At 40.0% G+C, this 55,570-nt stretch carries 65 protein-coding genes, 1 tRNA gene and 1 pseudogene (1 of these 67 cut by a window edge); 46 read left to right on the top strand and 21 right to left on the bottom strand.

Annotated features, from left to right (window positions below):
* The 28 genes from rpmC to BM291_RS02530 form a co-directional block, all read left to right on the top strand.
* Positions 1-3: the 3' portion of a 50S ribosomal protein L29 gene (rpmC, locus tag BM291_RS02665; RefSeq protein WP_092894631.1), read on the top strand. Its footprint begins 180 nt before the window's first position; the window shows 3 of its 183 coding nt (coding positions 181-183); its start codon lies off the left edge, out of view; the stop codon is at positions 1-3.
* Positions 4-21: 18 nt separating this feature from the next.
* Positions 22-285: a 30S ribosomal protein S17 gene (rpsQ, locus tag BM291_RS02660; protein WP_092894630.1), complete on the top strand. Its 264-nt coding sequence runs from the start codon at positions 22-24 to the stop codon at positions 283-285.
* 2 nt (positions 286-287) lie between these two features.
* Complete coding sequence (rplN, locus tag BM291_RS02655; protein ID WP_086500285.1) at positions 288-656, top strand: 50S ribosomal protein L14; 369 nt, start codon at positions 288-290, stop codon at positions 654-656.
* A gap of 2 nt (positions 657-658) precedes the next feature.
* Positions 659-1,003: a 50S ribosomal protein L24 gene (gene rplX / locus BM291_RS02650; RefSeq protein ID WP_092894629.1), complete on the top strand. Its 345-nt coding sequence runs from the start codon at positions 659-661 to the stop codon at positions 1,001-1,003.
* Entirely contained in the window at positions 996-1,556 is a 561-nt protein-coding gene (rplE, locus tag BM291_RS02645; protein WP_092894628.1) for a 50S ribosomal protein L5, read from the top strand. Before rplX ends, rplE begins: the two co-directional genes overlap by 8 nt.
* A gap of 2 nt (positions 1,557-1,558) precedes the next feature.
* The gene (gene rpsN, locus BM291_RS02640; RefSeq protein ID WP_057939446.1) at positions 1,559-1,828 is read left to right on the top strand and encodes a 30S ribosomal protein S14; all 270 of its coding nucleotides are present in this window, start codon (positions 1,559-1,561) and stop codon (positions 1,826-1,828) included.
* Between the two features lie 82 nt (positions 1,829-1,910).
* Entirely contained in the window at positions 1,911-2,306 is a 396-nt protein-coding gene (gene rpsH, locus BM291_RS02635) for a 30S ribosomal protein S8 (RefSeq protein ID WP_092894627.1), read from the top strand.
* 9 nt (positions 2,307-2,315) lie between these two features.
* On the top strand, positions 2,316-2,873 hold the full coding sequence (rplF, locus tag BM291_RS02630; protein WP_092894626.1) for a 50S ribosomal protein L6: 558 nt from the start codon (positions 2,316-2,318) through the stop codon (positions 2,871-2,873).
* Positions 2,874-2,879: 6 nt separating this feature from the next.
* Complete coding sequence (gene rplR / locus BM291_RS02625; protein ID WP_092894625.1) at positions 2,880-3,230, top strand: 50S ribosomal protein L18; 351 nt, start codon at positions 2,880-2,882, stop codon at positions 3,228-3,230.
* A 6-nt stretch (positions 3,231-3,236) separates the two neighbouring features.
* On the top strand, positions 3,237-3,755 hold the full coding sequence (gene rpsE / locus BM291_RS02620; RefSeq protein WP_086539679.1) for a 30S ribosomal protein S5: 519 nt from the start codon (positions 3,237-3,239) through the stop codon (positions 3,753-3,755).
* Between the two features lie 5 nt (positions 3,756-3,760).
* Positions 3,761-3,940, top strand: a complete 180-nt coding sequence (gene rpmD, locus BM291_RS02615) for a 50S ribosomal protein L30 (RefSeq protein WP_092894624.1) — start codon at positions 3,761-3,763, stop codon at positions 3,938-3,940.
* A gap of 2 nt (positions 3,941-3,942) precedes the next feature.
* Positions 3,943-4,389 (top strand): 50S ribosomal protein L15, encoded by a 447-nt coding sequence (gene rplO / locus BM291_RS02610; protein ID WP_092894623.1) that lies wholly within the window; start codon positions 3,943-3,945, stop codon positions 4,387-4,389.
* A 4-nt stretch (positions 4,390-4,393) separates the two neighbouring features.
* Positions 4,394-5,713 carry a preprotein translocase subunit SecY gene (gene secY, locus BM291_RS02605; RefSeq protein WP_092894622.1) on the top strand — a complete coding sequence of 440 codons (1,320 nt, stop codon included), beginning with the start codon at positions 4,394-4,396 and terminating at the stop codon, positions 5,711-5,713.
* A 1-nt stretch (position 5,714) separates the two neighbouring features.
* Positions 5,715-6,488 carry a type I methionyl aminopeptidase gene (gene map / locus BM291_RS02600; RefSeq protein ID WP_092894621.1) on the top strand — a complete coding sequence of 258 codons (774 nt, stop codon included), beginning with the start codon at positions 5,715-5,717 and terminating at the stop codon, positions 6,486-6,488.
* 1 nt (position 6,489) lies between these two features.
* Entirely contained in the window at positions 6,490-6,708 is a 219-nt protein-coding gene (infA, locus tag BM291_RS02595; RefSeq protein WP_057939437.1) for a translation initiation factor IF-1, read from the top strand.
* Between the two features lie 7 nt (positions 6,709-6,715).
* A complete protein-coding gene (gene rpmJ / locus BM291_RS02590) occupies positions 6,716-6,832 on the top strand; it encodes a 50S ribosomal protein L36 (protein ID WP_092894928.1) in 117 nt (38 codons plus the stop codon).
* Positions 6,833-6,835: 3 nt separating this feature from the next.
* A complete protein-coding gene (gene rpsM / locus BM291_RS02585; protein WP_092894620.1) occupies positions 6,836-7,213 on the top strand; it encodes a 30S ribosomal protein S13 in 378 nt (125 codons plus the stop codon).
* Between the two features lie 15 nt (positions 7,214-7,228).
* Complete coding sequence (rpsK, locus tag BM291_RS02580; RefSeq protein WP_057939435.1) at positions 7,229-7,627, top strand: 30S ribosomal protein S11; 399 nt, start codon at positions 7,229-7,231, stop codon at positions 7,625-7,627.
* Between the two features lie 18 nt (positions 7,628-7,645).
* Positions 7,646-8,251 (top strand): 30S ribosomal protein S4, encoded by a 606-nt coding sequence (gene rpsD, locus BM291_RS02575; RefSeq protein ID WP_092894619.1) that lies wholly within the window; start codon positions 7,646-7,648, stop codon positions 8,249-8,251.
* 39 nt (positions 8,252-8,290) lie between these two features.
* On the top strand, positions 8,291-9,280 hold the full coding sequence (locus BM291_RS02570) for a DNA-directed RNA polymerase subunit alpha (protein WP_092894618.1): 990 nt from the start codon (positions 8,291-8,293) through the stop codon (positions 9,278-9,280).
* Between the two features lie 6 nt (positions 9,281-9,286).
* On the top strand, positions 9,287-9,844 hold the full coding sequence (gene rplQ, locus BM291_RS02565) for a 50S ribosomal protein L17 (RefSeq protein ID WP_092894617.1): 558 nt from the start codon (positions 9,287-9,289) through the stop codon (positions 9,842-9,844).
* A 119-nt stretch (positions 9,845-9,963) separates the two neighbouring features.
* The gene (gene carA / locus BM291_RS02560) at positions 9,964-11,061 is read left to right on the top strand and encodes a glutamine-hydrolyzing carbamoyl-phosphate synthase small subunit (RefSeq protein WP_092894616.1); all 1,098 of its coding nucleotides are present in this window, start codon (positions 9,964-9,966) and stop codon (positions 11,059-11,061) included.
* Between the two features lie 22 nt (positions 11,062-11,083).
* Positions 11,084-12,364, top strand: a complete 1,281-nt coding sequence (gene eno, locus BM291_RS02555) for a phosphopyruvate hydratase (RefSeq protein WP_092894615.1) — start codon at positions 11,084-11,086, stop codon at positions 12,362-12,364.
* Positions 12,365-12,468: 104 nt separating this feature from the next.
* Positions 12,469-12,756: an FtsB family cell division protein gene (locus BM291_RS02550; protein WP_092894614.1), complete on the top strand. Its 288-nt coding sequence runs from the start codon at positions 12,469-12,471 to the stop codon at positions 12,754-12,756.
* A complete protein-coding gene (locus BM291_RS02545; protein ID WP_092894613.1) occupies positions 12,737-13,285 on the top strand; it encodes a hypothetical protein in 549 nt (182 codons plus the stop codon). Before BM291_RS02550 ends, BM291_RS02545 begins: the two co-directional genes overlap by 20 nt.
* Positions 13,286-13,303: 18 nt before the next feature.
* Positions 13,304-14,152, top strand: coding sequence for a serine O-acetyltransferase (locus tag BM291_RS02540; protein ID WP_092894612.1), 849 nt, complete (start codon positions 13,304-13,306; stop codon positions 14,150-14,152).
* An 82-nt stretch (positions 14,153-14,234) separates the two neighbouring features.
* Positions 14,235-15,110 (top strand): cysteine synthase CysM, encoded by an 876-nt coding sequence (cysM, locus tag BM291_RS02535; protein ID WP_092894611.1) that lies wholly within the window; start codon positions 14,235-14,237, stop codon positions 15,108-15,110.
* Between the two features lie 283 nt (positions 15,111-15,393).
* The gene (locus BM291_RS02530) at positions 15,394-15,930 is read left to right on the top strand and encodes a pyridoxamine 5'-phosphate oxidase family protein (protein WP_092894610.1); all 537 of its coding nucleotides are present in this window, start codon (positions 15,394-15,396) and stop codon (positions 15,928-15,930) included.
* A gap of 251 nt (positions 15,931-16,181) precedes the next feature.
* Here the strand turns inward: BM291_RS02530 and BM291_RS02525 are convergent, their stop codons facing one another.
* The 9 genes from BM291_RS02525 to BM291_RS02480 form a co-directional block, all read right to left on the bottom strand.
* On the bottom strand, positions 16,182-17,288 hold the full coding sequence (locus BM291_RS02525; RefSeq protein WP_092894609.1) for an acyltransferase family protein: 1,107 nt from the start codon (positions 17,286-17,288) through the stop codon (positions 16,182-16,184).
* Positions 17,289-17,416: 128 nt separating this feature from the next.
* Entirely contained in the window at positions 17,417-18,616 is a 1,200-nt protein-coding gene (locus tag BM291_RS22205; protein ID WP_245786755.1) for a class I SAM-dependent methyltransferase, read from the bottom strand.
* A 57-nt stretch (positions 18,617-18,673) separates the two neighbouring features.
* Positions 18,674-19,165: a VOC family protein gene (locus BM291_RS02510; protein WP_317045635.1), complete on the bottom strand. Its 492-nt coding sequence runs from the start codon at positions 19,163-19,165 to the stop codon at positions 18,674-18,676.
* Between the two features lie 17 nt (positions 19,166-19,182).
* Entirely contained in the window at positions 19,183-19,641 is a 459-nt protein-coding gene (locus BM291_RS02505; protein WP_092894607.1) for a DinB family protein, read from the bottom strand.
* Positions 19,642-19,662: 21 nt separating this feature from the next.
* Positions 19,663-19,965 (bottom strand): chaperone modulator CbpM, encoded by a 303-nt coding sequence (locus tag BM291_RS02500; RefSeq protein ID WP_092894606.1) that lies wholly within the window; start codon positions 19,963-19,965, stop codon positions 19,663-19,665.
* Position 19,966: 1 nt separating this feature from the next.
* Positions 19,967-20,872, bottom strand: a complete 906-nt coding sequence (locus tag BM291_RS02495; RefSeq protein ID WP_092894605.1) for a DnaJ C-terminal domain-containing protein — start codon at positions 20,870-20,872, stop codon at positions 19,967-19,969.
* A 156-nt stretch (positions 20,873-21,028) separates the two neighbouring features.
* Complete coding sequence (gene tamL, locus BM291_RS02490) at positions 21,029-23,323, bottom strand: translocation and assembly module lipoprotein TamL (protein WP_092894925.1); 2,295 nt, start codon at positions 23,321-23,323, stop codon at positions 21,029-21,031.
* On the bottom strand, positions 23,313-28,361 hold the full coding sequence (locus BM291_RS02485; protein ID WP_245786754.1) for a translocation/assembly module TamB domain-containing protein: 5,049 nt from the start codon (positions 28,359-28,361) through the stop codon (positions 23,313-23,315). Before BM291_RS02485 ends, tamL begins: the two co-directional genes overlap by 11 nt.
* A 178-nt stretch (positions 28,362-28,539) precedes the next feature.
* Positions 28,540-29,904, bottom strand: coding sequence for a purple acid phosphatase family protein (locus BM291_RS02480; RefSeq protein WP_092894604.1), 1,365 nt, complete (start codon positions 29,902-29,904; stop codon positions 28,540-28,542).
* Positions 29,905-30,535: 631 nt separating this feature from the next.
* Between BM291_RS02480 and BM291_RS02475 the strand changes: the two genes are divergently transcribed.
* The 3 genes from BM291_RS02475 (at position 30,536) to BM291_RS02465 (ending at position 32,142) form a co-directional block, all read left to right on the top strand.
* Complete coding sequence (locus BM291_RS02475; protein WP_092894603.1) at positions 30,536-30,913, top strand: hypothetical protein; 378 nt, start codon at positions 30,536-30,538, stop codon at positions 30,911-30,913.
* 91 nt (positions 30,914-31,004) lie between these two features.
* Positions 31,005-31,493: a hypothetical protein gene (locus tag BM291_RS02470; protein ID WP_092894602.1), complete on the top strand. Its 489-nt coding sequence runs from the start codon at positions 31,005-31,007 to the stop codon at positions 31,491-31,493.
* Positions 31,494-31,602: 109 nt separating this feature from the next.
* A complete protein-coding gene (locus tag BM291_RS02465; protein ID WP_092894601.1) occupies positions 31,603-32,142 on the top strand; it encodes a hypothetical protein in 540 nt (179 codons plus the stop codon).
* Positions 32,143-32,168: 26 nt separating this feature from the next.
* On the opposite strand, the gene BM291_RS02460 is transcribed toward BM291_RS02465, so the two are convergent.
* Positions 32,169-32,732 carry a Crp/Fnr family transcriptional regulator gene (locus BM291_RS02460; protein ID WP_092894600.1) on the bottom strand — a complete coding sequence of 188 codons (564 nt, stop codon included), beginning with the start codon at positions 32,730-32,732 and terminating at the stop codon, positions 32,169-32,171.
* 178 nt (positions 32,733-32,910) lie between these two features.
* Here BM291_RS02460 and BM291_RS02455 point away from each other — a divergent pair, with 178 nt between their 5' ends.
* On the top strand, positions 32,911-33,456 hold the full coding sequence (locus BM291_RS02455; RefSeq protein WP_092894599.1) for a porin family protein: 546 nt from the start codon (positions 32,911-32,913) through the stop codon (positions 33,454-33,456).
* A 51-nt stretch (positions 33,457-33,507) separates the two neighbouring features.
* On the opposite strand, the gene ruvC is transcribed toward BM291_RS02455, so the two are convergent.
* Positions 33,508-34,083: a crossover junction endodeoxyribonuclease RuvC gene (ruvC, locus tag BM291_RS02450; RefSeq protein WP_092894598.1), complete on the bottom strand. Its 576-nt coding sequence runs from the start codon at positions 34,081-34,083 to the stop codon at positions 33,508-33,510.
* A 21-nt stretch (positions 34,084-34,104) separates the two neighbouring features.
* Here ruvC and BM291_RS02445 point away from each other — a divergent pair, with 21 nt between their 5' ends.
* The 8 genes from BM291_RS02445 to BM291_RS02410 all read left to right on the top strand — a co-directional run bounded on the left by BM291_RS02445 (position 34,105) and on the right by BM291_RS02410 (position 40,461).
* On the top strand, positions 34,105-35,235 hold the full coding sequence (locus BM291_RS02445) for a glycosyltransferase (RefSeq protein WP_092894597.1): 1,131 nt from the start codon (positions 34,105-34,107) through the stop codon (positions 35,233-35,235).
* Between the two features lie 3 nt (positions 35,236-35,238).
* Positions 35,239-35,490: a hypothetical protein gene (locus BM291_RS02440; RefSeq protein WP_092894596.1), complete on the top strand. Its 252-nt coding sequence runs from the start codon at positions 35,239-35,241 to the stop codon at positions 35,488-35,490.
* A 2-nt stretch (positions 35,491-35,492) separates the two neighbouring features.
* Positions 35,493-36,704, top strand: coding sequence for a PP2C family protein-serine/threonine phosphatase (locus BM291_RS02435; protein WP_092894595.1), 1,212 nt, complete (start codon positions 35,493-35,495; stop codon positions 36,702-36,704).
* A 1-nt stretch (position 36,705) separates the two neighbouring features.
* A complete protein-coding gene (locus tag BM291_RS02430; RefSeq protein ID WP_092894594.1) occupies positions 36,706-37,332 on the top strand; it encodes a polysaccharide deacetylase family protein in 627 nt (208 codons plus the stop codon).
* Positions 37,332-38,447, top strand: coding sequence for a glycosyltransferase (locus BM291_RS02425; RefSeq protein WP_092894593.1), 1,116 nt, complete (start codon positions 37,332-37,334; stop codon positions 38,445-38,447). The genes BM291_RS02430 and BM291_RS02425 overlap by 1 nt, the downstream gene beginning before the upstream one ends.
* Positions 38,435-39,211 (top strand): TatD family hydrolase, encoded by a 777-nt coding sequence (locus BM291_RS02420; RefSeq protein WP_092894592.1) that lies wholly within the window; start codon positions 38,435-38,437, stop codon positions 39,209-39,211. The genes BM291_RS02425 and BM291_RS02420 overlap by 13 nt, the downstream gene beginning before the upstream one ends.
* Positions 39,208-40,275, top strand: a complete 1,068-nt coding sequence (locus BM291_RS02415) for an asparaginase (protein WP_092894591.1) — start codon at positions 39,208-39,210, stop codon at positions 40,273-40,275. The genes BM291_RS02420 and BM291_RS02415 overlap by 4 nt, the downstream gene beginning before the upstream one ends.
* Before the next feature lie 99 nt (positions 40,276-40,374).
* A tRNA-Ser gene (locus BM291_RS02410) sits at positions 40,375-40,461 on the top strand.
* A gap of 233 nt (positions 40,462-40,694) precedes the next feature.
* Here BM291_RS02410 and BM291_RS02405 read toward each other — a convergent pair.
* The 3 genes from BM291_RS02405 to BM291_RS02395 all read right to left on the bottom strand — a co-directional run bounded on the left by BM291_RS02405 (position 40,695) and on the right by BM291_RS02395 (position 43,234).
* Positions 40,695-41,759: a 6-bladed beta-propeller gene (locus BM291_RS02405; protein WP_092894590.1), complete on the bottom strand. Its 1,065-nt coding sequence runs from the start codon at positions 41,757-41,759 to the stop codon at positions 40,695-40,697.
* A gap of 194 nt (positions 41,760-41,953) precedes the next feature.
* Positions 41,954-42,664 carry a DUF421 domain-containing protein gene (locus BM291_RS02400; RefSeq protein ID WP_217647288.1) on the bottom strand — a complete coding sequence of 237 codons (711 nt, stop codon included), beginning with the start codon at positions 42,662-42,664 and terminating at the stop codon, positions 41,954-41,956.
* A 183-nt stretch (positions 42,665-42,847) separates the two neighbouring features.
* Complete coding sequence (locus BM291_RS02395; protein ID WP_139229026.1) at positions 42,848-43,234, bottom strand: hypothetical protein; 387 nt, start codon at positions 43,232-43,234, stop codon at positions 42,848-42,850.
* Between the two features lie 549 nt (positions 43,235-43,783).
* Between BM291_RS02395 and BM291_RS02390 the strand changes: the two genes are divergently transcribed.
* Positions 43,784-44,731, top strand: coding sequence for a succinylglutamate desuccinylase/aspartoacylase family protein (locus BM291_RS02390; protein WP_175499635.1), 948 nt, complete (start codon positions 43,784-43,786; stop codon positions 44,729-44,731).
* 73 nt (positions 44,732-44,804) lie between these two features.
* Here the strand turns inward: BM291_RS02390 and BM291_RS02385 are convergent, their stop codons facing one another.
* From BM291_RS02385 to BM291_RS02365, 5 genes are all read right to left on the bottom strand, one after another.
* Positions 44,805-45,848 (bottom strand): glutathione synthetase, encoded by a 1,044-nt coding sequence (locus BM291_RS02385; protein WP_092894587.1) that lies wholly within the window; start codon positions 45,846-45,848, stop codon positions 44,805-44,807.
* Positions 45,849-45,864: 16 nt separating this feature from the next.
* On the bottom strand, positions 45,865-47,700 hold the full coding sequence (locus tag BM291_RS02380) for a peptidase MATCAP family protein (RefSeq protein ID WP_092894586.1): 1,836 nt from the start codon (positions 47,698-47,700) through the stop codon (positions 45,865-45,867).
* Between the two features lie 2 nt (positions 47,701-47,702).
* Positions 47,703-47,999, bottom strand: coding sequence for a hypothetical protein (locus tag BM291_RS02375; protein WP_092894585.1), 297 nt, complete (start codon positions 47,997-47,999; stop codon positions 47,703-47,705).
* A gap of 218 nt (positions 48,000-48,217) precedes the next feature.
* Positions 48,218-49,426 (bottom strand): AI-2E family transporter, encoded by a 1,209-nt coding sequence (locus BM291_RS02370; RefSeq protein WP_092894584.1) that lies wholly within the window; start codon positions 49,424-49,426, stop codon positions 48,218-48,220.
* An 88-nt stretch (positions 49,427-49,514) separates the two neighbouring features.
* The gene (locus BM291_RS02365; protein ID WP_317045634.1) at positions 49,515-49,766 is read right to left on the bottom strand and encodes a DUF7218 family protein; all 252 of its coding nucleotides are present in this window, start codon (positions 49,764-49,766) and stop codon (positions 49,515-49,517) included.
* A gap of 191 nt (positions 49,767-49,957) precedes the next feature.
* On the opposite strand from BM291_RS02365, the gene mscL reads away from it, so the two are divergent.
* The 3 genes and pseudogenes from mscL to BM291_RS22490 form a co-directional block, all read left to right on the top strand.
* Positions 49,958-50,419: a large conductance mechanosensitive channel protein MscL gene (mscL, locus tag BM291_RS02360; protein ID WP_092894583.1), complete on the top strand. Its 462-nt coding sequence runs from the start codon at positions 49,958-49,960 to the stop codon at positions 50,417-50,419.
* A gap of 154 nt (positions 50,420-50,573) precedes the next feature.
* Positions 50,574-50,786, top strand: a complete 213-nt coding sequence (locus tag BM291_RS02355) for a hypothetical protein (RefSeq protein ID WP_092894582.1) — start codon at positions 50,574-50,576, stop codon at positions 50,784-50,786.
* A 27-nt stretch (positions 50,787-50,813) separates the two neighbouring features.
* Positions 50,814-51,095, top strand: a pseudogene (locus BM291_RS22490) (type II toxin-antitoxin system RelE/ParE family toxin); the annotation flags it as partial.
* A gap of 55 nt (positions 51,096-51,150) precedes the next feature.
* Here the strand turns inward: BM291_RS22490 and BM291_RS02345 are convergent.
* Both BM291_RS02345 and BM291_RS02340 read right to left on the bottom strand, forming a co-directional pair.
* The gene (locus BM291_RS02345) at positions 51,151-52,221 is read right to left on the bottom strand and encodes an Ldh family oxidoreductase (RefSeq protein ID WP_092894580.1); all 1,071 of its coding nucleotides are present in this window, start codon (positions 52,219-52,221) and stop codon (positions 51,151-51,153) included.
* Between the two features lie 70 nt (positions 52,222-52,291).
* The gene (locus tag BM291_RS02340; RefSeq protein WP_092894579.1) at positions 52,292-53,236 is read right to left on the bottom strand and encodes a Ppx/GppA phosphatase family protein; all 945 of its coding nucleotides are present in this window, start codon (positions 53,234-53,236) and stop codon (positions 52,292-52,294) included.
* Between the two features lie 429 nt (positions 53,237-53,665).
* On the opposite strand from BM291_RS02340, the gene BM291_RS02335 reads away from it, so the two are divergent.
* A complete protein-coding gene (locus tag BM291_RS02335; RefSeq protein WP_092894578.1) occupies positions 53,666-55,249 on the top strand; it encodes an acyl-CoA carboxylase subunit beta in 1,584 nt (527 codons plus the stop codon).
* Between the two features lie 118 nt (positions 55,250-55,367).
* Positions 55,368-55,570, top strand: a 203-nt coding sequence (locus BM291_RS02330) for a transposase (protein ID WP_139229025.1), incomplete at its 3' end; no start/stop codon positions are given.

Here is a 55,570-nt window from a genome sequence, read left to right as displayed (position 1 = left end):
TAACTAGCTAACAAAAAGAATATGGCTACGACAGAGAGAAATCTTCGAAAAGAAAGAGTTGGTAAGGTGGTTAGCAACAAGATGGACAAGTCCATCACTGTAGTGATAGAACGTCGCGTAAAGCACGCTATCTACGGTAAGTTTGTCACCAAAACAACCAAATTTATGGCTCATGACGAGACCAACGAGTGTAACCCAGGTGACCTCGTAAAAATAAGCGAAACTCGTCCGCTGAGTAAGAACAAGCGTTGGAGAGTAGTTGAAATTATTGAAAGGGCTAAGTAATTATGATCCAACAAGAATCAAGACTAAGCGTAGCGGATAATTCTGGTGCCAAAGAGGTGCTAGTGATCCGCGTATTGGGAGGAACAAAAAAGAGATATGCTTCTATCGGCGACAAAGTCGTTGTGACAGTAAAATCTGCTCTTTCTTCCAGCAGCATGAAAAAAGGTACCGTGTCAAGAGCGGTAATTGTGCGTACTCGTAAAGAAATAAGAAGAAAAGACGGTTCTTATATTCGTTTCGAAGATAACGCAGCTGTGTTATTGAACAACAACGACGAGCCAAGAGGCACGCGTATCTTCGGCCCTGTGGCTAGAGAGTTGAGAGAGAAGCAGTTCATGAAAATCGTTTCTTTGGCCCCTGAAGTATTGTAATCATGGAAAGAAAAATGAACAAACAAACTAAGCTGCATATCAAAACTGGTGACACTGTAAAAGTGATCGCAGGTGATGACAAAGGCAAAACAGGGAAAGTACTTTCCGTAGATAAGCAAAAAAGTAGAGCAATCGTTGAGGGTCTTAACATGATCACTAAACACGTGAAGCCTACTGCAGCTAAGCCTCAGGGCGGCATCGATAAGAAAGAAGCTGGAATGCATATTAGTAACCTTAAGCTTGTAGATCCTAAGACTGGTGAAGCCACTAGAACAGGTCGCAAGGAAGGTGAAAATGGTAAATTAGTAAGATACTCTAAGAAAACTGGGGAGGTAATCAATGGCTAATCCAAGAATCAAGCAAAAATATGTGGACGAAATCGTCCCTGCGTTGAAAGAGAAGTTTCAATATGCTTCAGTAATGCAAGTGCCTAAGTTGGAGAAAATTGTTCTCAACAAAGGTATCGGTGCTGCTGTAGCTGATAAAAAACTTGTCGATCAAGGTGTAGAAGAGCTTTCTTTGATCACTGGTCAGAGAGCTGTTTCGACTATCGCAAAAACTTCTGTTTCTAACTTTAAGTTGAGAGAAGGAATGCCTATCGGAGCAAAAGTTACTTTGAGAGGTCAGACAATGTATGAATTCCTAGATCGTTTGATCACAATTGCACTTCCACGTGTAAGAGATTTCAAAGGTATTTCTGATAAAGGTTTTGACGGAAGAGGCAATTACACACTAGGTGTGCAAGAGCAAATCATCTTCCCTGAGATCAGCATTGAGAAAGTCAATAGAATCTCAGGTATGGATATTACATTCGTTACCTCTGCTAAAACAGATGAGGAAAGTCTAGAATTGTTCAAGGCTTTCGGAATGCCTTTCGTTAAAAAAACTAAAGAAGAATAGTCATGGCAAAAGAGTCAATCAAAGCTCGTGAGAGAAAAAGAGAGCGTCTGGTAGCCAAGTATGCTGATAGAAGAGCCGCGCTGAAAGCAGCCGGTGATTATGAAGCTCTTGATAAATTGCCAAAGAACGCATCTCCAGTTAGACTTCACAACAGATGTAAACTAACTGGTCGTCCTAAGGGCTACATGAGAAAGTTCGGTATCAACAGGGTAACCTTCAGAGAAATGGCCTCAGCGGGCAAGATCCCTGGAGTGACTAAGTCCAGCTGGTAAAAAAACGACAGTAGTTTTTATTATAAAAATCAATTCGTAACTTTGCACGCCCAAAACGGGTGTCGCTAGACTATAAAATACAATGACTGATCCAATAGCTGATTATCTGACAAGGTTGAGAAACGCCATTAAGGCGTCTCACCGAATCGTAGAAATTCCTGCTTCTAACATCAAGAAAGAGATTACAAAAGTATTGCACGAAAAAGGATACATTCAGAATTACAAGTTTGAAGAAAACGGTCCTCAGGGATCAATCAAAATTGCTCTGAAATTCAATCCTGTTACTAAGCAAAACGCTATCGTAAGCTTGAAAAGAGTTAGTACGCCAGGTTTGAGAAAATATGTGAAACATACGGAGCTTCCAAGAGTAATCAACGGACTCGGAATAGCAATCGTTTCCACATCTAAAGGTGTGATGACAGACAAAGAAGCCCGCACAGAGGGTGTAGGTGGAGAAGTTCTTTGCTACGTATACTAATTTACTATCATGTCTAGAATAGGTAAAAAACCAATAAATATACCCGGCGGTGTTACTGTAGACGTCACAGCTCATGGAACTGTGACTGTTAAAGGTCCAAAGGGTACACTGACTCAGGATGTGAATCCCGATATTCAAGTGAAAGTAGAAAACAACGAAGTAGTTGTTGCGCGTCCTACCGATTCCAAAAGACACAAGTCTATTCACGGTCTTTACAGATCACTAATCAACAATATGGTGATTGGTGTTTCTGAAGGATACAAGAAAGATCTTGAGCTTGTGGGTGTAGGTTATAAGGCTTCTAACCAAGGTCAGATTCTTGAATTGAATCTTGGTTATTCTCACGGTATCTACTTCCTGTTACCTGAAGAGGTATCATTGAAGACAGAAACTCCTAAAGGTAAAAATCCAATCATTACTTTGGAGTCAATTGATAAAGAATTGATTGGACAAGTGGCAGCGAAAATCAGATCTCTACGTAAGGTTGAACCTTACAAAGGAAAAGGTGTGCGCTTCATTGGTGAACAAGTTAGACGTAAGGCTGGTAAGACTGCCGGTAAAAAATAATAGGTTATGGCATTTAATAAGAATTCCAGAAGACTTAGAATCAAGCAGGGTATCAGAAGAAAAATTTCTGGTACAGATTCCAGACCTCGTTTGTCAGTTTTCAAAAGCAATACTGGCATATATGCGCAGCTTGTTGATGACCTTAAGGGTCAGACTTTAGCCCAAGCTTCTTCCAAAGAATTGGGAGCAAAGGCTAACACTAATGTATCAGTATCCAAAGAAGTAGGTAAAAAACTTGCTGAAAGAGCTGTTGCAAACGGAGTAGACTCCGTAGTATTTGACAGAAATGGCTACTTGTATCATGGGAATGTGAAAGCTTTGGCAGATGGTGCCAGAGAAGGAGGCCTTAAATTTTAATAAGCTATGTCTCAACTAAGAAGAAAGCCTATCAGGGCTACAGATACAGATTTAAAAGAAAAAGTAGTAGCTATCAACCGAGTTGCCAAAGTGGTAAAAGGTGGTAGAAGATTCTCTTTTTCTGCAATTGTTGTAGTAGGAGATGGCCAAGGTGTAGTTGGTTACGGATTGGGTAAAGCCAATGAAGTAACTGATGCTATCACTAAGGGTATCGAAGATGCAAAAAAGAATTTGGTGAAAGTGCCAATCTTGAAAGGGACTATCCCTCACGAGCAAATTGGTAAATTCGGCGGAGGATTTGTTTTGATCAAACCAGCAGCACCAGGTACCGGCGTTATCGCAGGTGGAGCAATGCGTGCAGTTTTGGAGAGTGCTGGCGTTACAGACGTACTTGCTAAATCCAAAGGTTCATCTAATCCTCATAACGTGGTAAAGGCTACTATTGAAGCCTTGGTTCAGCTAAGAGATGCTATCGCTGTTTCACAACAGAGAGGTGTTAAAATGTCTAAAGTTTTTAACGGATAATCATCATGGCTAAAATCAAAATCACGCAAACGAAAAGTACCATCGATAGACCAAAAGATCAAAAAGCAACTATCACTGCTCTAGGTCTAGGTCGTATCAGCAAATCTGTGATCGTAGAGAATACACCACAGATTGCAGGTATGGTAAATAAAGTTAATCACCTTGTAAAAGTGGAGGAAGCTTAATTATGAAACTGCATACATTAACACCAGCTGAAGGATCTACCAAAAATCGTAAGAGAATTGGTAGAGGTACAGGTTCAGGTAGAGGTGGAACTTCTACAAGAGGTCACAAAGGAGCTAAATCAAGATCAGGTTATAAGTCTAAATTAGGTTTTGAAGGTGGTCAAATGCCACTTCAGAGAAGAGTTCCTAAATTTGGATTTAAAAGCTTGAACAGAGTTGAGTTCAAACCAGTTAATTTGGATACATTGCAAGGCCTTGCCGAGCAGTACAATCTTGACGCAATAAACATGGAGACTATGGTTTCTCATGGTATCGCATCTAAGAATGACAAAATCAAAATCCTCGGTGGAGGTGAATTGAAGTCCAAATTAGACGTAACTGCTCACAAATTCTCGGCTACTGCAGTAGCAGCTATCGAGAAAGCGGGTGGAACGGTAAACACAATTTAATTTAATGAAAAAGTTTATTTCGACAGTTAAGAACATTTTCTCTATCGAAGACCTTAGAGTTAGAATCATGAATACGATCGGTTTTCTGATCATATTCAGATTGGGGTCGTTCATAGTTCTTCCAGGTGTTGACCCTTCTCGTTTAGGAGATGCGCCAGAAGGAATCTTTGGATTGATCGATACTTTCCTTGGTGGAGCGTTCAGTAACGCGTCCATCTTCGGTCTGGGCATTATGCCATATATATCTGCTTCCATTGTGTTGCAGTTATTGACTGTCGGAGTACCATATTTTCAGAAAATGCAAAAAGAGGGTGAATCTGGAAGAAAGAGAATCAACCAGATCACTCGAGTTTTGACCATCTTGATCACAATAGCACAAGGTATCGGTTATGTATCCGCTACGATTATGCCTACGGGAGCAGTGATGGTTAGTTCTACTTTATTTATGTTTAGTTCTTTGGTTTTACTTTCCGCAGGTACCATGTTTTGCATGTGGCTTGGAGAGAAGATCACTGAAAAAGGTATAGGTAATGGTATCTCTATGCTAATTATGATCGGTATCATTTCAAGATTCCCAGGTGCTCTTATCGCAGAGGGTCTTGAGAAAGGTACTTCAGGCATGTTGCTACTTCTTATTGAAGCAGCTGTATTGTTCTTCGTAGTAGTTGGGGTAATTGCCTTGACAGAAGCTACAAGAAGAATTCCAGTACAGTATGCGAAACAAGTGGTAGGTGGTAAAGTGTATGGTGGACAGAGACAGTATATACCTATCAAGGTAAATGCTTCTGGTGTTATGCCGATTATCTTTGCTCAGTCTTTGATGTTCGTTCCTGCTCTTATAGCGCAGATCTGGGCTTCGGAGAATGATATTGCCAACTATATTGGTGCTACGTTCAGTGACTTCACATCCTGGCAATACAACTTGCTCTTCGCACTAATGATCATTCTTTTCACATTCTTCTACACTGCTATCACAGTTAACCCTGAGCAGATTGCTGAAGACATGAAGAGAAATGGAGGGTTTGTTCCGGGTATTAAGCCAGGAGCTCCTACTTCGGAATTTATCGACGGAATTATTTCCAAGATTACACTTCCGGGATCAATACTCTTAGCTGCGGTAGCTATACTTCCTGCTCTTGCGATTATATCCGGAGTCGGTGGTGAATTTGCTCAGTTCTATGGTGGTACTTCTCTACTTATTATGGTAGGGGTGATCATGGATACTTTGAGACAGATTGAAAGTTACCTGTTGATGAGACACTACGAAGGCATGATGAAAAGCGGTAATGTGAAGAATAATCCTTCAAATTACCAAGTTGCCTAAGATGATTCAGTACAAGACTTCTGAGGAAGTTAAGTTAATAAAAGAAAGTGCCGATATACTAGCAAGAGCCCACGGGGAAGTAGCGAAACATATCAAGGAAGGGGTAAAGACCTCTTTTCTAGACAAAATTGCTGAGGAGTTTATCAGGGATAATAATGGAGTTCCTTCTTTTAAGGGCTACAATTGTTTTCCTGCTTCACTATGTATTTCTGTTAATGAAACAGTAGTACATGGTTTTCCCAGTGCATATGAATTGAAAGATGGCGATATAATCTCAGTAGATTGTGGAGTCTTTCACCAAGGTTTTCATAGCGATTCCGCTTATACATACCCTATTGGTGAGGTCTCCTCTGCTGTTAAAGCATTATTAAAAGCCACCAAAGATTCACTTTACATTGGAATAGAGCAAGCTGTCTTTGGGAATAGAATTGGTGATGTCGGTAATGCCATCCAGAAGTTTGTAGAAGCAAAGGGCTACACGGTAGTCAGAGAGCTTGTCGGACATGGATTAGGTAGAAATCTTCATGAAGCACCTGAAGTTCCCAATTATGGAAAGAAGGGAAGTGGCCCTTTACTGAAAGATGGAATGGTGATCGCCATTGAGCCCATGATTAATCTTGGAACACGAAATATTGTTCAAGAGCGAGACGGATGGACTATACGCACAGCGGATAGAAAACCTTCAGCACATTATGAGCATACAGTTGCGATATTTGAAGATAGAACAGAGGTATTAACCTCTCATAAATACATAGAAGAGAATTTTAAATTCTAATATGGCCAAACAAACATCAATAGAGCAGGACGGTACCATTAAGGAAGCATTGTCTAATGCGATGTTCAAAGTTGAATTAGAAAATGGACATCAGTTGATCGCCCATATTTCTGGTAAAATGCGAATGAATTATATCAAGATCCTTCCAGGTGATCGAGTGAAATTGGAACTGTCTCCCTATGATTTGAGTAAAGGCAGAATTGTATATCGATATAAATAAGACTGAGATGAAAGTAAGAACATCTATCAAAAAAAGGAGTGCTGACTGCAAGTTGATCCGTAGAAAAGGAGTATTGTATGTCATCAATAAGAAGAATCCTAAGTTTAAACAAAGACAAGGTTAAATTATGGCTAGAATTGCAGGGGTAGATATACCAGACAATAAGCGTGGCGTGATCGGACTTACCTATATCTTCGGAATTGGGAGAAGTGCAGCCAAGGCTATTTTGACTAAAGCCGGCATCTCTTTCGACAAGAAAGCTGGTGAGTGGGATGACGATGAGTCAACTTCCATCCGTAACATTATCGCTGAAGAGTTCAGAACCGAAGGTGTACTGAAGTCAGAGATCCAATTGAACATCAAGCGACTACAGGATATTGGTTGCTACAGAGGTTTGAGACACAGAAAAGGACTTCCAGTTCGTGGTCAGCATACCAAGAACAACGCCAGAACAAGGAAGGGTAAGAGAAAAACAGTTGCTAACAAGAAGAAGGCAACTAAATAAAACCTGATTTAGATTATGGCTCAGAAAAGAAACGATAAAGCAAAAGGTAAAAAAAGAGTAGTAAAGGTTGAAGCTGTAGGACAAGCTCACATCAGAGCATCCTTCAACAACATCATTATCTCTCTTACCAACAATGCAGGTCAAGTAATATCTTGGGCTTCTGCCGGTAAAATGGGTTTCAGAGGTTCAAAGAAAAATACTCCTTACGCTGCACAGATGGCCGCACAGAACTGTGGACAAGTGGCATACGACTTAGGTTTAAGAAAAATCGAAGTTTTTGTTAAAGGTCCAGGATCTGGTCGTGAATCAGCGATCAGAACATTGCAAAATGTAGGATTGGATGTGACTACGATCATCGATGTGACTCCTATGCCGCACAACGGCTGTCGTCCACCTAAGCGTAGAAGAGTTTAATTATAAAATTGTAATACAATGGCTAGATATACAGGTCCTAAAGCAAAGATTGCCAGAAAATTTGGCGAAGCTATAGAAGGACATAGCAAAGCACTTGCAAAGAAAAACTATCCTCCTGGTCAACACGGTAGAGGTAGAAGAAAAAAGCAGTCTGAATATGCGATCCAACTTGCTGAAAAGCAAAAAGCAAAATACATCTACGGTGTATTGGAGAGACAATTCGCTAAGATGTTTGATATTGCTTCCAGGAAAACTGGAATTACCGGTGAAAACCTTCTTCAGCTTCTAGAAGCAAGATTGGATAACACGGTATATAGAATGGGAATCTCCCCTACCAGAAGAGGTGCTAGACAACTAGTTTCTCACAAGCATGTGCTTGTAAACGGTGAGGTAGTTAATATTCCTTCGTTTACCCTTAGGCCAGGTGATGTGGTTTCAGTAAGAGAAAGATCTAAGTCTCTTGAAGCTATCACTAATAGCCTAGCAGGTAGAGGTGCTAATAAATATTCCTGGTTAGAGTGGGATGGCACTTCGTTGACCGGCAAATTCGTCAGTGTTCCGGGCAGAGATGATATTCCTGAGAATATCAAGGAGCAACTCATTGTCGAACTTTACTCTAAGTAATATTTTAATATTTTCAGCTTTTAAAAAAGAACGAGATATATGTCCATACTAGCATTTCAAATGCCCGAAAAAGTGGTAATGGAAAAAGCCGATGACTTTCATGGCTTATTCACTTTCAAACCACTGGAAAAAGGCTATGGAGTTACAATCGGTAACGCCCTGAGAAGAATTTTGCTTTCTTCCTTGGAAGGTTATGCCATCACTGCTATCAAGATTCCTGGTATAGTGCATGAGTTTTCGACCATCGAAGGCGTAGTTGAAGACGTTACAGATATTATTTTGAACCTAAAGCAGGTGCGATTCAAGAAGGTGCATGAGGCATTTGACGGAAAAATCACTGTTGAAATTAAAAATCAATCTGTTTTCACTGCAGGGGACATTGCTAAGTTCACTTCTTCTTTCGAAATCTTGAACCCAGAGTTGGTGATCTGTCATATAGACGAGACCAAAAACTTTGAGATCGAATTGACGATGGAAAAGGGAAGAGGGTATCTACCAGCTGAAGAATCCAAACCAAAAGAGCAGATTTTCGGTACTATCGCTATCGATGCAGTTTTCACTCCTATTAAGAATGTGAAATACAGTGTTGAAAATACGCGTGTAGAGCAGAAAACTGACTTCGAAAAATTGATCATGGAAGTTTCGACTGACGGTTCTATCCACCCGGAAAAAGCCCTTCAGGAATCTGCCAAAATCCTTATCCAACACTTTATGTTGTTCTCTGACCAGACTATGGTTCTTGATTCAACAGGAGTAGCAGAGCCGGAGCCAATTGACGAAGAATTCTTGCACATGAGAAAGCTTCTTAAGACGTCTTTGAGTGACCTTGACCTTTCGGTTAGAGCATTCAACTGTCTTAAAGCTGCTGACGTGAAGACTTTGGGCGACCTTGCCAAGCTTGAAATTTCTGACATGATGAAATTCAGGAACTTCGGTAAGAAATCCCTAGCTGAGCTAGAGCAACTCATTCAGGAAAAAAGTCTAACCTTCGGGATGGATATTTCTAAGTATAAACTTGATGAAGAATAAATAATAATGAGACACGGTAAGAAATTTAACCACCTTGGAAGGAAGGCCGCTCATAGAAAAGCAATGCTTTCTAATATGGCAACTTCGCTGATTCTTCACAAGCGTATCTCAACCACGCTTGCCAAGGCAAAAGAATTGAAGAAGTATTTGGAGCCTCTGGTAACAAGAGCTAAGGAAGATACAACACACAATAGACGTATGGCTTTCGCTTATTTGAAAAATAAGGAAGCTATCATCGAACTATTTGGTGAAGTAATCTCTAAAGTAGCTACTCGTCCAGGCGGATACACTAGAATTATTAAAACTGGTTTCAGATTAGGTGATAACGCAGAAATGTGTATCATCGAATTGGTAGACTTCAACGAATTGATGTTGAAAGACGCTCAGCCTGCTAAGAAAACTACCAGAAGATCTCGTAGAGGTACTGGTAAAGCAGCAGGTGCTGAAGATACTGCAGCTGCGGTTGCACCAGCTAAAGAAGAAGCTCCTGCAAAGGATGCTGAAGAGCCTAAGGCTCCTGAAGCTTCTGCTGATTCAGCGGAAGAAGAAACTGATAACAAATAAGTTGATCAGTGACTTCACGATATTGAAAGGATTGGACATTTGTTCAATCCTTTTTTTATACCCTTTTCATTTATCTTCCTTCCCAATAAATATTTAACTTTGGGCAATTACTTAGCAAAATGATCAAACAAAAAGCGACTTTACTCTTGGCCGACGGAACGGTCTTTCACGGATCCTTAATTGGTAATCCAGGCACTAACGGTGGTGAGATTTGTTTCAACACTGGAATGACCGGATATCAGGAAATTTACACCGATCCATCTTACACTGGACAAATCATTGTAACTACCACTTCTCATATCGGAAACTACGGTGTGATTGATGAAGAAGTAGAATCTGATCATCCTACTATAGGTGGTATTGTAGTCAATACTTTCTCTGATGTTTATTCTAGACTTGATGCTTCAGGTTCTCTTCAAGATTACCTTGTGAAGAATGGTATCACAGGAATTGCAGATATAGATACAAGACAGCTTGTTAGACATCTTCGCTCGAAAGGTGCTATGAATGCAATAATCAGTTCAGAATTCCAAGATGATTTGGATGGTCTTCAAGCAAAACTGGACAAGGTGCCTAATATGGATGGCCTTGAACTTTCTTCTACAGTCTGTACTCAAGAGCCATATTTCTTCGGTGATGAAAACGCATCTATCAAAGTAGCTTGTATGGACTTTGGTATCAAGAAGAATATCTTAAGAAATCTTGCCGATAGAGGGGTGTATTGTAAAGTGTTTCCTGCAAAAACCAAGTTAGCAGAAATGGAAGAGTGGGCACCAAATGCCTACTTTCTATCTAATGGCCCTGGTGATCCTGCTGTAATGGAATATGCTGTACAAACTACACGTGATATCCTGGAAACTGGAAAACCTGTTTTTGGTATTTGTCTAGGCCATCAACTTCTCGCTGAGTCATGTGGTATTTCTACCTATAAAATGCACCATGGACACAGAGGATTGAATCACCCAATCAAAAATTTGGTGACTGGTAAAAGTGAAATCACTTCACAGAATCATGGTTTTAATATCACTCGTGAGGATACCGAGCAAAATCCAGACGTTGAAATCACTCACGTTCATTTGAATGATAATACGGTTGCTGGAATTCGTCTTAAAAACAAGCCTGCATTTTCAGTTCAATATCACCCGGAATCATCTCCAGGTCCTCATGATTCCCGCTACTTGTTTGACGATTTTATTTCTTTAATCAAAAAAAATTAATACCCTTAAACCTTTTAAAACTATGACGTTGATTCAATCAATTCATGCAAGACAAATCCTCGATTCTAGAGGAAACCCTACTATTGAAGTAGATGTATATACTGAAAATGGAGCTTTTGGACGTGCTGCTGTACCAAGTGGTGCATCTACCGGTATCAACGAAGCAGTAGAGCTTCGTGATGGCGACAAGGGCGCTTACATGGGCAAAGGCGTAATGAAAGCTGTTGCAAATGTAAACGACATCATTGCCTCTGAACTTGTAGGCTTTGATGTGTTTGAGCAAAACATGATTGATCAAATCATGATTGAGCTTGATGGCACGCCTAATAAAAGTAAACTAGGAGCAAATGCTATCTTGGGAGTTTCTCTAGCAGTAGCTAAAGCTGCAGCGATGGAGTCTAATCAGCCACTTTACAGATACATCGGTGGTGTGAATGCTAACACACTTCCTGTTCCGATGATGAATATCATCAATGGTGGTTCTCACTCTGATGCACCTATCGCATTCCAGGAGTTTATGATCCGTCCAGTTGGAGCACCAACTTTCTCAGAAGCTATGAGAATGGGTACGGAGATCTTCCACAACCTTAAGAAAATTCTTCATGACAAAGGTCTTAGCACTGCAGTAGGTGATGAAGGTGGATTTGCACCTAATTTCTCTGGAGGAACTGAAGAAGCACTTGGAAGCATTTTGGATGCAATTGAGAAAGCTGGATACAAAGCAGGCGATGATGTAACTATCGCATTGGATTGTGCAGCATCTGAGTTCTATGTAGATGGGAAATATGATTACACCAAATTTGAAGGTGCTACAGGTACCATCAGAAGCAGGGAAGAGCAAGTAGCATACTTAGCTGAACTTACTGAGAAATATCCTATCGATTCTATCGAAGATGGTTGTGCTGAGGAAGATTGGGCAGCTTGGGCTATGTTGACTGCTAAAATTGGTGATAAAATCCAATTGGTAGGTGATGATCTTTTCGTAACTAACGTAAAGTTCTTGAAAAGAGGAATCGAAGAGAAATCTGCAAATTCTATCTTGATCAAAGTAAACCAAATCGGAACATTGACAGAAACGATCAATGCAGTGAATCTTGCCCATAAAGCAGGTTTTACAGCAGTGATGTCACACAGATCAGGTGAAACTGAAGATTCTACTATCGCGGATCTTGCAGTAGCTTTGAATTGTGGACAGATCAAAACTGGTTCAGCTTCTAGATCAGATCGTATGGCTAAATACAATCAATTACTTAGAATAGAGGAGCAATTAGGAGACTCAGCTGTTTTCAACGGCAAGTTCTAATCCGAGCTTTTTAAAAATTATAGTTTTAAAGACAGCTTGCCTCGGTGAGCTGTCTTTTTTTTGCACCATTTTTGTACCTTGAAACGCATTAACAATCCTGTCCTATGAGCAAATACCTTAAGTACACCAAAAGTTTTTATTTTTTGGGACTCGTTTTTTTTATAGCATGGATGATTTTTATCGATTCAAATAATGTGGTCAACCAAATTAAATTGAGTAATAAACTTGGACAACTCGAGGATCAGAAAGAGTTTTATTTGGAGAGAAGGGAGAAAATTAAAATTGAACGCGAGGAGTTGATGAGTAATCCTGAACTCTTAGAGAAGTTTGCCCGTGAAAAGTACTTAATGAAAAAAAATACTGAAGACCTCTATGTCATTGTTAAAAAGTAAATATCTATTCCTTTTTTTGCTTGCATTTGGGTTGTCCCAAACTACTTCTTTTGCTCAGAGAGAAATCTATTCAGACTCAACTGCATTAAAAGATCGCCTGTACTATGGAGGTAATTTTGGGATGCAATTCGGCTCCACTACTTTAATTGAGATTTCACCCATCATCGGAGTGATGATCACTCCTAAGTTTTCATCAGGAGTTGGAGTTACTTATCAGTATTTCAAGTCCAGGTATTATTATGGTGGCCAATCAACATCTTATGGAGGTAGAGTTTTTTCTCGCTACAATATCCTCCCTAATATATTTGCTCATGCAGAATTTGAATCCATAAATTTCGATCATTTAGGTTATGGCAAAACTGAGTACGAGCGGATATGGGCTAATTCCTTGTTTTTAGGAGGCGGTTATTTTGCTCCATTTGGATCTCGGGGTGGGGCTAATTTCACTTTTCTCTACAATGTGCTGCACGACAATCTTCGTTCTCCCTATGGTGAACCATACGTGATCCGTGTTGGTTTTGTGCTTTAAATACCCTACCACATTTACATGGACTCATTTGTTTTAAAATTATACAAAGCTCATCAAGACTGCTCAGAATGTCCTTCGCCTAAGGTAATTCAGCAGTTTTTTGAAGATGTACTTGGATTGCTTTTTCCTGAATACACAGTTGAGAAAATAAATGATAAATCTCAGATAGAAGCCTCTCTAATTCTCTTGAAAGGAGACCTGTCTTCTATACTGGATCGAAACCCTCACTTACATACTGGAATTGGGTCAAAAATAGCAGATGTTTTTTTCGCTAACCTCGAACAGGTTTTTGATTGGATACATCAGGACGTAGATGCCATGTTTGCAGGTGACCCAGCTGCCAAATCCAGAACGGAGATACTTAGGAGTTACCCTGGCTTTTACGCCATCTCAGCTTACAGAATAGCACATTCTCTGCATGGATTAGGAGTGAATTTGATTCCAAGGATGATTACTGAGTTTGCTCATAGTCGTACGGGGATTGATATTCACCCAGGAGCGACCATTGGTCAATACTTCTGCATAGATCACGGAACTGGTGTTGTGATTGGGGAAACGACTATAATCGGTGACCACGTAAAGATATATCAGGGAGTGACGCTGGGGGCATTGAGTGTGGATAAGGCCGATGCAGATAATAAGAGACATCCAACTATAGAGGATGATGTGGTGATTTATTCTGGAGCTACAATTTTAGGAGGAAATACGGTAATAGGGAAAGGCAGTGTGATAGGAGGAAATGTTTGGTTGACCAAAAGCGTGGCGCCTAGAAGTAAAGTCTACTACCAGACACAAATGTACCATGCAGATTCTGCAGTGACAGATATGTATGTTTTCAAAAATGACCAAGATGAAATGAGTCAATAAAATTTTATTCATGGATTTGCAAAATGAATAAAATTCTAGTGCGCGAATTCAATGCGAGTAAATAACGATCAATACTAAACGCATGAAACTATTTGAACTAATAGGTAATACACCTTTAATACAACTCGAGCATATTCCAGTTAATCCAAAAGTTAAGATTTTTTGTAAACTGGAAGGGCAAAATCCAGGTGGAAGTGTGAAAGATCGCGCTGCTTACAATATGCTCAAGACTGCGATGGAACGGGGCGAAATCAAATCCGGAGATAAGCTGGTAGAGGCAACAAGTGGCAACACGGGAATTGCATTAGCTATGGTTGCCAAGGTCCTTGGGTTAGAAATGACCCTAATTATGCCTGATAACTCCACCAAGGAGCGGGTGATTTCAATGGAAGCTTATGGAGCAACAGTGATATTAACACCAGCAGCGAAGACAATTGAATATTCCAGAACCCTGGCTGAGCAGATGAGCAAAGAAGGGTACTTTATGCTTGATCAGTTTGGGAATCCAGATAATTACCTTGCCCATTATAAGACTACCGGTCCAGAAATATGGGAAGATACGGATGGTGAGGTTACCCATTTTGTTTCAGCAATGGGGACTACTGGTACTATTATGGGGGTTTCTAAATATTTGAAAGAAAGAAATCCTGCTATTCAAATTGTAGGTACTCAACCGACAGATGGATCTAGTATCCCAGGAATTAGAAGATGGTCACCAGAGTTTTTGCCTAAAATATTTGATCCAAGCAGAGTAGATCAGGTAATTGACGTGAGCCAAGACCAAGCAACTGAGATGACGAGAAGAATGGCTAGAGAAGAGGGGATTCTTGCCGGAATGAGTAGTGGGGGAGCATTGCATGCAGCAATTGAACTTGCTAAGACTTTAAAAGAAGGTGTTATTGTTTGCATCACCTGCGACCGTGGTGATCGTTATTTGAGCTCTGACCTATTCGGTTGATGAAAAGTCACTAAACAGCTTCTTATTATTTAGTGTCCATTCCTTTCGTGATGGGTATTCTTAGGCATCTATTTCCCCGATTTAGGTATTAATAGACTTTGTTTATTGAGTCAATATTTTTTTAGGTAATAAGATTCAAACTTCAAACCCTCTCTATTGCTCCAAATTCGCGTTTTTTGTCCAGTGTGATAGCTGCTACAATTCAAAATGTAATTCGGCAGTTAGTTTGTTTTATTTAAAGTGTCTCGTAAAGGGAATATTTGAACATAAAACCAACAATAGCATGAACTCAATAGATAGCAATCAAGAAGGAAAACATAAACAAAATTATGTGGGAGCTGACGCAGTCGAAAAAATCCGTGAACTGATCGATAAATCAGGTTCATGTTTTTTTGTTACCTCTACCACATTAAATAATTCACATAAATCTCGTCCCATGTCAGTGCAGAAGACGGATGAGACTGGTAATATCTGGTTTCTAAGTGCAAAAGATAGCATGAAGAATATGGAGATTAAAGTTGATACAGATGTGACACTTTATTTCCAAGGTTCTTCTTATTCAGATTTCTTAGAGCTAAATGGTCACGCCGTAATCACGGATGACAAAGCAAAAATTGAAGAACTTTGGGATCCTACAGTGAAAGCATGGTTTACCGAAGGAAAGGATGACCCTAGAATATCTGTAATCCAATTTATACCTGACAGTGGTTACTATTGGGATAATAAGCATGGTAATACCGTGGCTGGTATCAAGGTTTTGATAAGTGCGATATCAGGCAAAACAATGGATGACTCCATTGAAGGAACTTTAAAAGTGTAATTGGGGACACTTTTGAGTTCATTATGTGATCCAGGAAACTGGATCACATTTTTTTTGGGTCTATACCTGCAAGGACCACCAAAATACAACAAGTCAAAGGTGTTCTAGTGAGTAGCTCCTTCGCTTATAATGAAGTTATACCATTGCGGCTTTCCTCTAAAAGCAGATCCATAATGCTTGTTACTAGAAGTCAGCTTAAAATAAACAAGCACGATAGTTTTTCGCCGAGCCATTTCACCATCATGAGATAACTAGATTCTAAAGAAGATTTTCTTTTTATATAGGAAGTAGCATAAATACCACATCGCACCTAGCGTCAGAAGTGCAGTTATAATGGCCACTGCAGATTCACCCATGCCAAGCGCATGTAAAGTGCCTCCACTAAAAATCTCTATGAAGCCATACAGCCAGCGGTGCCCGAGAATCTCTGCAAAGAGATAAATGAATATCGAATTCATTCCTACCACCACAAAAGGAAACACCCAAGAATTAATCTTTTTGACATCAACTAGCCAATAGGTAAAGGCCAAGGTCAAAATTGCCCAACCCCCAGCAGCAAATGCAAAAGCAGTGGTGCTGATTCGTTTGACAATGGGAGTGATTCCTGCTAAGTCTAATCCATATCCAATAACCAGCCCAGCTAAAGCTGCGATTAACAGGAGTTTGATTTTCTCATTTCCAGACTTGGAAGATAAAAGTAAATTCCCGCAGATAGCTCCCCATATCGTGTGTGCAGCAGTTGGGATGATATTAATAGCCACCCAGCCTCCATTATTGATTTTCCCCATCAGGATTTGATCTATATAGTTTCCGAAGTTTGCTCCATGCTCAAAGGGTGCCTCTGGATTATAGAGGCGGTACAGCATTTCAGTCAAAACAAGTAAACCTAGGGAAACACCTAGTTGTACCTTCCATGATCTATCGAGCAGGAAGTAGGTGATCAAAATGGTAAATGATAATTGCGTTAAGACATTCCAAAGTTCAAAAACGAGTTTGCCTGCATAGACACAATGAAGTCCTGTTCCGAACAGAAATAGGAGTAAACAGCGCTTGAGGATGTGACGAGTTACTTTTCCACGATCACTTGCAACAGCCATTCTTTTGTTAAGCGAAAATGGCATAGCTACCCCAACTATAAACATGAAAAAGGGTTGAATCAAATCCCAGAACCGAAGTCCATGCCAAGGATGATGGGTAAATTGGATGAAAAAATTATGAAGAAATGTTCCTTCAGGATTAGCTTCAAGTAGTGTGTGATACACCGAAGCAGCCTCTGCGACTAATAAAAACATGGTTATTCCGCGGAATACGTCTAAGGAAACAAGACGGTTTTGTCCAGAAAGCTTTAGGTTACTCATTAATTAGGGTTTAAAGTCGGTGGTAATTCTAAGATAGAGAATAGTAGAATGAAATTAACCCTAAACTTGATCAGTGGATTATTGAAAAAGAAAAGGCGCTGTGAATGCGCCTTTTCATGATTGATTTACTAGTCTCTAATCCATTTACTCATTTTTGGAAATTCCGATGACTCGCAAAGTCCCATCCAAACCAAAAGTGGTAATCCTTTGTATTCACCATGTTCATAACTAGCGATAAGCATATCAGCATCTCCTTTATATCCTACAGGATGAAAAACTACTTCTGGTTTAAGATTTAAGTGCTTCAAGGCAGCATAAGACCAGAGCATGACAGCCATTTCATTGTCCTGACCCGGAGATCTATATTCTTTCACGTCTCCTACAATAGTTTCTCGCTCATCCTCTGTCATCAGTGCAATATGTCCTGCCTGATGCAGCAAATCTCCTGGATACAATAGATTTTTGGGGTCATAAAGTAGTACTCCCTTGTTTATCTCAATTCCAGGTAAAACGGTATTGCCTAAAGATTGGGCTTTAGTTTGAATCCCAATTTCATTCAAAAAGTCTAGTATTATTTTGGTATTAGCAGCATCAACTTTTTGTGTTTCGGTTACCTCCTTTGCTTTGATTCCTCCAAATGCTCCAAAACACATGTTTTTGTGTAGAATCTCTACTTTGCTAAAACCTACTTCTTTCATCAAATCCAATTGATAATTCATAGATCGTGGCGAATCTTCTTTAGCTACATAGGCTAGTACTTTTTCTCTGTATTCTTTTCCTCCAATACCCTCTAAATAGTCTCCATAGCGCTCCCAAGTATAATCATTGAGCACTTCAGTGTCTTGGGTGATCAAATCAGAAATCATTAGACATCCTCCAGGTTTTAGAAGAGCAAAGAGCTTTGTAAAAGTCCTTTCCCAATCTTCATCTTCTCGTAAATGATGTAAAACGGCGCCTGCTAGGATGATGTCAAAGCTGGCTTCAGGGAGAAAAACATCACGTATATCTCCTTGGAAAGCTGAGACTTTTCCACTCGTTTCTTCAGAAACACGTTCCACTGCCTTTTCGAGCATTTTCCCACTGAGATCTACCAGTGTGCAGTTGAGTGCTGGTAATTTAGAAAGCATCATAAGTGAATAATTTCCCGCTCCACATCCTACATCCAAAATAGATTTAGCATTTGGGACGATGCGCTTTGCTGCTTCGGTGATTAGCTCCAAGGATATTTTGGCATCTATAGTCGCTACCTGACCGGTGTCAAGATTTGCGAAGCGTTCTACATCATTATCGAATCGTTCACGGATTTCAGTAGTACTGGACTTATTCATGAGATGAAAATGTATGGGATAAAAATGACTGAGTAAAGAATTCTCAGAATACTATAATTATAAATGTTGATCAAAAAGAATCATATTTCCATCGGGGTCTTTGACCATAAAGCTAGCCGGGCCAGTAGTGGTCTGGTCTGCTGGATTTATGATCTCAATGTCACTGTTCTTGAGTTTTTGCTGGATCTCCCTGATATCATTAAAGTCTTTTAAGGCTTGGGCATTGTCGTCCCAACCAGGATTGAATGTAAGTATATTGCCTTCAAACATCCCGTTAAAAAGACCGATCAACGTACTTTCATTTTTCATGATCAAGTAATTACTTTCCATAGATCCACCAAATTGAGAAAAGCCGAGGCTCTCGTAGAATTTCTTAGAGTTATCAAGATCTTTGACACTAAGGCTGACGGAAAACGCTCCTAATTTCATGGCTGTGGGGTTTATGTTTTGCGATGATACCTCGGGTTTGGAAGCGATAAAAGAATTAAAGAAAAAACCCAGACTAAAAGATACTGAAATCGCTGTTGCGAGAAGTGTGGTCTTGTTCATAGCCAAAGGTGTTGAAGTTAATGGATAAATTTTAAGAGGCTGATCATTGTACCTAAGTGTAGGGCTTCATGATAATTGTTGAAAGTGATCGCATCAGAAGCACTAGCCAGATGAAATCCTTTGGAGGTAGTGAACTCGTTGTAGGATTGAAATTTTCCTGATTCATAATCAGCTATAGTCTGATCAATAGGGGAGGTCAAAAGCTGTTTGAATAACTCCACTGTTTCCTGAGTTTCGTCCGACTCAGGTTTAGTCCCTGGCTTGTATTTCTGGAACAATTCATCTGATACATTTAAAGGAAGATCTGATAATCCGTAAACGAGTCGTTGCTGTACCACGATGACGTGCCCTATGTTCCAAATCAGGTTGTTATTGAATCCCGCTGGGATTTTATTCAATTGCTCTAGAGAATTATGTTCTAAGAATTTTGAGTAGATCGCGCGGTTGTTTTTCCAAATGTGGAATGAAGTATTCATGAGTAGTAGTAAGGGATTTGTTTATTGATTTTCTAGTTCGTAGCGTCTAAGTCGATTTTGGGTAGCAGTGAGTTCACTTTTTAGATCGTCTACTTTGCGAAGCAAATTAAAAATCACATCTATACCTTCTGGGTTAACTTCCAGTTCTTGGTGAATTCGGATCATTTTTTCCAGATCCGCTACTTTTTCCTCTGAGATAAAGCGCGTCTGCTCTACAGTATGAATTTCTATTAAACCCAAGCTGTAAAGTGAGTCCACAAATGAAACTTCGATCTCATAATGTGAACAAAGCGTTTCGATTACTATTAATTCTTGCTGTGCCATCTTATCGTAGTTTTTGGAGTTCTTCAAATAAGGCCTTCTCTTCTGTGGTCAGGTTTGTAGGGTTCTTGATCGAATAGGTGAGAGTTAAGTCACCGAATTCACCTTCTTTTTTATAGACAGGAAATCCCTTTCCCTTTAGCCTAACCTTAGTTCCATTTTGAGTTTCTGGAGCGACTTTCAATTTCACTTTTCCGTCAAAAGTATCCGCAATAATATCCCCACCAAGCAGTGCGGTGTATAGATCCACTTCAACAGTGGAATACAAATTGTCTCCTTCTCGAGTGAACTTCGTGTTATTTTTGATCACAAATTTGATATATAAATCACCGTTTGGTCCACCGTTGATTCCCGGTGACCCTTTGCCTTTTATCTTGATGGTTTGCCCATCTTCGATCCCTGCAGCTATGGTTAAGCGAATGTTTTCACCATTGACGGTGAGCACTTTTTTATGCGTCGTATAGGCATCATGAATGTCTAGTTCCAGCTGAGCGTTGAAGTCCTGACCTTTGAATTTAGTACTACGGCCTCCTTGTCGGAAGCCACCGTCTGATCCGCCAAACATGGATTCGAAGAAATCTGAGTAATCTGCTCCTCCGTAACTTTGTCCTCCAAATCCCGCACCTGGGTTTCCTTGGCCACGTTGCTGCCTGCCGGCTCCTCCCGCTTGCTCAAACTGATCAGCATGTTTCCAGTCTTTGCCATACTTATCATACTTTTTACGCTTTTCGGGATCACTGAGCACTTCATTTGCCTCATTCACTTCTGTGAATTTCAGTTCTGCATTTTTGTCGTCAGGGTTCACATCGGGGTGATATTTTCGAGCTTGCTTTCGGTATGCTTTTTTGATATCGGCTTCGCTAGCACTTTTATCTATGCCTAGGACGCTGTAATAATCTATAAATGCCATATTATTAGTGGTATTTATTTAAGGGTTGTAAAAATGGATGTAGAATGACGCGTAAGCCTTATTCATCTTCAATATACTGAGAATGCAAAGGATTGCCTGATGATAAGCGGAATTCAACGCAGTGAATTTTTAAATTCTCTGTATTATCTTTTGAATTTAGAAAGGATAACCTATCGCAAAATTGAATACTAAATTCTGTTTTCTCCAAGATCTGCTTCCGATGTCAAATGTATTTCCCCATCGCTCTCCTTCGTCCAAGTAGGGAACACGCAGCGGCGTAGCCAAATCAAATCGAATCACAAAAAACTGAATATCTACCCTTAGTCCTACTCCGGCACCCACAGCTAATTCACTCCACCAAGAAGAGGTGAATTTACCTCCAGGTAAGGCCTCATTTTCATTCATGAGCCAGACGTTTCCAGCATCCATAAAAAATGCGCCTTTCAGTAAGGATACAATTGGAAATCTATATTCAATGTTTCCCTCGATCCGGATATCACCGGATTGATCAAAGTAGGAATTGACATCAAAGTTTTCAGGGCGATAAGTCCCTGGGCCAATGGAGCGAATTCGAAATGCCCTCACACTATTAGGACCGCCAGAAAAATACTGTTTAATGTAAGGCAAAGACTGTGAGTTACCATAAGGCATGCCCCAACCAGCAAACAGACGAGTTGCTACAGTTTGCTTTTTGTCAATGTTCCAATGATACCTTAGGTCAAGGTCTATTTTTCCATATTGGGCATACTCTAGTCCTAGGAATTTCCCGTCATCGGTACCCGAGATTTTGTCGAGCAGGTGAACAGTATTTCCTGCAAAATCTAGCCCTAATCCTAAGAAATAACCGTGAGTTCGAAATCTGTCGTTTAGCTTGTTGTAGTTGAAAGTGTAATTAATTCCAGCTATGAAATTCTGATCAAAACTGCGCTTCAAAAATGGATTGTCATTTAATATCTGGTCAAATTCGGGCGAAGTTTTACTGAGATTTACCACACTCAGACTTAAAGGATTGATTTCATGGTATGCAAACTGATTTGCGTTCCAGAAGTAGCCATAGTTAGCAGAAATAGACTTCAGTCTATAAAGTCCACCTCTGCTCAGGTATTCCGCACTGATTCCCATCTTTGTTTTGGGTACTGAGTAACTGAATTTTTCTTTAATTGGAACAAAGAAAATAACCCGAGGGAAAATTAAATCCGCACCTAAGCCTAGCTCAAAAGATTGAAGACCTTTTCTGTTTTCTCCTCCAGCAATTTGAAATTCATAACCTGCTCTTCCCGTCAGATTCAATGTTTCTCCACCTTTGAATAAGTTTCGGTTTCTATAAATCAAATTCAAAGCTGGTCCAGCAAAGTTGTTGGATTTGGATACTGCTAGTAGCTCAGCACGTAATGACCTTTTTGTCATTGGAGACAGATAGATACTAGCTTTGAGATGTCCCAAGGAGTCACTGGATTCCAGTTCCTCATAGCGAAGATTTACAAACTTGTAATTTCCTATAGAACTGAGGCGATTGCTTGTAAGTCTTGAGAGCGTAGGGTTATATCTCTGATTATTTTCTATAAGTATATACTCGTTTAGCAATCTTGGCTTGAAGACAAAATTCCCTTGGATAAAGTTTTTGTCATCGTATATGGTTGTATCCAGCTTGTCCCCGTCCTCATCAATGGAGTAATTAGGGAACACGTTGATAGTATCAATTTTATAGGGAATAATGCCTTTGGCAGGGACATTTTTCTTTAGTCTCAAATAGAGCTTGAATAGACGAAGACTATCAGAAATGTTTGTGTCGGCTTCAAAGATCAGGAAGTCATTGTTGAAGTTGTAATAGCCCCTCTCTTTCAGTGTGGAATCGATGCGAGTTCGTTCAGCATTTAGCTTGTTGAGGTCAAATCTACTTCCAGAATCCAGACGGGTTTCACTCATCATTGCAATGATTTCCTTGTCGATTTCCAAACTATCCCGATCTACCACTACTTCTGTTAGGGTGTATGGAGTGGAAATATTTACAGTGTACGCTACTTCGGCAAATTGACCCTTTCGCGTCACCTCCGACATACTATTGCTGTAGAAAAAACCTCTGTTTTCTAGACGGTTTACTATCAAGTCTTCTGTTCTGCTAGGATTTACCTGACTAAAGTAAACAGGCTCTTGTCCGATTTTTTTATTCAGAAAGCGGTTGATGAATCCTGGCTTTTCCTTGGTTCCTTTATAGTGTGCCCATAGTCCTACATACATTCCAAAGATCTTACTGTTTGGCTCTGGTCTGAGCAAGTCTTCTAGCTCTTCCTCTACGTCATCCAGTCCCTTTATATCTTCCTTGGTATTTATTTCCAATGCAGCGCCTTTGTATAGAAACTCACCTTCTGGAATATATTTCTTTACGTTGCAGCTTAGGACTACTGCAAGTAGAAGTATAGTTAAAGTCGATATGAATCCTCTAGTCTTCATTTTTCTTTGATTCTTTGGCTGCCTTTTTCTCGTTTCTTGTCTCAGTTTTTTTCTCTTTTTTTCTCTTTTTTTCCAACTCCTCGATAGGATTAGTTTTGTTCTGATCTTTTGGGGATAAAGGCGCTTTCCATAACTCAGCGAATTCATTGAACTCACGGTTAAATATTAAACCGCCTCCCGTCACTACTAATTGTCCGTCTATGATACTTTGGAATTGATTTTTTCTAAAAGCACGGATTCTCCATCTACCATCCTCTGTCAGCATGTATTCAAAACTAATGTTTGCCAATATGGAATTGGCTTGCTGAGAATTTTGAGAGCTTCCCTCGAGATCGACTTGGCTACCTACCTGAACGATTAATCTATCGTCAAATAAAGTCTGCTGAGCATTAATATTGAGGTCGGTTCGGTTTTGAGCACTTCCGGATTGATAGTCCTGATAACTATCTACATCAAAGCCAACCTGAAAACCACTGTTTCCAAAAAGCCTGTTGGACAAGGCGTTCATTTGATCAGAAAGTATCTGACTCACACTATTCCTAGCAATAGATTCAGCTCCTCCTGTTGATCCATCACTTCCGGAAGATGGGAAGAATCTATTAAGGACTAGGAGGGAGAAAACCTGCTTATTAAGTTCATCTTCTTGCTCATTGATTTGCAATACTCTAGAGTATACATTTCCACCAAATGCCCCTCGTTGATTTTCAGGCATGTCCAGCGTAAAGGAAATTTCAGGTCTAAGCAACTCACCTTTGACATTGAGGTAGACTAGGAATGGCAATTGTTGCTGATACTGAGTCTTAGTCTCATTGTTACTGCCAGTGAGTTGAGAAGACATTAGTTCCGAGGCTCCAGTTTCTACTGTATAGATCGCTTGAATATCCATGCTCGCATCCATAGGATCTCCATTCCAAGTAATTCTACTTCCTTGGTTAATATCAAATTTCTTACTTACCAGATTATAGAGTGACATCTCATAATGTCCATCTGAAATTTCATAATTACCACTAAGTGTAATTCGTCCATTTGGGTTGATGTCCATTTGTAAGTTGGCGTCTCCTGACACCTGTAAGTTGTCTCCTGTCGCAGGATCAATTACGATAGTGAAGAGCGCCTCTGGATCTATATTGAGTAAGGCTCGTATGTCAAAGCCGGAAAAGGCACTTGTAGTTTCTTCAGTCTGTCTAGTCAGGATGTCATCAGGATTTTCTTTGTTGACAAAAAGAACTACGCCTTCTCTCTCTACCAAATCAAGCTGGGATTCGGGAATAATCACGGTCAAATCTGTATTGTTTTTGACACCTAGGCGAGCGTTTACTATTGGTAAAACCAAGTCACCTTTGATGGTAACGTCAGCATCCAGGGATGCTTTTCCATAAATCAGGTCACTTTCTTTATCTGTGGAATTCACAGCCATGAAATTGTCAGCTTTGAGTCTCAGGTCGAAAGAAGGATTGATGAAACTCTCGGTGAAGACTGTGCCGTCAATTGCGAATGTGTTATTCTCTGTATCCCGTAAAGTGAATTGATCAAAATAAACACCATCATTATCCACTCGTATAGTTTCGTTGGAAAGCAGGTATTTGGTGTTCAGTTCTGCAGGGATGAAAGAGGCTTCATTAAACTTAAAATCTCCTTGATAGAGTGGCTCGATAGTAGTCCCATTGGCAGTGACTTTGCCTGAAAGATATCCAGAGCCTTCTAGAATTTGACCTTGGGAAAGTTCAGCAATTTTTTGCATTTCGATTTTGTTCAAATCTAGCGTTATGTCAAATTCCCCGCCTGCCTCATCAGCCACAAATTCCCCGTTTAAGTCTAAGTCTAGTCCAGCATCTTTTATGGTAAGTGCTAAAATATAATTTCCTATACTCTTTGCGGTAGCTTCCAAATTCAGACTTCCCAGCGGTACGCCAAGAACTTTCAGGCTATCGACCTGTAGTTGTCCCATGAGTCCTGTAGCTCCAAAGGGGTTTTCTACCACTAGTTGACCATTCATTAATCCCCCAGCAATGATTTCTTCAGGATTAAACAGACTGGTAAAAGTGGATAGTCTAAATCCTTGAAATAGAAGAGCAATGTTCTCATCTGTAAACCCTTCTGCGTTATTCACCATGGAAAGTGCTTGATTGCCTTTAGAGAATTTAAAGTCTTTGAATTCTAGGCTTTCCCCAGAATATTTGACAAAATTTTTCTCAGGTATTGTCCATTCTTCTCCTTTTAAAATCAGATCTATAGAAGAAACATGGTAGCTGAGTGTATCACCATTGAGCCCAATATCTGAGGATACGTGATAGGTTCGCTCATCTTCTTCGTAGGAGTGGAAGTCAAAATATAATCTTGAATCAGCCAATTGACCAGTAAAGAAAGTTTTGTCCATACTTAACGGGCCTGATGTCAAATCCTGAAAACCTAAATAGAGGCGGAGTTCTTCCCTGTTTGATCTGATTCTCACTCCCAGACTATCCACTTCAGTGCCTGAGTAGTTGATATATGGGAACTCTATAGTGGCAGTCAGAGAATCTATGTTTTGGAAATAATCAGCTTTAATACTTGCTGAGTCAAACTGCTGCAAACCTTGAATGAGAACTTCTGAAAGTAAAGGATCGTCAGAAATTTTCAAATCCATATTCATGACAATATCCCGCTCATCAGTAAAAGCCAAGGTGTCAGACTTGTCCAGGTAATGGCGGAAATGAGCGGTTAGTGCTTCAAATAATTCGGTAGGGTTGGTATTTGTGCGTACGTATCCGTTAACCAGTTTGCTCGCAATGTCCACACTTGTAGAATCGTCTCTAACACTTGCAACAGTAGACATGGTGCCTAGAGGATAATTTCGGTTGTCATAGAGAATTGTCCCGTCCTGTAGCAGCGCATTTAGGTCAAACTCGTCCAGATTTCCTTCGAAATTTGCATCGAGTTTTAGCTGTGCTCGGGAGCTTTTTCCAGAAAGTCCAAGTTCATAAAAATCTGCACCTTTCAAATCTAGATTTAGATCGATTTTAGTATTCACTGAATCTAAATCCAATTTTGTCACTAAGGCAAAGTCCAAAAACTCTGAATCCAAACCAGCTTGTATGTCACCTGCTCCATCGACCAGTTTACCTTCCAGCTTCAGTCCGGAATAGTCAGAACCGTAAAGGCGAAGTCGCTCGAATGTGGAAGATAGTTCAGCATTCAAATTATTAAGATTGGAGCCAGAACCTTTGGCTATGATTTCAAAAGTCAGAGTATCAAGCTCTGGTTGCTTTAAGAGGGTGCCGAGTTGCAGTTGATTTACTTTTAAATTGGCATCAAAGGCAATCTGTCCGTTGTTTTGGTAACCTCCGTTTAGAAGGATGCTTCCCATATCTGTTTCTAAATCCAGATTAGCTAACAGGTCGTCAAGCATGCCATTGGCATTTCCTTTCAAGGTGATTTGTTCAGGGAATTTAATCCCATAATCTTCTTCCTTGATGAATTTCAGAAGAGTTTCACGGTTGGTCTGTAAGTTTAATTTTGGGAAATCAAATACAAGCAGGTCTACATCCATCGGATTTTGAACCTTGCCACGAGCATTGAAAATGCTTTCTCCCCAATTAAGATTCAGACTGGAGATGTTCATCGCTTTCAAGTCCCCATTTGCTGACAAATCCAGTATAATAGGAGCTTTTGCAAGTTCACGAATAAGCGTGTCCTGAGCCAGAGTTGGGTCAAAGAAATAGCCGTCACGTACGTCTATTGTGGATTCGTTTACAGTCAGATCAAACTTGAGCGTCTCGTAATCGTCGATGAGTGATTGGATGGAAGGATAGTCAAGCGAAATCTCTGCATCCAGTTTACTTCGGTTGGTAGTAAGTACGAAATCATCTAGCTGGGCTGAATTGCTTCCTGCTTCAAACCCAAAATGGAGTTCCTTTAGCTCAAAGCCACTGCCTTCATGAAAATGAAATTTCTGAAGTTTTGCGCCGACTTTTTTGTCTTTAAGAAATAAGTTCTCCGCTCCTAAAGTTAAGTTGGAGAGTACAATCACTTCTGGATTAAACTGGCCTTTTCTGACAGCAACCTCTGCGGATTTGTATACTATGTCAGTGGAATCAATTGATATTTTCTCAGCTTCCACGATCCAAACAGGCCATTCAAAAGGGGCAGATTCATTCGTAATTAGGGAGTCACTCTGCGAAGCAACGGAGAAATCATGGAAGAGAATTGTAGACTTCTCCATTGCCAGAGTTCTAAGCTTTACAGTCTGCGTGTGGAGATTTACCTCTGGTAGTTCTGCCAGTAAATTTCCAATATGAACTTGTGCTTCCTGTCGATCAGGGGCATTGATATAATCAGCTGTGACGTTAGTAAGCTGCAGTTCATCCAAGTTTAGGGTTGGCGGAGGAGTTTCCTCTGCTGATTCTTCAGAAGGCGGAAAAGGCTTAGTTTGGTGGTATTTGATCTGAGCGTTTTGAACAGCTACTTTTTTGATGTTGAACTCATATTTTTCCAAATCCAAGCCAGGTATAGTCACGTCCATTTCTCCAAGTAAAATGGACGCATCAATCCCCAATATTTCATCTACATAAGTGATATCAATATTTCGGAGGGAAATTGGAGAAAGTTTGATTTGGAGCGGTTTTGAAGAAGTGGTGTCCATTGCAACTTCTATAGCCCCCTCATTTTGGGTAGTGAAAGCCTCAATAAAAAAGAGGTAATTGAACTTCTCTGATTCGGTAGTACGATTTACACGGGCCACCAATCCATCCCAATCCAATTTGGTAATACTGATATTTCCTGTGGAAAGTAAGGGCGCAAAAGCAACTCCAGCTTCTAGATGTTTGGAGTAAAGTAAGGTGTCACCTTTGGGGTCTTCTAGGTATAAGTCTTCTAGGTAAATATTCCCGGAAAAAGTAACGAAAAGACGTTTTATAGACACTTCAGTGCCTGTTTTTCCAGAAACGTAGGAGGTAGCTTTGTCCACAATTATCCCCTGACCCCAAGGGCTACGGATAAATATGATCAAGGCAATTACGATCACCAGAATAACGGCGATAACAATACCCAGAATCTTCAAAAATTTACCGAAAAAGCGTTTAATGGAATTGAGCGTTTAACTAGTGTTTGTAAATATACTGGTCTTTAAACTACTATTGAGGCAATAAATAAGCCAGTTTAGTTATACTACGTTTACTTTTTAAACCTCAAATATGTCGGTTTGTTTGGGAGGCGTGGATAAGTTTTCTAAAAGTCAATTACCTTATTTTATAGGTGCGCATATATTCCGCCATTTCCTCGGGCGTCATTTTCTTGTCAGACCCGGGCGTAAGTTCGATGGCTTCCTGTATTGCCTTATCTGATCTGTCGATAAATTCTTTTGGTTTATTGCCATCTTTGATCAAGTCAAAAGCATCGTACAAATCACCTTTGGCGGTATATGCTCCATAGCTGAGTCTGTTCCCCTCGATAGAAATTAGCTGATACAATTGCGTGTTAGAAGCTGCGCGATCCATCCATTTGTCAGGCGTGAGATTGTACATTTTGGGACCACTTACAGATACCACATAAACTGGACCTTGGACTGCGGGATCCTGACTTGCTACTCCAGAAGGCAGATTTCTTCCTCTGCCATAGGAGTGGTCATGACCTTGGAGCACTAGATCAACTTTGTATTTGTCAAAAACAGGCTTGAAGGCTTCGCGAAATTCCTGATTGTCGCGCCCAGTGCCTGAGGAGTAAATAGGATGGTGAAAAGTAATGATTGTCCATTTTTGCGTGTTTTCAGAGAGTACTTTTTCTAGCCAATTTTTCTGTGTTTCCATTGACTTTTCATCTGAAACAATCTCTTGCGAGTTGAGTGAAATCATACGTAAATCGGAATAATCAGTGTAATATACTGTCTCTGAGAATTCCTTTGGACCATTTTCTGGAAGGGTAAATTGTTTTTTCCAATGGTAATCCAGAACCAAAGTTTCATCTTCTGCACGATCATATTCGTGATTGCCAGGAGTACTAATACTTGGGATCATAGCATTGATGAATCCGCCTGCATAGTTCCACTCGCCCCATTCCGAGTCAGACTGCGTGCTGTTGATCAAATCACCGGCATGTACCATGAAAGCTGCTTTGGGAAGGTTTGAATATGCCTGTCTGATGATTCTTGACCATTGGGATTTCAGGTTATTTTGGGCATCACCAAAGTAAATGAAGGAAAACGGAGTCCCTTTCTCAGGAGCAGTGGTGAATTGAAACCATTCTGACCAAGTGCCTTCACCTCCTACACGATAAGCATAGGTGGTCGCTGGCTGAAGATGTCGAAAAGTCACCGAGTGATAATTTGCTTGCACGCTATCTACATCGAGCACTTCCATTTTAGCATCAATGGTCTCCACGCTTTCTAAATATATAGGCGTATTTGGAGCAAGGATAACTTGCGCTTTGGAAGTGGCGACCTCTTTTGAAGTTCGCCAGGTGACCGACTGTGTGGTCATGGGATTATCAGACCAACTAAGAACGATTCGATCTGGGAATGCAGAAGGAAGGAATTTTTGGGCGAAAACGTTGGTGGAAAGTGCTAGAAAAAATAGCGTTGCAAAAGTGATTTTATAGTGCGCGTTCATCAAACTGAAGTTTTGTGAATTTAATATAACAAAGTACAGTCTAATAGCGCAGTATAAATTGAAAGTCGTGTTAAGGAATTCTTAAATCTATTTAGAGAGAAGGTGTACGATCTACTCGAGAACTCAAAGCCGACAAAATCAATCCTAGAATAACGGTAGTCAAAGTAGCCGGCCAATTCCAAAATGAAAACTGATTAGCAGAGAACTGGAATGCAAGGCTAGCTAGTCAAACTAAATATCCGTTCCGAGTTCTCATTGATCCAGATTTCACATCATAGCTACTTTTTCTTTCATCAATCAGCGGTCTGAAAAAATCCCAGTATTACCAGAGTAGAATTAAATCTAAAAGAAGTAAAAATGATAAAACATTGGGAGTTCCAATCCATTCCAAGGGAATCGTCACCATCAGAATATTTCCGATCAGGGGTAACTTCATGGGCTTTCAAAGTTGAGAGACTCTTAGGGGTGTCTCAGCGATAGAAGTGGGTTGAATTTTTTTAGTTGCTGGAGCGATGATTCATGCTCCTCCAACTTCCTTTTTTATTTAGAGAAGAGGGAACGAAATGCTGTTGCTTTTCATTTACTTTTGTATTGGATTTTAATACGAAGAGCTGGCTTTTCGTAAAGAAGTATGAAGAAAATTAATTCACTTATTTACCTATTCTATTACCTGCTGCTTTGGGTTATTCTACCCTCTACAGGTTTAGGTGCGCGGGTATTTGCAAGTGAATTAGGTGACCGTGACTATTATAGTATTACTAAGGGAGATGCTACAATTACTGATTTTCAGCATTGTGTCAATCCTGATTGGAATAGAGTAAGCAGGCAGGAGGCCAATGAGGATTGGCTGTCAGGGACGGGGCACTGGCCGGTCCTTTTCTCGTCAGTTTTTAAACCAAAGTTTGGCACTTCTGATGCTGAAGTTGTTAACTCATCTTTTTTGAGTACGCCGATTTTGGGGGCTCTCACAGCCAGCAGAATCATTTTCCCCTTCCATTATTTCTGGTAAAACGGATCGCAATTCAAGTTGACATTGCTACATCCTTCTGGCTTCTTTAAGTCAGCTAGGACTGATTATCCATTTTATCTATCCAACAATAATGAGTGAACTAACATTAATAATCTTATCAGTCGCATTGACTGTAATGGTGTGCCTACCATTAATTCTTAATAGCTTAAAACAAAAGAGTAAAGGCAATCTGCTGAAAGAGAAGCTCAAATCTGAGGCGCAAGTAAGTCATCTTAAGACAGGAGATTTTGAAACCTGGCGCGAAGCTTATTGCATAGGTTTGGATCAGGAAAACAACCATCTTCTATTTCTGAACTCTTTGGAGAATGAGACGCTTGTTCAGAAAATAGACCTGAGTCATATTCGACTTTGCCGCCCAATAAGAAACTTTCGCGAAACGAAAGCAGGCAAGGAGAAACGGCAAATCATCAATAAAGTCAGTTTGGTGCTAGATCAATTTGATGAACATACTAAGCCCCTTACAATTGATCTATATGACGAGGAGAAGAGTGATTATATGATCAACGAGTGGGAGCTAGCTCAGACTTGGTCTCAGAAAATAAATGATCGCAAAAATTAATTTCAAAGGGGAAGCTCAGCTTCCCCTTTCTTTTTTAGTCAGTTTTCAACTCTGCTAATTCTCTTTTAGTAAAATTCCTTATTTTGGTTGTCTAAACCTTTTTTTTACAATGGCATCAGCAAGTGAATTAGCAGCAGGGAGCAAGCTTACCCACCCAAAATTCGGCACAGGAATGATTCTTTCTGTGGACGATACGTTTTACAAAATTTATTTTTATAACAACGAAGAGATCAAAACACTCGCTAGAGACTATGAGGGATTCACGGTAGACGAAGCAAAAGTTCCTGATTTTCCCATGCTCACGATGAAAGATGTGGAGAAAGCGATTCGAGAAGCGCTGATGCAAACAGCCGAAAGAGCACCGATTGTACCGCTGGGTGGAAAATGGATGGGAGGGAACGTGGTATTTGAACCAAATGATGATTCACTGCAAGCCAAAGAAATTCCGATGGCGACCTTCTTTCATAAGATTGTAATGGTGCGCGAGAAACTTCGTGTGTTAGAGCAAAACATCAACAATCATCCAAAATTAGATGATGAAGATCGAGTTGGATTGCAGCAGTATATTACCCGTTGCTACGGTTCGCTTACTACTTTCAACGTACTCTTCGCTTATAAAGAAGATCAGTTTAAGGGAAGTGGGTCCTAAGAATTCGGTATATCTGATATGATACTTTAGATTCTTGCTCGGATCCGACTGAGAGTTTCTATAGTCATATCCAGAAAAGAAGCGATTTGGCCGACGGATGCCCTATGGATCACTTTGGGACGATATTGCATCAGTTCGAGGTATCTTTCCCTAGCTGTTTTGAATTTGTTGAATATCTGTTGCTCTTCGAGTACAATATAATATTGCTCCAAAATCATACGATAGGCTCGTTCCAATTCCGGGAAATCTAGAAAGCAAGATTGAAGACCTTCGTAGGAGATTTTGAAAACCTTGCTTTTCTCCATCGTCTCAATGTTTTCATAGGATGGTTTTCTGGTGATAAAAGAATGCATTGCTGTTACAAATTCCTCATCCAGAGTAAATGAGACAGTGATGTCCCTGTTGTCGCGGATGTAATAGCTCCTTGCAGACCCTTTCGCTACGAAGTAGAGGTACTTACTTACTTGACCTTCTTTTTCCAATAAAAAGCCTTTTTCTACTTCAAACTCTTCCAGATGATTTGCAAAAGCAGCTTTTGCTTCATCACTTGTGGTCGGAAATTTGCTAAATAGGCTTGAGAAATTTTCCATTTGTTAGTTACTAAAAAATTTAGGTTGCTGAACTAGGGTAGCAATCCTTCAATTAGTTTTACCAAGTTAATTTAAAGAGAAGTGAAGTAACAGTTACAATATTCCTGAAAATATCGATTTAAATAAATGTATTAAGATTTGAATTTTAACAATTAAACTCATCAAACAATTTTAACATATGAAAAAGTTACTGGTTTTATTCTTTGCCTTCGGGCTCTTCAGTACTGCAAATGCACAATTTGGAGTAAGAGCAGGCTATAGTAGTGCTAATTTCTCAGATTTCGGTTCTGATGCGATTGGAGGTTTTCATGCAGGAACTTATTATCGAAAGGATTTGGGTCTGATATCCTTAGAATCAGGACTTCAGTTTTCTCAAAAAGGATACATGGTTGACCAAGGGGCAGCTGGAGAAATTACTGAACGTTTAAATTACATCGATCTGCCGGTTCTTCTTCGAGTGAATTTCCTGCCAAGTGTGAACGTTTTTGCAGGACCTCAAGGATCTGCTTTGCTTTCAAGAAAGTATGAAAATGGAGGGGACACTTCAACAAGCACAGAAGCAATTAAGGCATATGATATCTCAGGTGTAGTAGGTGTGGGTGTGAAGTTGCCTTTGAATTTGAATGCTCAGGTGAGTTATGACTTTGGTCTTCAGAGCTTGAATTACTTTGATCAAGATGTTAAAAATAATGTATTGAAATTTTCACTTGGGATAGATCTCTAATTGATTTTCAACATTAGAATGACTAGTAAAGCTCGGTGATTTGCCGGGCTTTTATTTTTTCAATCGATCTGGATTTTCTTCAATAAAAGACTTCCAGCCTGCATTTCTTCCCTTAGTCTGAATTCTTCCGTCGTGAAAATGGTGACAAAGTGCCACAGCCAAAGCATCCGTGGCATCTAGCATTTTTGGGAGCTCAGTTATGGAGAAAAGTGTCTGAAGCATAGCTGCAACTTGCTCTTTGGACGCATTACCGTTTCCTGTTACTGACTGCTTCACTTTTTTAGGAGAATACTCTGTGATAGGAATATCTCTGGCCAAAGCTGCTGCCATCGCAACACCTTGCGCTCGTCCTAGCTTGAGCATGGATTGCACATTCACGCCGAAAAATGGAGCTTCCAAAGCCACACTGTCAGGCATGAATTCTTCCAAAATTCCTGTGATTCGTTCAAAAATTTTCTTAAGTTTTAATTCATGCGTTTCATACTTTTTAAGATGAATTACGCCGTATTGTAGGAGTTTGTACTTTTTGCCTTCTGTCAAAATCACTCCATAACCCATCACGTTGGTACCTGGATCTATGCCTAAAATGATTTTTTCCTTTGGTGCTTTTTCTTGTTCTTTGCTCACCCCCGCAAGTTAGCCCAAAACATGCTAAGTTTTTACCTGATCTGGTCTCTGAGTTACTTCACATTGCTTTGGTGGGTGAGTAGATTTTGGCTAAAAATGGAGGATTTGCCTCTTTTTCAAGCTTTTTCTCCAAGGGTAACACTCCTTATTCCATTTCGAAATGAAAAGGAGAATGCACTTAGTTTGTGTAGAAATATTAATCAACTCGGGTATCCAAGTATTGAAGTTTTGTTACTTGATGATCATTCTGTGGATGGTTCATTACAGCTATTGGAACAGTACTTTAAAGAAAATCAGAACGTTAAAGTTCTACAAAGTCCAAATGACGGCAAGAAGAGCGCTTTAGAATTTGGAGTGAAGATGGCTTCTGGAGAAATTGTTCTGTGCTCAGATGCCGATTGTCATTTTCCTAAAGATTGGGTGGAACACATGGTTTTGCCTTTCCAAGATCCGAAAATCCAATTGGTAGCAGGAGCTGTTATAGTGGAGGTAAAGGGTAGATTTTTGGATGCATTTCAAGCTCTTGATTGGGCAAGTATACTATTAATGACTAAGTACTCTTTTGCGAAGAAGGAGCCACTGATGTGTAGCGGAGCAAATCTGGCCTACAGGAAGACTGCTTTTGAGAAAGTACGTGGATACGAAGGAAATCGAGATTTTGCTTCGGGTGATGATGAGTTTTTACTTAAGAAAATCCACAAAATGTACGGCACAGATGCTTGTACGTATTTGACTTCACCTGATATTTTGGTCACTACAAATCCAGAGTCTACTTGGTCGTCATTGATCAATCAGCGCATACGCTGGGCAAGTAAGTGGAAAGCACATTTTTCTCTTTCACATGCTATGACAGCCGCTTTGCTGTTTATGATTCAAATGATTTGGGTCGGTAGCTTTTATTTGATTTCCCTTGGCGGAAAAGGAATTCTTGCCTTTGGACTAGTTTGGCTGATTAAAGTATTTGCTGAAAAAATCAGCTTAAGTAAGGTCCTGAAAAATTTTAACAGGCTACAGAGAAACCTCTCAATAATTCAAACTTCATTTGTACATCCATTCTATGTTTTACGAGTTGGGATTGGAGCTTTGAATGGAAAGTTTACTTGGAAAGGCAGGGGTAACGGGAGAAGTGTTAATTTAGAATCTGAAAATTAAATCATGAACGACGAGGAATTTGACTTGATGGACGAGCTCTATTTCGTCCAGCCCTACGGATATCTATTAGAAACCCTGGATTGGGAAGAGGAGTTGCTGTTGGCAACTTTGCAATCGCTATTCTCTCAGGGATATATTAAGTGCCTGGATGATCCGGATACAGAACGATTTGGAAAGGTTGATATCATGAAAGAAGGAACGGGCTTATATTTTTTGGCAACAAAAAATGGCTTAATGGCACATAATACACTTTAGAATTGACCACAGAAATACACAAATATCAACGCAAGGAACTGCAGCTGAAATCTCTGCTGGAGATTACCCAGGCAATTAATGAGAATCAGTCTGAGGCGATCTTGCTCAATATTTTCAAGTTTACCTGCTTAGTGCATCTGAATATCAAAGCGCTGATACTCTATGTGGCAAAGGAAGGGGCTTTCGAGAATAAGATTTCACACGGCGTGAAAGGGAATGTTCCTATGCTGATTTCGGCTGATCAGGTGGTGGATGAGAAATCTACCGGTGAGCTTAGGTTAGAGTTGGAGGAAGAATATTCCTTTGAGGAGTTGGAAACCTATTTGCCTGTTTATCATAAAGACAAGATGCTGGCGATTCTCTTTCTGCGTAGAAAGGATCAAAGCTTGGATTTAGATCTGAATTTCACGCAAGCATTGACCAATATTCTGGTAGTGGCTTTGGAGAATAAGCGATTTGCCAGAAAGCAGTTGGAGCAAGAGATTCTGAATAGGGAAGTTGCTATTGCATCTCAGGTACAGCAAATGCTTTTTCCTGCTGAACTGCCTGTGGATAAAGAGATGAAGGCGAAAGTCACTTACCTACCACACAGTATGGTGGGTGGCGATTATTACGATCTGATTCGCAAATCCAAAGATGAGGTCTATTTCTGTGTCGCTGATGTGTCGGGCAAAGGGATCTCAGCGGCTCTGCTGATGTCAAATTTCCAAGCTGCTTTGCGAACGCTTTTGCGAAGCGATGCTGATTTGGAAATGGTAGTGAATCAACTGAATTACACCTTGTATGAAAATACCCACGGTGAACGCTTTATTACTTTCTTTTTGGGGCATTTCAATTTTAAAACTCGGGAACTAACTTATGTGAATGCTGGGCATAATCCACCTTTGCTCTGCCGAGAAGAGACCAAAAAATGTGAAAGTCTTCATGCGGGGACAACTATTCTGGGAGCCTTCGATGAGCTGCCATTCTTGGAGATAGGTAAGCGGGAAAATCTTCAAAAATTCTCTTTACACTTATATACTGATGGATTGACGGAAGCGATGAATCCATTTGAGGAGGAGTATGGGGAGGAGCGATTGGAGAAATTTGTAGATAAGCATATGATTATGGACCCGGATGATTTTCATCGAAAGTTCTTGAAGAAAATTAAGGAATTTTCGAAAGACGTTCCTTTACGGGATGATTTGACCTTGCTTAGTTTAAGATTTCAATAGGATGATTTGGCACACAATTCCTTTTCTTTTACAGCGACTTTTTCCTAAGCGACTTTGGCACAAGGGAAAAGAAGAAAGTAAAATTTATCTCACATTTGATGATGGACCAGTACCTGGTGTTACAGATTATGTGTTGAAAGAACTGGCGAAAAGAAGTCAAAAAGCCACTTTTTTTGTGGTTGGTGATAATATTCGAAAAAACCCCACACTTGCTCAGGAGCTGATTTCTGAAGGTCACAAGTTAGGTAATCATACCTTCAATCATCTGAATGGGTGGAAAACAGAGACTTCTGCTTACCTCGAGAATATAGATTTGTGTGATAAGGTTTTGGAGGACGAGTTGGGCGTGAAGACAAAATTGTTTCGACCTCCTTATGGTTTGATTAAATCCAGTCAGGCATCGGAAGTTTCGAGATTTCATGAAGTGGTGATGTGGAATATGCTTTCAGGCGATTATGATGAAAGGTTGAAACCTGAGTTGGTCTTGAGAAAATCAATACAGCATTCTAAAGCGGGATCTATCGCCGTCTTTCACGATCAATTAAGGACTAAGGAAGTTTTACCGAAGATTTTACCTCAGTACCTGGATCACATTCAGGATATGGGCTGGACGACATCTACCTTGTGATGGTCTGGGTTTGCATAGGAATAGTAGGGCTGATTCTTGTTCAGTTCGTTGTCCTACTTTTTCGTGTAAATTTTTTTTGGAAACAAAATCAGGTTAAATCAAGCTCCGAACTGCCCCTAATTTCCATTCTTGTCGCTGCTCGAAATGAAGAAAAAGATCTGCCTGATCTTCTGAGATCCTTTGAGCACTTGGAATATCCAACAGATAAGGTTCAATTTCTGTTTGCAGATGATCAAAGTACGGATCGTACCGCTCAGATATTGAAAGATTGGTGCAGCAGGGACCCTAATGCCAGTTTTTTGAGTATTAACGCTTCCCAAATTGCCCTATTTAATGAAAATGGTAAGGCAAATGCATTGGCGATTTTAGGTGAAAAAGCGAAGGGGGATTATTACTTTTTTACTGATGCAGACTGCGAAGTGAATCCAGCCTGGTTACGGGAAGGGGTTAATGGGTTTACTGGTAATATAGGTTTGGTGATAGGGATTACGCAGGTGAAAGCGCTGAGTTTGATGGGGAAATTTCAAGAGATTGATTGGTGGCTGACACTAGGCTTTGTCAAAGTAGCAACAGATCTGAATATTCAAACTACTGGCCTGGGGAACAATATGGTGATCAGTAAACTCGCTTACGAACAATCTGGTGGTTTTAAGCAGTTACCTTTTTGTCTTACAGAAGATCTTGAAATCTCACGGGCTATTCAGCGACAGGGGTTTGGGATAGCACATCAAGTATGTCCAGAAATGCTGGCTTTCACTAAGCCAGAGATTAGTTTTTCGAAGCTACTAAATCAGAGAAAGCGTTGGATGAGCGGAGTGATGACTTTACCGATATATTGGAAGTTGATATTGGGACTTCAGTTTGGGTACTTTGTAGGGATTATAGCTTTAATAGCCTTTAACCCCTTAGTGGGTATGAGTTTAGCTTTGATGAAAATTCTTTTGCAAGGCCTATTTCTCATTGGCTTTGCCGACAAAGCGGGCGTGAAAATCAATTGGTTATACTTGCTAGTTTTTGATTTTTATAATTTCAATACTACCGTCCTTACTATTCTTTACTATTTTTGGCCTTCCAAGACGAAATGGAAATCCAGAATATACCCATGCATTACATAGAGACACACGCACATATTTATTCAACCAAATTTGAATCCGACCGGGATCAGGTGATCCAAGATATTAAAGATGCTGGCATAGAGCGGGTTTACATGCCCAATGTGGATGTGTCAACCATAGACGCGATGTTGGCTTGTGAAGAGAAATATCCAGGTTTATGCATTCCGATGATGGGATTGCATCCTTGTGATGTGAAGGAAGATTTTCATGAGCAGTTAGCAATCATGAAGGATTGGTTGGATAAGCGCCAGTTTGCGGCTGTTGGAGAAATTGGTCTGGATTTATATTGGGACAAAAGCTACTTTGAGCAGCAAAAAGAAGCTTTAAAGATTCAGATCGGATGGGCTAAAGAAAAGGATTTGCCGATTGTACTTCATTGCAGAGATTCTATGGACGAAACTATCGCGATAGTAAAGGAGGCCAGTGATGGGAATCTCAAAGGTGTTTTTCACTGCTTCAATGGGAATCTAGCTCAGGCGAAACAGATTATTGACTTGGGCTTTCTGCTTGGAATTGGCGGAGTCGCAACGTTTAAAAATGGTGGATTGGATCAGGTAATTCCTGAAATCAGTATAGATCATTTGGTTTTGGAAACTGACGCACCTTATCTTGCTCCAGTACCATTTAGAGGCAAAAGAAATTCTCCTGCATATTTGCCGCTTATTGCAGAGAAAATCGGAGATTACCTTCAGATATCGAAAGAGGAAGTAGCTCTGAAAACAAAACAAAATGCCCTTAACCTTTTCCGTGAAATAGGATCATGAATTATAAAATAGTAAGATTAAATACAGCGCTTCGTACCAGCAAGACTTCTTCTGTACTTATAATCTATACTGGTGGTACACTTGGGATGGCGTATGACGAAAGCGGTGCCTTGGTGCCGTTTAATTTCGGACAGATTCTGGAGAAAATCCCTATCCTCTATACCATGGATATTGCCATTACGGTGATTTCTTTCCCAGAACCTATTGATTCTTCCAATGTCACTATGAGTCATTGGAAAGATATGGCTTATATAATTAATGAGAATTACGATAGTTATGACGGGTTTGTGGTATTGCATGGAACAGACACCATGGCCTATTCTGCTTCCATGCTTAGCTATATGCTGCAAGGTTTGAACAAGCCGGTGATTTTCACAGGTGCACAGTTGCCGATTTCAGCTATGCGATCAGACGCCCGCGAAAACCTGATGACTTCCTTGGAAATCGCAACAGCAAAGATCAATGGAGAGCCAATTGTACCCGAAGTTTGTGTTTTCTTTAACCATCTACTTTTAAGAGGGAATCGATCCAAAAAGGTGCAGAGTGTGCATTTTGATGCGTTTGAATCTGAGAATTATCCACCTCTTGCTGAGTCAGGGATTGTCATTGATTATAATACTCAGGCAATTCGTCCGCTGGAATCCCATAAGAAATTGGTGAATAGAATGTCACTTGATAATAATGTCTTAATTCTTAAGCTTTTTCCTGGAATCACTCAGAATGTAATTGACTCTATTCTGAGTGTGAAAGGGCTCAAGGCTATAGTCCTAGAAACCTACGGTTCTGGAAATAGCCCAAGTGAGGAGTGGTTTATGAGTTCGCTGCAGAAAGCAATCGCCAAGGGAATAATTATTCTGAATGTGTCTCAATGTAATGGTGGTCGAGTAATCCAAGGTAGATATGAGACCAGTAAAGAGCTCCTCAATGTGGGGGTGATCAGTGGAACAGACATGACTACCGAGGCGGCAGTGACAAAATTGATGTTTCTTCTGGGTCAGGAGAGCAGACATTCAGAGATTATCGCGAAGCTAAAAGTGCCACTGGCAGGAGAGATGAGTGCTTAACAGTAAATTCATCGGCTATTTTCCAGGATAATTTGGAAAGGGCATTAATAATAATTTTCTTTGCACTCCGATTCGGGGTATTGGATCGGAAATCAACCTAGAGAGGTGGCCGAGTGGCTGAAGGCGCACGCTTGGAAAGCGTGTATACTCGTGAGGGTATCGAGGGTTCGAATCCCTTCCTCTCTACATTTAAAAACCCTAACTATCTGAAATATTGATGGTTAGGGTTTTTTATTTTGAATTAGTAACCAATTCACCTGCGATTTCGGTTTGAGTTTTGCGAAAATCATGGATTAGTCTTAAAAATTTGGGGTGTGGTAGAGTCGATTTCCTTTTTTAAACAAGAATTGGAAAAGAAGGACTTTCTCAGCTTGATTTTAGAGGTCTAGAAAAATGCTAGGATGACGGTAGTATCAAATTTACTTTAATTCAACTATTCCGATTGCCGGATTTAATTCTTCAATCCCAGTGTTTTGAAACTCTCCCTCCTTGATGTAATAAAAAATATCATTTTTTAAATCCAAAGGCCTTAAAACTACCGGTTGGTCATCTTCATCCAATACCCCAACTTCAAGATTATAACCCTGGGATTCCTTCTTGCTGTATATAAAAAACTTTTTATCCTTATTTCGAGCATATTCACAAATTATGTAAGAAGAAGAGTGCATAATATTATAGATATCAACTCCTTTATTGCCATTCTCATCAAAATGAGGTTCTTCAAAATCAAGCTTTACAAATGGGATTATCGAACCTCCCTCAAATTTGTAAAGGGTATCTCTCAATATATTTTCTTGTGTAAGTACAGGAGCGTACAAAAATGAACCATCAATAGTATTGCTTAAAAAGTGCTTACTAGTATATCTAATTCCATTAGCTTTTTTAAGTATTGTATTTCTAAAAAGAATACTGTCAGTAATATCGAGCTCACGGTTCAATTCAAACAATATAGTTTGGTTAGAATACCCGCCTTCAACAGGAATCCAATCTCTGCCGAAAATTAGAATTGGCTTTTGATCAACTATTTTTATATAATGAAGAAAATCGGAAAACTTCTTTTCTTTTAAGAATTCATAATTTTTGTCATATACCAAAAGCTTCCGTACTCCCCCTAAATAAATTAAACCTAATTCTTGATCAGTTTCAATCGAATATGCGCTACTATACTCGCCAGGGCCTTCTCCTCTAACTCCTAATTTTCCAATAAAATTACCTTTAGAATCAAAGATCCTTACACTCCCGCTTGTATCAAGAATAAGTAAATTCCCGTTAAAAAGTTTAACGTCTAAAATAGCTGTTAAGTAAGACCCATTATTAGTCTCCATCTGCACTAAATTTACGGACTCTGCTATATCTGATAAGTGTATATCTGAATCAATTGTTCTTGGAACTTCAATCGAATTAATTCCTGATTCTGGAGGTTGAGAACATCCGGTAAAAAGAACGAAAATTGACAGAACTAATAAACACTTCAATTTACTCATTGTTTAAAATTCAAGATTGGTTGTGATCATTCAGTTTTAAACTACTTTAGTAGATGACTGAAACTAATCAAATTTTATTCGTTAGCCTAAAAATTAATGGATATTGAGCTAAAGTGCTAACTCTAAAAACTCCTTAGGTTCTTATTAACAAACAATGCATTTTCTGAAGTGCTAACAATCACTAATCAGTCTTTCTACTTCAATCGTAACTCATCACTAGCCTCCAACCATTCATTTTCACCACATACATCACAGGGTTTTGAGGGGTGGAGATCTGGCTTCATTTCTCCACAGTGCTTGCAGCTGTAAGTGGTGCCCACGTGAAATTCTGTGCAGGGAGTCTCATAAATATCAGGTAAAATAGGTAAGCCGGAAATGACTTCAGCGTCTGGGAAATAAAAAATGCTAAGGTCTCCTGAAGTTTCTAAATAGGCACTTTGCACTTGGCCAAGATGCGATACGCTTTGTTGACGAAGTTGGGAAAAGAGCTCATCATAGGCCAATGATTCTTTACGGAATGAGTTGTAAAGGATTTTGCCATGTTCAATTAATTTCACTGGTTTCCCTTCCACAAACTCTTCAACTTTTTCGAATCTACCGGTAAGATAGGTGATGAGTTTATATAGGCTGATTACGATTACGAATACAAGAATTGCTGGAAGTAAAGCGACATCTTCATAGAACATAGGGTCTCCTGCTGCAGAGCCTAAGGATATGATTATAGCTAATTCGAATACAGAGAGTTGCTTAATTCCTCGCTTACCTGAGAGGCGTAGGATAAAAAGAACTATAAAAAACATAACAGTAGTACGAAGTAGTACTTCTGCAAGAAATGAAAAAGGTATGCCTTCGCCCATAAGCAAGCGATTAGCATCAAACAACTCTACTGATTGTTTTGATTCCATAATTCTAACTAAAAATAAACGATGGCGCCTCCTATCAACTGTCGATTTTGATGATCCTATATTTATAATAGAATCTATTTTGGGTTTACCTGTCAGCCTTACTTAACGCGTATTCGACTTATTAAATAGTAAACTTGTGGTAATCTACAGTCGGTCAAAGGAGGCATCATCGCCTAATTATATCTATTCATCTTCAGATTTTATTTTTCCGGTTTCATCAAAAATCATAGACTGGGTTTTTTCATCCGGTGTCATGAATTTGATCTCGTAATAGGTAATCCCATTTTCGGTGAATTTTCTTTTACTTCTGATTTTATCGACGGAAAGTGCTTTGTCATTTGAAATTACCTCCAGTACCTGCGTGGGTAGCTTCACGGTATCCGCTTGATCTATAGCTCCATCAAGAAGGGTTCCATCTCGCTTCACCATATTAGTGTCACCTTCATGCATTGGACCGCTCATTTCATTTTGAGCTTCTATACTCTCTTCGTACGTGTCTTTTTTATCTTCTCCACAGGACATACACAATAGTGCTATCATTGCAGGGTAAATTACTAGTTGAGTTTTCATAGTTGGTTTAGTTTTCAAGCTCCTCATTAGGGAGGAAAATGTGACTAACCTCATTAACTCAAATTCTAACCCAAATAGATAAGCTTTAACTATTTAGGTTAGAAACATTGCTTTCTGATTTGTGGGTTTTAGAATATAATTTCGATCTCACCCTTTTTATTGAAGTTCGACAATGGAAATACGAGTTATATGGCAGGTTTTATTTGAAAAAGTATTGAACTGTTAGAAAATGAAGATTTAATTATTGGAAGATTAATATTGCTTTTAACTAGTTCAAGTATGTCTGTAAAGTCCTCATTGTGATCTTTTTAGTTCCCAATTTGCGGATTCATTCTAGTGCTATTTTATTGGTCTCAAAACGAGGAAGATCACACTCAGAATAGGCTTGTATAGCGCAGTTTATTGAGGGGTTATTTGCTGTTTGCGACGATATACTATTGGTTTCGCTGTCAAAACTCACTATACGCCTGATCTAGGAGGGTCACAGTACTAAGTAGGATTTAGGGTATGGTCTTTGGAATTTTTTCTTCAGAACAAAACCAACTAGTCATGACTACAAATAGCGAGATATTCAACTCAGATAAGTTGACCAGAATAATAGGAGAGTATCCTACTGATGGGATGAACTCTAGACCCGGCCCATATTTACTGGCTAGTGCTGGTATACATGGGAATGAACCTAGTGGAATACTTGCTTTGCAGCGGGTATTTAAAAAACTAAAAACTAACAAACCTTATTTAAAAGGAAAGCTAATAGGGGTGTCAGGAAATATGGCCGCCTTGAAAAGGGGCGTTAGGTTAATAGATAAGGATTTGAATAGAGTATGTACTCCTGACTATGCCGAACAACTTAAAAGTGGAGAAGTTGCAGATTTTCAGGAAGGGTCGGAGTTTCATGATCTTTCTATACTAGTAGAGGCTATCGAAAATAATAAGAAGCAGGAGGACTTCTTGTTTATGGATCTACATACTACTTCATCCAAAACGGCTCCTTATATCAGTGTAAATAAAAAAGAGGAGAGTTTTAATTTCGCTAAAAAAATGCCTTTGCCTGTAGTGAAAGGAATCGAGAAATATATTCCAGGCCATTTTGATCATTTTTTGACGCTGAAAGGTCATACTGGATTTACGATGGAAGCAGGACAACATGAAGATCCTCAATCAGTAGATTACCATGAGGCAGCGATATGGGTGGTAATGGTGGATAATGGATTGCTTGACAAAAGCGTAATCGACTATGCCTACTATCATCAATTGCTGAAAAATTCCTCGCCAACTCAGGATAATTTTGAAGTTACTTACAGATTGGATCTTAAGGAAGATCAGGAGTTTGAGATGGAACCTGGTTTTGAGAATTTCTCTTTGGTAGAGCAAGGCCAACTTTTGGCAAAACTAGATGGAAAAGAAGTTCTTGCCGAATCCGATTCACGTGTGTTTTTGCCATTGTATCAAAAGCAGGGTTCAGATGGGTTTTTTATTGTAATGCCTGCGGATTGATTTAATATAGATTGGGTAAAAAAATGGGGAAAAGCTACCTAAAGCTTTTCCCCATTTTTTGTGAGCATTCGACTTAAAGATCCAAAGTGGCCAAAAATGCATTTGGAAGGGTACCATCATAGTGTTTTTGATAGGTGATTTTTCGCTCCAAAGCTTCAATCATTGCCGAACAAAAGTCAACACCTTCTAATCTGTGCATTGCATTGATGCCTCCTGGACTATCTAGGTTCAGTTCCATGATTTTATTGCCTACGATGTCGATACCAGCCATAAACATTCCATCTCTTACTAGTTTTGGTCCTACGATTTCGCAAAGTCTACGGATATCATCGGTAATTTCGGCATGAATTGCTTTTCCTCCAGTATGAAGGTTACTTCGGATGTCATTGTTATTTACACGGTTGATAGCAGCTACTTTCCCTTTTACTTCCAGGATTTTCCCGTTCATCATGATGACTCTGATATCTCCATTTTTAGCTGCAGGTAGGTATTCCTGAGCAATGACAAAACCATACCTATTGATGGTTTCCACAATTTGATTCATGTTTTTGTCCGAGTCTACCAGGAATACATCCTTTCCGCCTGAGCCTTGAAGTGGCTTTAGTATGATTTTTTTCTTTTCTTTTTTGTAAAACTCCTTGATCTCATCAGAATCTCGGCTGATGATAGTTCTTGGTCGTACTTCCTCTGGGAAATGCTGGAAATACATTTTGTTGAATGAAGACATAAGTGAGTAGGGGTCGTTGACGACCAAAACTCCTTTTGCCATGGCGATTTGGCCAAAGATCATACCAGCTGTCTGTGCCCAAGCTCGCTCACCAAATTCCTCGCAAGGGTTATTTCGAAGAAATAAAACATCCAAGTCAGCTGAAGAAATAGATACTCTTTCAGCTTCAGGGCTGTGTATCGCCTCCATGTATTTTTCTAAACTCCTGAATTTAGTCTTAGGAGCTTTAATTGCAATCGCACCCATATGACCGTTTTCCAGGTAACTGAGTTGACCGACAGAAATAAGATAGACCTCGTGCTCGCGATGAACCGCGGCCGATGAAATCATTGTGGTGCTATAAGCAGCCGTTTCGGTCTCGATTTGATTTACTACGATTCCAATTTTCATATAGTTAGTGGTTTAGTTAATTGACTAGTTCTGGCAGATCCATTCCAGCTTTGAGCTTTTCTAGGCGATCTTTGGCGTCTGCGGTTTTTAGGTATGAAGGGAAAAGTGGTGAAGGTTTGATTATTCCCCGGATTTTCAGTTCCTGAATTAATGGTATGTGTTTAAATCCAATTTTTCCTACATATAGAGGTTCTAGTTCTCCTCCGTTTTGTAGGTAATCCACCAGTTTGATTAACCCACGCAGATAAATAATATCTTTGGTGCAGCCGCCTCCTTGATAAGTTCTGGCTGTTATTTGAAAAGCCTGTTCGGGCGTCATGCCGTAGTCTGTGGTTAAGGTTCTGTAGGTTTCTTCGAAAGTTTGACCTTCAATTAAAGTTCGTCCTGCAATTACCCTGGCTGCTAAAATCCTGAGACGATTATTGGTTAATCCACCCACTAGGTATTCTGCTAAAACAGCCAATCCTTCTTGCAATTCATCATAATCGGCAAACCCACTGCTCATTTGACCAAACGGCTGCATCTTTCCATTATAGAAAGTGAGGACATGTGTACTGACTTCATGATGCACCAAAGCCTGAATTCTATGCTCAGGAACTTTAAAACTTTCACCTATATACAGTTGCCCTCTTGACACCAACATTCCGACGATGTCATGTTTGACTTCAACTTTGGCGTCCAGCTTAGGGTAGATTTCTCTGTATTTATCGATCTCATTTGTGCAGATTTTGGCAAGATCGTAGCAGTCTAACCACTTGACATCCTCATAGCTGTCGTGTGGAAGTGTTTTTAGAAGGTGCTTTGCAGTCTCGAAAAGATTAACTCCTGGGGAACTGTACAGTCGAATACTGCTGTACATGAAGTTTTTTGTTCCTCGCTCTTTCAGCATGGTGATCTGCTTTTCCAGCTCCTCTCGCTTTTCAGTGTATAAAAATGCGAGAGTAGGGTCTTCAATATCTCGTAGGTTGATAGAGAAAAGTTCCTCTTTCAACCGATCTGGATCAACGGGCAAATTTCTGTAAAGAAATTTAGGATTGATTTTGTGTTGGCTCGATATAAATTCTTCCTTAGCCTGTAGCGTGTTTGTAGGGGAAATAAGCATAAGGAACTGATATTTTGCTTCTATCTCTGAAAGCTTTTTGTCCACTTCCCATACGGCGTTGTCTACAGCAGTACTTCCTAATTTTTGATAATTTTCTATATCAAATGAAGTCTGCACTCGGAGGAATTCAAAAATTGATTTTCTAAGTATCCCGGAAAATGCCCGTTTGAACTCTTTGAAAACTAAGTAATAAAACTCGCTTGAATGTTCATTTTGAAAAAATGGAGGGATTTCCAATCCTAAAAGATAAATCCCTGATTCCTGACATTGTTTAAGAGTAAGGAAGTCAGAAACACCTTCCGGATGTCTGATTGTTGTTTCTTCCAAGATTACATTCAAGCCTGACTGGTTGCTAGAAAACTTTTCCAATCCTTCACGAAGAGCTTTCACCGTATTAGGCGCCTTATCTTTCGCAGCTTTAATCACAAAAGATTTGCTACCAGGCTTACCTACCCAAATTTCCACGATCATCACGCTACCATAATCGTCTGCGATTCCTTTTGCAAGGTCTTTGACCAAAATAGCTACATCGCTATTGTTGTCGGTGGATGAATCTGCAATCAGGTAGGAGCTTTCTGTGACCACTAAACCTGAAATAGGGTTGTTGCCGTCTTCTCGGTGTCTGTATACCAATAAAAAAGGAAGCCTTCTTTCAATTTTAAAACGTATGTTTTTTCCCAAACGCATGTTCAGGGTGTTTCCCGTTTTAAGAGAGTTAGCAATGGCTTCTTTTGTTTTTTTATCGATCATCCTTACTTTTCTTCGTCTTCGTTGCTTTGGCTATATGCATTGTTTTCCTCGTCTTCAGAGCCTATCTTTTCCTGCGCATCATCCAATTCACTTCCTGGCACATCTAGACCTTCGCCTCCGAAATCGACCTTTTCTTTTCTGTGAAGCAACTGTTCATCATCGCCTCCATCATCACTTAGATTGGCGCTCTTTGGCCCAAGAGCCTCGAGATCTTCTTTCGTTACTCTAGCTTCCTCTGCTAATTCCTCGTTGGTTTTTTGAATTGAGTCTTTTGGATTTGTTGGTTTATGATTAGTCATGGTCGTTGATTTTTTAGTGTAGAAGTAAATAGGCAATCTGGATGCCTTTGGGGAATTCCTCTCCTTTAAAAAAGTTAAATCATGCTTAGTTGGTCCTGAGCCAAGGTTATTTACTTTTTTTTAAAAGCTTGAAAACTCAAAAAAATGCCTCCACTAGTTTCCCTGAGAATTGTTATTCCCAGTTTGGGTAGATATTGGAGTGAGGATGAGTTGGGTACTTAGTGTTTCCGTGTTGGTATCTTTTTAAATTTATTCCAGATATTTTCACCCCAGCGACTCAACACCCCTTGTTTATCAGAGCTGTCAATATCTTCTACCCCTAAAGCATATCCTAGTGGTTTGAGTGCATCTGTCGCGTCAAAAATGATTTTTAAAATTCCCGCCAGAGGTATACTTAGAATCATACCCGAAACTCCCCATACAGAACCACCTAAAACAACTACTACAATTGTAATGAGTGGATTGAGATTAACTTTGTCGCCCACCACATACGGCTCTAGTATGTATGATTCTATGAATTGAGCTAGTCCATAAGTAAATGTGACGATCATAAGCGACCAGGTTTCTGCGCCACTAAATGCTGTCATGGAAATAGCTAAAACGTAACCGATTATCACCCCTAGATATGGGATCAATGAGAGCACAGCGGCAATCAAACTGATTAAAATCGCGTTGTCCACACCTGCTATCATTAAGCCAGCGCTGTAAATTATTGCCAGAAAAAGGATAAGCGTAAGCCTTCCTACTAAAAAGTTTACTGAAAGTTGAATGGATTGTCCCATTACTTCCTGTGCTTGACTTCTTTTCTCAGGATCGAAAAACTTAAGGATAGATAGCTTTACCTTTCTACGGTAAAAAAGGAAAAAGAAGAGATATATAAAGGTGAGCATTGCACTTCCCAAAAATCCAAAGAAATCCATGACGATAATGCCAATCTTCTTTTTAGCACCTTGAGTTAGTAATTCGGAGGAATCTGCTTCAGAATTATCAGGTAGCTTATCTGCTTGAGGTTTCTCAGAAGTCGACGACTCAGGATTTTCCTCTGTAGCTCCATAGATCAACTTCATTTGTTCCTGAGTACTTATTCCCGTTTTTTCTCGGATAAATTGTTGTGTAGATTCAAGTTTAGGCTTAAGTGTTTTTTTTGCCTCAGGCCATCTTTCCGAGATATTGCTAATCTGAGCGGATATGACCCAGAAAAAAGCTAAGAAGGAAACAAAGCTTACGACTACGCAAAGGAAGGAAGCGAGTCCTCTGGATATACCTATTATTTCCATCTTCCGCGAAAGAGGTATACAAATCAAGGTGAGAAGGGATGCAAAAGCAATGGGAACCAGAAATGAGGTGGAGATCACAAGTCCTTTGATTAGGAAGTAAGTTCCTAGGATAAGTAATGCCAAACTGAGTAAAATTTCCTTTGCTTTCATGTTATATGTGTTTTAGGTCTCGCGATGGTTTTGGTCTTAAAATTCCTCGGAGGTTCAAGGAATTTGCGATCTGATAAACATTAGCCAATTATTGATTTCTCAAAGCATGAATAAATCTTGCTTTGTCATAATTGCTTCTTCCGTTGACGCCAACTTTTTTTGCTTTGTCGTGTAATTCCTCATTCGTTCGATTCTCATACGCTTTGGCTTTGCCACCTTTTTTGCCCGAGTTGGGGTCATTTGCGATTCTAGCAGCTTTCTCTTGGCTCATTCCTTCACTCCGAAGGGCCTCATATTTCTTGTCATTTTTGATGCTTTGACCATGGGATTTTGTTATCAATACCTGGGTTAAGTAGTTAAATGATTGATTTATAGTTGCTTTAATTGACGGTACTTACTATTCGAATGAGGAGTTGCTGTAGCAATTGGTTCAAAAAAAAAGCCGAAATTCTAATTTCGACTTCTAGGAATAGCTTTTGGATCAGAGATTCCACTCATGCTGGATTCTGCTCACACTAATTATCTGTAATTATGAAATTCAAATTAATTGAAGAATTTAAGGAGTTTGCCGTCAAAGGCAATATGATTGACATTGCGATCGGAGTGATCATCGGCTCTGCTTTTAATAAAGTAGTAGATGTGTTGGTGAAAGAGATCTTTCTTCCTCCGCTTTCATTTCTTACCGATGGGATCAATCTGGAGAATAAGCGAATAATTCTGAGGCATGCGGTCGTAGAGGAGGGAATTACCAAGCCAGAGGAAATTGCAATTGGCTATGGAAAATTAATGGAAGCGAGTGTTGATTTTCTAATCATCGGATTTACTGTGTTTCTCATCGTTAAATTGATGAACACCATTAGAAAAAGAGCAGAGGATCCAGCAGATCAGCGAGAGACAACACCAAAAAATATTGAGTTGCTAAGCCGGATGACTGAACTTATGGAAAAGCAGGTAAAGTTACTGGAGGGGAATAGGGGGGATTTGAAGGAATGAGTAAACCTAAAGGATAGTTTTAAGTTTCAGAGAAAAGAGGAGGGATATTCCTTTGTAAACTTTTGGAATTTTCACTCAGTGAGTTAGCTCAGTCATTTCGCCGTAATTTCCTAAAATCTAGTAAAAAGATTAAATTCATCAAAAAGAACTAAAAATGAGACTAGCAGCTGAAAAACTCAGATTGGTGCAAAAAATACTTACAGTGGATGACGATGAATTGCTGTCCGCACTTTCAGATTTATTTGAGCATATCGAAAATAAAGAAGCTTTAACGGAATTGCAGCGAAAGGAAATTCTTCTAGGTATAAAGCAATTAGAGGAAGGAAAGAAGGTCTCTTTGACCGATTTCTTAGAGAAAGTCTCTTAAGTAAAAGAGGTTTATCTTTCTCTTGTTGCTGAAAGAAGGGTGGAGGAGCTTCTTGATTATCTATTAGAAAAATGGTCTGTTCGAGTACGGGATAAGTTTTTAGATAAGTTATTAAGGTCTTTTGAAAGAATAAGTCAACACTCGGAAAGCTGTCCCGAAATTCCGGAGATTCGTGGAGTCAGAAAATGTGTTGTATCAAAGGAGGCCTCGTTTTTTTATAGGGTGAATTTGAACTCAATTGAAATCATTACCATAATTGACAACCGACAAGAACCTCAAAGTATTTTTTCTGAGGAAGATTTCTACTAGAAGCTAATTTAGATAAATAGCATTTATGCGGATCGATCATCTTCTCCCACAACTTTTAAAACTTCACCCCAAATCGTTCTCCCAATTCCGTCAAATCCTTTACCACCGGATCTAGCAATGGAATTCCATCTTTCATACGAATAGCTTCCAATTCACGCTCTGGATCACCTGGGATCAAGACTTTTTCATTTCCAGGAGTTGGCTTGGCGGCACGGAATCGAGTTATCCAATTATCCATGTGAGCTTTGAATTCATCAGCTGGACGGAAGGCATCTACGCGCATTGCGCCGAAAAAGTGACCAATCCCTTCTCCAACTGGATTAGGATCTGGCTCCAAGAAAGCCACAAATGGCGGAACCCAAGGGCCATAATTGGCGCCGGAAAGAACTGCCGAGAAAATATCTACAATGGAACCCAGTGCATAACCTTTGTGCGAACCATGTTCACGATCACCACCCAATGGAAGTAAAGCTCCTCCATCTTTCACTCCATTTGCAGAAGTCGTCTGATTTCCATCTTTATCCTGCACCCAGCCAGTTGGTGTGTCCATTCCTTTGCGTTGAAGAATTTCCAGTTTTCCATTGGCTGCTGTTGTCGTGGCCATATCAGCGACGAATGGCGGCTGGTCTTTGGCAGGAATTGCAACTGCAATAGGATTGGTTCCCAGAAGTCTCTCCTGAGAAAAAGTCGGAGCTACCAGCGGACTGGCATTCGTCAAAGAAATCCCGATCATATCATGATCCAACGCTTGCATGGCATGGTAGCCAGCGATGCCGTAGTGATTTGAGTTTTTTACAGAAACCCAACCTGTTCCAGCGATCTTGGCTTTTTCGATTGCAACTTTCATCGCATAAGGAGCTACGACCAAGCCTAAACCTCCATCTCCATCTACTACCGCAGTGGAGGGAGTTTCGTGAACTACTCGCACATTTGGCGTAGCATTGATTCTTCCTTTTTCCCATAAACGCACATAACCAGAAAGTCGAGCGACCCCATGACTGTCCACTCCGCGTAGATCTGCAGATAGCAAAACATCCGCCGCCGTTTTAGCCTGATCTTCTGGACAGCCTATTTTGGCAAGCATGCCCAAAGTAAACGTATGGAGTTGTTCGTAGGAATAGGTCATAGGAATAGGGGGTTAAACTGGTGAAAAAACAATCAACCAAATATAAGAAAGGATATTTTTTTCGAATGGATCAATGGATAGTTTGCTCTGGAATAAGTAAGGATGCGATCGCACCTTCTTTTAAAGCATAGTGAGAACAAGTGATGAAATCAATATCTATGTAGCGCAAAATGAACTCAATCAAACTTGATGCGACCACAATCATGTCCACTCGCATGGGGATCATGCCGGGAATCAGCAGACGTTCTTCTTTGTTTTTGCTCAAAATCATACGATGAATCGCTTCATATTCTTCTACTGGAAGTTCGAATACATGGCGTCCGGTAAGTTTGCACTGCAGCATGGATTCGAAATAAATGTCCGTCAGCGTATCAAAAGTCCCTGAAGCTCCAACTAGACCAGTTGGTTTGTAGGTTTGAATAGCTTGGATAAGAGGCTGAAGCTTTTCCTCCAAATAGCTTTCCAGTTTATCTATCTCTTCTGGCAGAATAGGGTCGTGGTAGTGAAAAAGCTCCAGTAGTCGTTGGCCACCGATTTCAAAACTTTGCTTCCAAAGTGACTCTTGGTTATTGCCAATGATGAATTCCACCGAACCACCACCGATGTCCATCATTAGGTCTGTCTGACCGTTTAGTGAGCCAGAAAGTCGAATTCCCTCATAAATCATTTGTGCTTCCTCTGATCCAGAAAGTACTTGTATGTTGATTCCAATGGTTTCTTTGACTGTTCTGACGAAGTCAGGGCCATTTTCGGCATTTCGCACTGCGCTGGTCGCAAAAGCAAAAACCTGATCTATGTGCTCGCCATCGATCAGGTTTTTGAAATGTGTGAGCGTATGAAATGCTCGTTTTATAGCATCTTCTGCTAGGGTATTTTGGTTGATACCGCCTTTACCCAATTTGACAGGGATTTTCTCCTTGTAAATTGTTTTAAAACTTACACCGTCTAATTCTACCAATAACAAATGAAATGTATTGGTCCCCATGTCTATCACCGCCGCCTTTCGGGTATTCATATGCTGCCAATTTTTTCGATGGGCGAATATAGAAAGTTATTTGAAATGAGGACTTTCTACTTAATATTTTATTGCCCAGTTTTAAATAAAGTCTTATCGCCATAGAGTGCACAGAGGTTTGGGGGTACACAGAGTTATCTTTCAGCTTCTACAGTAGCGTTGCTGAAAACACAGTAGAGTTTTTTTGAAAAACTTTCGCTCTTTTATTCCTGCTTTTGCCTGACTACAAGATATCCAAATACGAGATTTATAAGAGAATCTCATTGCTACTTACGCTAGGCCATTTGCAAATGGATTTTTGTTAATACCTTTTCCTACTTACTTTTTACAAAATCCACAAATTGGACACCTCCCTTAAGTTCATTCCTTCTCATTCTTTTCCATAGCTGACAAAGCCTGTTATATTTGAGCAAGTCTAAAAACTATTATATGAGTAAGCAGGATAAACCCAATTATACGTTGCCCGGAAAAGAGGGTAAAATCGATTTACTGAAAGTGAAAAATGCAGAAGCGCTACTTGGTGGAGGGGAAAAGAGAATTGCCTCTCAGCATAAGAAAGGGAAACTCACCGCCCGTGAGCGGGTCGAATTGCTGATGGATGAGGGAACCTTTCAGGAGATCGACAAATTCGTGATGCATCGCGCAAAGGATTTTGGTCTAGACAAGGAGCATTACCTAGGTGATGGAGTGATTACTGGATATGGAGAGGTGAATGGGCGATTGGTTTACATTTTTTCGCAGGACTTTACTGTTTTCGGAGGGTCACTTTCCGAAACTCATGCTGAAAAAATCTGCAAAATCATGGACATGGCCATGAAAAATGGGGCTCCAGTGATTGGATTGAACGATTCTGGTGGAGCGAGAATACAAGAAGGAGTGAATTCTTTGGGCGGATATGCCGATATATTTTATAGAAATACCCTTGCTTCAGGCGTGGTGCCACAGATTTCCGCGATCATGGGGCCTTGTGCAGGTGGTGCGGTTTATTCTCCGGCGATCACAGACTTCATATTAATGGTGGAAAATACCTCCTATATGTTTGTGACTGGACCAAATGTGGTGAAGACAGTAACGCAAGAAAATGTCACGGCCGAGGAACTTGGAGGAGCTTCAGCCCATAGTACTAAAAGTGGTGTCACGCATTTCGCATGTGCAAATGAATTGGAATGCATTCAGCATGTGAAGAAGATCTTGAGCTATATGCCTCAAAACTGCGAGGAAATTGCTCCTGTTTATCCTTATGAAATGCTGGAGGATGAAAGCAGAAAGGAATTGGACAGTTTGATTCCTGAGAATCCAAATCAGCCTTATGATATACGTGATGCGGTAAAGGGTATTGTGGATGAGGATTCGTTTTTGGAAGTTCATGAAAACTTCGCTGATAATATCGTAGTGGGTTTCGCAAGAATAGCTGGTAGAAGTATAGGTGTAGTCGGAAATCAACCCCAGTCTATGGCTGGTGTTTTGGATAATGATGCATCTGTCAAGGCGGCGAGATTTGTTCGTACTTGCGACAGCTTCAATGTTCCGCTCCTAGTTTTGGTGGACGTACCCGGCTTTTTGCCTGGAACAGACCAAGAATGGAATGGCATTATTACGAATGGAGCCAAATTACTATATGCTTTCTCAGAAGCGACTGTGCCGAGAATCACGGTTATTACAAGGAAAGCTTACGGCGGAGCATATGATGTGATGAATTCCAAGCATATCGGAGCCGATTTGAATTTTGCTTGGCCGACAGCTGAAATTGCCGTAATGGGAGCAAAGGGAGCATCGGAGATTATTTTCAAGAAAGAAATTGCTGAAGCAGAAGATCCAGAAGCTAAACTTCAGGAAAAAGTAGATGAGTACACTTCTAAGTTTGCAAATCCATATCGGGCAGCGCACCGAGGCTTTATCGATGAAGTCATTATGCCATCCGAAACGCGAGTCAAACTGATCAAAGCATTTAAAATGCTAGAAAACAAGGTGGATAAGATTCCTAGGAAGAAGCATGGGAATATACCTTTGTAATATATTCAATACTGACTCTACGGGATTTTGCACGTAGCCAAATATTATTTGACAGCTTGTGACAAGTAGTTCCTAAATAGGTCGAATTGGTTTTCCTTGGCTAAAAATACACAAAGCCATGAATATCATTGAGTTTATCCAGCATTTTCCAAACGAGGAGAGTTGTGAATCCTACTTGAAAGCTTACCGTGAGAAGACAGGGATCTATTGTAAAACCTGTAAAAGTAGCCCTAAGCAATACTGGTTTTCAGGAAAAAAATTCTTCGAGTGCAGTCAATGTAGAAGAAGAACTTCTCTAAAAGCCGGTACAGTTATGGAGTC

It is taken from the genome of Algoriphagus aquimarinus (genome assembly GCF_900112005.1).
GTDB lineage: Bacteria > Bacteroidota > Bacteroidia > Cytophagales > Cyclobacteriaceae > Algoriphagus > Algoriphagus aquimarinus.
This window is presented reverse-complemented; position numbering and strand designations above follow the sequence as displayed.

Bases quoted from the DNA above. Each gene is read 5' to 3' on its own strand.
- rpsQ (WP_092894630.1), top strand. From the start codon at position 22: ATGGCTACGACAGAGAGAAATCTTCGAAAAGAAAGAGTTGGTAAGGTG.
- rplN (WP_086500285.1), top strand. From the start codon at position 288: ATGATCCAACAAGAATCAAGACTAAGCGTAGCGGATAATTCTGGTGCC.
- rplX (WP_092894629.1), top strand. From the start codon at position 659: ATGGAAAGAAAAATGAACAAACAAACTAAGCTGCATATCAAAACTGGT.
- rplE (WP_092894628.1), top strand. From the start codon at position 996: ATGGCTAATCCAAGAATCAAGCAAAAATATGTGGACGAAATCGTCCCT.
- rpsN (WP_057939446.1), top strand. From the start codon at position 1,559: ATGGCAAAAGAGTCAATCAAAGCTCGTGAGAGAAAAAGAGAGCGTCTG.
- rpsH (WP_092894627.1), top strand. From the start codon at position 1,911: ATGACTGATCCAATAGCTGATTATCTGACAAGGTTGAGAAACGCCATT.
- rplF (WP_092894626.1), top strand. From the start codon at position 2,316: ATGTCTAGAATAGGTAAAAAACCAATAAATATACCCGGCGGTGTTACT.
- rplR (WP_092894625.1), top strand. From the start codon at position 2,880: ATGGCATTTAATAAGAATTCCAGAAGACTTAGAATCAAGCAGGGTATC.
- rpsE (WP_086539679.1), top strand. From the start codon at position 3,237: ATGTCTCAACTAAGAAGAAAGCCTATCAGGGCTACAGATACAGATTTA.
- rpmD (WP_092894624.1), top strand. From the start codon at position 3,761: ATGGCTAAAATCAAAATCACGCAAACGAAAAGTACCATCGATAGACCA.
- rplO (WP_092894623.1), top strand. From the start codon at position 3,943: ATGAAACTGCATACATTAACACCAGCTGAAGGATCTACCAAAAATCGT.
- secY (WP_092894622.1), top strand. From the start codon at position 4,394: ATGAAAAAGTTTATTTCGACAGTTAAGAACATTTTCTCTATCGAAGAC.
- map (WP_092894621.1), top strand. From the start codon at position 5,715: ATGATTCAGTACAAGACTTCTGAGGAAGTTAAGTTAATAAAAGAAAGT.
- infA (WP_057939437.1), top strand. From the start codon at position 6,490: ATGGCCAAACAAACATCAATAGAGCAGGACGGTACCATTAAGGAAGCA.
- rpmJ (WP_092894928.1), top strand. From the start codon at position 6,716: ATGAAAGTAAGAACATCTATCAAAAAAAGGAGTGCTGACTGCAAGTTG.
- rpsM (WP_092894620.1), top strand. From the start codon at position 6,836: ATGGCTAGAATTGCAGGGGTAGATATACCAGACAATAAGCGTGGCGTG.
- rpsK (WP_057939435.1), top strand. From the start codon at position 7,229: ATGGCTCAGAAAAGAAACGATAAAGCAAAAGGTAAAAAAAGAGTAGTA.
- rpsD (WP_092894619.1), top strand. From the start codon at position 7,646: ATGGCTAGATATACAGGTCCTAAAGCAAAGATTGCCAGAAAATTTGGC.
- BM291_RS02570 (WP_092894618.1), top strand. From the start codon at position 8,291: ATGTCCATACTAGCATTTCAAATGCCCGAAAAAGTGGTAATGGAAAAA.
- rplQ (WP_092894617.1), top strand. From the start codon at position 9,287: ATGAGACACGGTAAGAAATTTAACCACCTTGGAAGGAAGGCCGCTCAT.
- carA (WP_092894616.1), top strand. From the start codon at position 9,964: ATGATCAAACAAAAAGCGACTTTACTCTTGGCCGACGGAACGGTCTTT.
- eno (WP_092894615.1), top strand. From the start codon at position 11,084: ATGACGTTGATTCAATCAATTCATGCAAGACAAATCCTCGATTCTAGA.
- BM291_RS02550 (WP_092894614.1), top strand. From the start codon at position 12,469: ATGAGCAAATACCTTAAGTACACCAAAAGTTTTTATTTTTTGGGACTC.
- BM291_RS02545 (WP_092894613.1), top strand. From the start codon at position 12,737: ATGTCATTGTTAAAAAGTAAATATCTATTCCTTTTTTTGCTTGCATTT.
- BM291_RS02540 (WP_092894612.1), top strand. From the start codon at position 13,304: ATGGACTCATTTGTTTTAAAATTATACAAAGCTCATCAAGACTGCTCA.
- cysM (WP_092894611.1), top strand. From the start codon at position 14,235: ATGAAACTATTTGAACTAATAGGTAATACACCTTTAATACAACTCGAG.
- BM291_RS02530 (WP_092894610.1), top strand. From the start codon at position 15,394: ATGAACTCAATAGATAGCAATCAAGAAGGAAAACATAAACAAAATTAT.
- BM291_RS02525 (WP_092894609.1), bottom strand. From the start codon at position 17,288: ATGAGTAACCTAAAGCTTTCTGGACAAAACCGTCTTGTTTCCTTAGAC.
- BM291_RS22205 (WP_245786755.1), bottom strand. From the start codon at position 18,616: ATGAATAAGTCCAGTACTACTGAAATCCGTGAACGATTCGATAATGAT.
- BM291_RS02510 (WP_317045635.1), bottom strand. From the start codon at position 19,165: ATGAACAAGACCACACTTCTCGCAACAGCGATTTCAGTATCTTTTAGT.
- BM291_RS02505 (WP_092894607.1), bottom strand. From the start codon at position 19,641: ATGAATACTTCATTCCACATTTGGAAAAACAACCGCGCGATCTACTCA.
- BM291_RS02500 (WP_092894606.1), bottom strand. From the start codon at position 19,965: ATGGCACAGCAAGAATTAATAGTAATCGAAACGCTTTGTTCACATTAT.
- BM291_RS02495 (WP_092894605.1), bottom strand. From the start codon at position 20,872: ATGGCATTTATAGATTATTACAGCGTCCTAGGCATAGATAAAAGTGCT.
- tamL (WP_092894925.1), bottom strand. From the start codon at position 23,323: ATGAAGACTAGAGGATTCATATCGACTTTAACTATACTTCTACTTGCA.
- BM291_RS02480 (WP_092894604.1), bottom strand. From the start codon at position 29,904: ATGAACGCGCACTATAAAATCACTTTTGCAACGCTATTTTTTCTAGCA.
- BM291_RS02475 (WP_092894603.1), top strand. From the start codon at position 30,536: ATGAAGAAAATTAATTCACTTATTTACCTATTCTATTACCTGCTGCTT.
- BM291_RS02470 (WP_092894602.1), top strand. From the start codon at position 31,005: ATGAGTGAACTAACATTAATAATCTTATCAGTCGCATTGACTGTAATG.
- BM291_RS02465 (WP_092894601.1), top strand. From the start codon at position 31,603: ATGGCATCAGCAAGTGAATTAGCAGCAGGGAGCAAGCTTACCCACCCA.
- BM291_RS02460 (WP_092894600.1), bottom strand. From the start codon at position 32,732: ATGGAAAATTTCTCAAGCCTATTTAGCAAATTTCCGACCACAAGTGAT.
- BM291_RS02455 (WP_092894599.1), top strand. From the start codon at position 32,911: ATGAAAAAGTTACTGGTTTTATTCTTTGCCTTCGGGCTCTTCAGTACT.
- BM291_RS02445 (WP_092894597.1), top strand. From the start codon at position 34,105: ATGCTAAGTTTTTACCTGATCTGGTCTCTGAGTTACTTCACATTGCTT.
- BM291_RS02440 (WP_092894596.1), top strand. From the start codon at position 35,239: ATGAACGACGAGGAATTTGACTTGATGGACGAGCTCTATTTCGTCCAG.
- BM291_RS02430 (WP_092894594.1), top strand. From the start codon at position 36,706: ATGATTTGGCACACAATTCCTTTTCTTTTACAGCGACTTTTTCCTAAG.
- BM291_RS02425 (WP_092894593.1), top strand. From the start codon at position 37,332: ATGGTCTGGGTTTGCATAGGAATAGTAGGGCTGATTCTTGTTCAGTTC.
- BM291_RS02420 (WP_092894592.1), top strand. From the start codon at position 38,435: ATGCATTACATAGAGACACACGCACATATTTATTCAACCAAATTTGAA.
- BM291_RS02415 (WP_092894591.1), top strand. From the start codon at position 39,208: ATGAATTATAAAATAGTAAGATTAAATACAGCGCTTCGTACCAGCAAG.
- BM291_RS02405 (WP_092894590.1), bottom strand. From the start codon at position 41,759: ATGAGTAAATTGAAGTGTTTATTAGTTCTGTCAATTTTCGTTCTTTTT.
- BM291_RS02400 (WP_217647288.1), bottom strand. From the start codon at position 42,664: ATGGAATCAAAACAATCAGTAGAGTTGTTTGATGCTAATCGCTTGCTT.
- BM291_RS02395 (WP_139229026.1), bottom strand. From the start codon at position 43,234: ATGAAAACTCAACTAGTAATTTACCCTGCAATGATAGCACTATTGTGT.
- BM291_RS02390 (WP_175499635.1), top strand. From the start codon at position 43,784: ATGACTACAAATAGCGAGATATTCAACTCAGATAAGTTGACCAGAATA.
- BM291_RS02385 (WP_092894587.1), bottom strand. From the start codon at position 45,848: ATGAAAATTGGAATCGTAGTAAATCAAATCGAGACCGAAACGGCTGCT.
- BM291_RS02380 (WP_092894586.1), bottom strand. From the start codon at position 47,700: ATGATCGATAAAAAAACAAAAGAAGCCATTGCTAACTCTCTTAAAACG.
- BM291_RS02375 (WP_092894585.1), bottom strand. From the start codon at position 47,999: ATGACTAATCATAAACCAACAAATCCAAAAGACTCAATTCAAAAAACC.
- BM291_RS02370 (WP_092894584.1), bottom strand. From the start codon at position 49,426: ATGAAAGCAAAGGAAATTTTACTCAGTTTGGCATTACTTATCCTAGGA.
- mscL (WP_092894583.1), top strand. From the start codon at position 49,958: ATGAAATTCAAATTAATTGAAGAATTTAAGGAGTTTGCCGTCAAAGGC.
- BM291_RS02355 (WP_092894582.1), top strand. From the start codon at position 50,574: ATGAGACTAGCAGCTGAAAAACTCAGATTGGTGCAAAAAATACTTACA.
- BM291_RS02345 (WP_092894580.1), bottom strand. From the start codon at position 52,221: ATGACCTATTCCTACGAACAACTCCATACGTTTACTTTGGGCATGCTT.
- BM291_RS02340 (WP_092894579.1), bottom strand. From the start codon at position 53,236: ATGAATACCCGAAAGGCGGCGGTGATAGACATGGGGACCAATACATTT.
- BM291_RS02335 (WP_092894578.1), top strand. From the start codon at position 53,666: ATGAGTAAGCAGGATAAACCCAATTATACGTTGCCCGGAAAAGAGGGT.